Below are 57,029 nucleotides of genomic sequence, written 5' to 3' on the forward strand. Positions count from 1 at the left end.
TCGTCATGGCGCTCGGCTGGCTCGCCCGCCTTGCCGACCGCCATGACGATGCGCCCCCAATTGGCGTCGCCGCCTGCGATGGCGGTCTTGACCAGCGGCGAATTGGCGATCGACAGCGCGACCGTACGGGCGCTCGCGTCGCTGACTGCGCCCTCGACCGTGATCGCGATGAACTTGCTCGCGCCTTCGCCGTCGCGGACGACCAGATGCGCGAGCTGGAGGCACAGGTCGGCGATGGCCGCGCGCACCGCGTCGGCACCCGGATCGTCATCGCCGGCGATCGCGGGATTGCCCGCCGCGCCGGTGGCAAAGGCGAGCACCGTGTCGCTGGTCGACGTATCGCCGTCGACGGTGATGCAGCTGAAGCTGCGGGCATTGGCTTCGTCGAGCGCGCGCTGGAGGAACCCCGCCTCGATCGCCGCGTCGGTGAAGAGGAAGCCCAGCATCGTCGCCATGTCGGGGGCGATCATCCCCGACCCCTTGATGATGCCGACGAAGCTGACGCGCCGGTCGCCGATCATCGCGTGGGTCACCGCGGCCTTGGGAAAGGTGTCGGTGGTGCCGATTGCGTCGGTCGCCGCGCGCCAGTCGCACGGTTCGGCGACGAAGGCGGCGTCGAGGCCCGCTTCGGCGCGGTCGATCGGCAGCGGCACGCCGATCACGCCGGTCGACGCGACGAAGATGTCCGACGGCTGGCAGCCGAGATGTGCGGCGGCGCGTGCCGCGATCGCCTCGACCGCGGCGCGGCCGCGATTGCCGGTGAAGGCATTGGAGTTACCGGCATTGACCACCAGCGCCCGCGCCCGGCCGAGCGGCAACGCCTGGCGGCACCATTCGACCTCGGGCGAGGGGCAGCGGCTTTGCGTGGTCACGCCGGCCACCGTCGTGCCGGGCGCGAGCGTGACGAAGGTCAGGTCGCAGCGGTCCCATGCCTTGTAGCGCGCGCGCGCCACGCGCGGGATCACCCCGGCGACTTGCGGCAGGTCGGGAAAGGTCGCGGGCGCGAGCGGCGAGCGGGGATGAGTCATGGCGCGATCCATGTTGTGTCGGCGCGCGAAGATCAACGATGGAGTTGCGCGCGCGATTTTTGTTCGACGCCGCCGCCGCCGCACCCTATGTAGCGGCAACGCTTATGAACGCGCTGCTCATCCTATCCGCCCTGTTCGCCGCCCTGACCGGCGCGATCGGCAGCGCGCGCGTGCCCGAGGTGCGCCAGGTGGAGGCTGTGGCCGCGGTCGCTGCGCGTGCGGCACAGATCGTGTCCCCGGCGCGCAGCGCGGCGCTTCCCCTTCCCGCGCAAGGCTATGGTCCCGTGCGCGCCGACGTGGGGATTTCGGTCCCCGCGATCCGGCTTCGTCCGGTCGCCGCGATCCGTGGCGAGCGCCGCCGCGAATAGCGCGCGCTCGTTGCGCGCCCGCAACCAACGGGCGCGGCGATCGTTTTGAATGGCCGTGACGGCCCCGGCGCGCCGCGTGCGCGCCGAACCCCAGGATCATTACAGGAATTTTCTATGCTCGGCGGAATTGCCAAGTCGCTCTTCGGGTCGTCCAACGACCGTTATGTCGCCTCGATGCGACCCATCGTCGCCAGGATCAACGCGCTTGAGGCGCAGATGCAGGCGCTGCCCGACGACGCGCTTGCCGCGCAGACCGCGGCGTTTCGCGAACGCCTCGCCAACGGCGAAAAGCTCGACGCGCTGCTGCCTGAAGCCTTCGCGACGGTCCGCGAAGCCGCGGTGCGCGTGCTGGGCATGCGCCATTTCGACGTCCAGATGATCGGCGGCATCGTCCTGCATCGCGGCGAGATCGCGGAGATGCGCACGGGCGAGGGCAAGACGCTGGTGGCGACGCTCGCCACCTATCTGAACGCGCTGCCGGGCGATGGCGTGCACGTCGTCACCGTCAACGACTATCTGGCGCGCCGCGACGCCGAATGGATGGGCCAGGTCTATCGCTTCCTCGGGCTGACGACGGGCGTCATCGTGCCCAACCTGCCCGATCATGAGCGCCGCGCGGCCTATGCCGCCGACATCACCTACAGCACCAACAACGAACTCGGCTTCGACTATCTGCGCGACAACATGAAATATGATCGCGCGTCGATGGTCCAGCGGCCCTTCGCTTATGCCATCGTCGACGAGGTGGATTCGATCCTGATCGACGAGGCGCGCACCCCGCTGATCATCTCCGGCCCGACCGACGACAAGTCCGAGCTCTACATCTCGGTCGACGCGGTGGTGAAGCAGCTTGCCGAGGCGGATTACGAGAAGGACGAAAAGCAGCGCTCGATCATCCTGACCGAGGACGGGACGGAGAAGGTCGAGCGGATGCTCGAGGCCGCCGGGCTGCTCCAGGGGGCCAATCTCTACGATTTCGAGAACACGCAGGTGGTCCACCACCTCAACCAGTCGCTGCGCGCCAACATGATGTTCAAGCGCGACACCGATTACATCGTCAAGGATGGCAAGGTCGTCATCATCGACGAGTTCACCGGGCGCATGATGGACGGCCGCCGCTGGTCCGACGGCCTGCACCAGGCGGTCGAGGCCAAGGAAGGCGTCAATATCGAGCCCGAGAACCAGACGCTCGCCTCGATCACCTTCCAGAATTATTTCCGCATGTATCCCAAGCTGTCCGGGATGACGGGCACGGCGGCGACCGAGGCGCCCGAATTCTACGACATCTACAAGATGAATGTCGTGTCGATCCCGACCAACGTGCCCGTCCAGCGCGTGGACGAGGAGGATACGTTCTACAAGTCGACCGAGGACAAGTTCCGCGGCATCGCGCGCACGATCAAGGAACATGCCGAGCGCGGCCAGCCGGTGCTGGTCGGTACCGTGTCGATCGAGAAATCCGAGCTCTTGTCCGAATTCCTCGAAAAGGAAGGCGTGCCCCACAAGGTGCTGAACGCGCGCTATCACGAGATGGAGGCGCATATCGTGGCGCAGGCCGGGCGGTTGGGCGCGGTGACGATCGCCACCAACATGGCCGGGCGCGGCACCGACATCAAACTGGGCGGCAACCTGGAATTCCGCATCAACGACGAGCTCGCCGACATGCCCGACGGTCCGGAGCGCGAGGCGGCGATCGAGCGCCTGCGCCAGGAGATCGAAGCCGAAAAGGCGCAGGTGCTGGCCGCGGGCGGCCTGTTCGTGCTCGGCACCGAGCGCCATGAAAGCCGCCGCATCGACAACCAGCTGCGCGGCCGTTCGGGGCGTCAGGGCGATCCCGGATTGAGCCGCTTCTATCTCAGCCTCGACGACGACCTGTTGCGGATCTTCGGCTCGAACACGCTGTTCGCGCGGATGATGCGGTCGTCGATCGAAGATGGCGAAGCCATGCCGCCGTCGCGGATGCTGACCAAGGCGATCGAAACCGCGCAGAAGAAGGTCGAGGCGCGCAACTACGACATCCGCAAGCAGGTGGTCGAGTATGACAACGTCATGAACGACCAGCGCAAGGTGATCTATGAACAGCGCGCCGACATCATGGATGCCGATACGGTCGGCGACGTGGTGGTCGACATGCGCGCCGAGACGGTCAACGCCATGGTCGGCGCGGCGTGCCCGCCCAACAGCTATCCCGAGCAATGGGATGTCGACGGCCTGATCGAGGCGGCGCGCGAGACGCTCAACATCGACCCGCCCGTGCGCGCGTGGATCGAGGCCGAGGAAGGCATCGAGCCCGAGACGATCGAGACGCGGATCCGCGAGCTGGCCGATGCCCTGATCGCGGAGAAGTCCGCCGAGCTGGAGCCCGAGACCTGGACCGACATCGAAAAAGGCGTGCTGCTCCAGAATCTCGACCATCACTGGAAGGAGCATCTGGCGCTGCTCGACGCGCTGCGCGCGGTCATCCACCTGCGCGCCTATGCGCAGAAGACGCCGATCAACGAGTATAAGCAGGAAGCGTTCGGCCAGTTCGAACGGATGCTGGCGTCGATCCGCGAGGATGTTACCCGGACGCTGGCGTTCGCGCAGTTCCAGCTGGCACCGCCGCCCGACCTGCCCGAGCTGCCGGCGTTCCTGACGACGCATATCGACCCGCTGACCGGCGAGGACAACAGCGCCGATTGGGATGGCGGGTCGGCCGGCCTGGTGACGACCCGGCTGCCGCCGCTGCAAATGGCGATGCCCCAGCCCGACGGCGACGAGCTGGGCGAGAACCCGGAACTGTGGGAAGGTCGGGTCAACCGCAACTCGCCATGCCCGTGCGGCTCGGGCCGCAAGTACAAGCATTGCCACGGCGCGCTGGTGTGAGGGGGGGCGGGGCGACTTAGCCTGCCCCGTGCATTCTCGTCCATAGCCCGTCACCCCGGCCTTGTGCCGGGGTCCACCGTGCAGCGCGCGCTGGCATTTGATCATGGCATGGCAAGGTTGGTTGCTGGATGGCGTGCGACGTTAACCCGCGAAGTGTCGCGTTAGCCGGCGCGGTGGACCCCGGCACGAGGCCGGGGTGACGACAAGAAATAAGTGATGCGCTTGTCCCTCACGGGTAAGCGGAAGGCGGCAACATCGCGTAGCACGCGTTGCGCCCCCCACTTGCCTTTGCCCGCCCGGCGCGCCAGCGTCCTGTCGTCATGGACATGATCGACGCGCCTTCGCCCAATTTCGATGACCGGCAGCTGCCGATCACGATGATCGTGCTGCACTATACCGGGATGCAGGACGCAGCCAGCGCCGTCGCCCGGCTGCGCGACCCGGAAGCCAAGGTGTCGGCGCATTATGTGGTGGACGAGGATGGCGCGATCCTGCGGCTGGTCGATGAGGACAAGCGCGCGTGGCACGCGGGGCGGTCGCACTGGCGCGGCATCACCGACGTCAATTCGGCGAGCATCGGGATCGAGATCGTCAATCCGGGCCATGAGTTCGGCTATCGCGATTTCCCGGACGCGCAGATCGCTTCGGTCATCCGCCTCGTCCATCTGATCAAGGACCGCTACGACATCACGCGCGGCAACATCGTCGGCCATTCGGACGTCGCCCCGGCGCGCAAGCAGGATCCCGGCGAGCTGTTTCCCTGGGGAAAGCTGGCGCGGCTGCGGCTTGCATTGCCGCGCCCGACCCGCAACCTGATGGATCCGGGCTGGAGCGAGGGCGGTTTCCTCCTCGCGCTCGAGCGCTTCGGCTATGACGTCAGCGACCCCGTCGCGGCGATCCGCGCGTTCCAGCGCCGCTTCCGCCCAGAGATGATCGACGGCGAAGTCGATGCCGAGTGCCGGATGCTCCTGCTCGCGCTCCTGCTTCCCAAACCGCAGGGAGATGATTAGGTAACCCCCACTGCCAGAGGGCCGGGCGGCCGCGGCTCCGGACTTGATCCGGGGTCGAGGAAAGTCCGGGCTCCACGGAAACGACGGTGCCGGGTAACGCCCGGCGGGGGCGACCCCAGGGAAAGTGCCACAGAGAGCAGACCGCCCCGCTTTGGCAGGGTAAGGGTGAAAGGGTGCGGTAAGGGCGCACCGCGGGCCCGGCAACGGGAACGGCATGGCAAACCCCACCGGGAGCAAGACCGAATAGGGACGGCATATGCGCCTCGTTCCGGCGCGTCGTCCGGGTTGGTTGCTTGAGGCGGCGCGCGAGCGTCGTCCCAGAGGAATGGTCGCCCATCCCCCGACCGCGAGGAAGGGGGTGGACAGAACCCGGCTTACAGGCCCTCTGGCAGTGCATCGGCGGGTGGACGTTCGGCCATACTGGCCATTGCGCGCGCGCCTGCCTATCTGGAGTCGCATGAGCCGATCGTCACGTTCGATGGATTGGGGGTTTCCCCGCTGGCGCGCTTACGGTGCCGATCGCGAAGCCGTGACGGTGCGGATGTGCGATCGCGACGGGTGCGATCAGCCGGGCGACCGGCCCGCGCCCAAATCGCCCAACAGCCGCGAACGCTGGTATTTCTGTGAAACGCACGCGGCCGAATACAACCGCAACTGGAATTATTTCGAGGGGCTGAGCGAAGAGGAAGCCAAGCGCCGCGAGGCCAATGAACAGCGTGAGGCCAATGGCTATGCCGAGGCGAGCCATTATGGCTGGGGCGGCCCCGGCGACGGTTCGCGCAGCCGCGACGAGATGCGCGCGCTCGATGTGCTGGGGCTCGAAACCGACGCCGATTTCGAGACGGTCAAGGTCGCCTGGCGGCGGCTGGCCAAAGCCAATCACCCGGATGTCAAACCCGGCGATGCGGAGGCCGCGACGCGGTTTCAGGCGATCCAGACCGCCTATGAAGTGCTGAGATCGGCTGAGGAGCGCCGGACGCTCAAGGGCGGCCGATGAAGCGGCAGGTCCGGTCGCAATGGTCGAATGCGATCCTCGTCTGTGCCAAATGCTCGAAGAAACTCGACGGCGGTTTCGGCCCCAAGCGCCGCACCCCGCTCGCCAAGGCACTGCGCAAGCATCTCGGCCTGAAAAAGGGGCGCAAAGGCACCGCCGGGGTGGTCGAGGTCCGGTGTCTGGGCGTGTGTCCGCGCGGCGCGGTGACCGTCGTCAACGGTGCCGACGCGCGCGTCTGGAACTTGGTACCGGCGGGTGCCGACCTTGATGATGTCGCGCGCGAGCTCGGCCTGATCACGCCCAAATAGCGCTACGCCGAGCGCGGCTGCCGGTGTCGGCACGCTTGTGCGCAAATGTTCGGCCGGTCCGTGGAACGAACGCGCGCCCAAGCCCTTTAACCTCCGGGCAGCCATTGCCGGGGAGGATGCTTGCGTGGCGGAGACACTGACCGTGAACGGGACGGAGCGGGCGTTGCCCGACGATCCACGCACGACGTTGCTCGATTTTCTGCGACACGACCTCGGCCTCACCGGCACCAAGAAGGGCTGCGATCACGGCCAGTGCGGCGCGTGCACGGTGATCGTCAACGGCATCCGCATCAACAGCTGCCTCACGCTGGCGGCAATGCATGCCGGCGAAAGCGTGACGACGATCGAGGGGATCGGCACGCCGACCGAGCCGTCGCCGCTGCAGCAGGCATTCGTGAAGCATGACGGGTTTCAGTGCGGCTATTGCACCCCGGGTCAGATCTGCGCCGCGACCGCAATGCTCGACGAGCTTGGCAACGGGTGGCCGAGCGATGCGACCGGTGCGCTCGATGCCGACCACTTCCATGTCACCGACGAGGAGCTGCGCGAGCGGATGAGCGGCAATCTGTGCCGGTGTGGCGCCTATGCCAACATCATCGCGGCCATCCGTGAGGTTGTCGGGGAGCGCGGGGCATGAGGACGTTCCACTATCGTCGCGCGCATGCGATCGACGACGCCGTCGAAATCGCCCGCGATGCGCAGGCGGCGATCATCGCGGGCGGAACCAATTTACTTGACCTGATGAAATTGCAGGTCGCGACGCCGTCACAGCTGGCCGACATCAACCATGTCGGCTTTCGCGAAATCGAGGATAGCCCCGATGGCGGGCTGCGCATCGGGGCGCTGGCGACCAACACCGAAACCGCGGTCCACCCCCGGGTCCGCCGCGATTATCCGGTGCTCGCCCGCGCGATCCTTGCCGGGGCGACCCAGCAGCTGCGCAACAAGGCGACGACCGGCGGCAATCTGTGCCAGCGGACGCGATGCTATTACTTCACCAATATCGACCAGCCGTGCAACAAGCGGCAGCCCGGCACCGGCTGCGGCGCGATCGGCGGCGTGGCCCGCCTGCACGCGATCCTCGGCACCAGCGACCAGTGCATCGCGACCTATCCGGGCGATATGGCGGTGGCGCTGAGCGCGCTGGACGCGACCGTCCATCTCCGTTCGGCGGGCGGTGGGGAACGCTCCGTCCCCGTTCGCGCCTTTCATTGCCTGCCCGGCGATACGCCATGGCGCGACAACGTGCTCGCGCAGGGCGAGGTGATCACCGCCGTCACCCTTCCGCCGCCGGTCGGCGCGACACAGCTTTACAGGAAGGTGCGCGAACGCTCGTCCTATGCCTTCGCGCTGGTATCGGTCGCCGCGATCGTCGCGCTGGACGGCGGCAGGTTCAGCCGCGCCGATCTGGCCTTTGGCGGGCTGGCGCACAAGCCGTGGCACGATCCGCGCATCGGCGACGCGCTGATCGGCCAGGCGCCGTCGCCCGAGCTGTTCGACGCCGCCGCGGACATCCTGCTCGACGGCGCACGCAGCGACGGCGACAGCGCGTTCAAGGTCACCCTCGCGCGGCGCACGCTGCACGCGGTCCTTAGCCAGGTGACGGAGACGGCCCGATGAGCGTCAGCTTCAGACAGGACGAGCCCGCGACCGACAACCGCCTTGATCAGATGGGTCAGGGCGTGCTCGGCAAACCGCACCCGCGCATCGAGGGACTGGCGAAGGTGACGGGCACCGCGCCCTATGCCGCCGAATATCGGGTCGCGAATTGTGCCGAGGGCGTGCTCGTGACCGCGACGATCACGCGCGGCGTGGTCGTTCGGATCGACACGGACCACGCACTTGCCCTGCCGGGGGTGCTGGCGGTGATCGAAGACGCGCGACTGACCACCCGACCCGCCCAGGGCACCGCCGACGAGGCTCCGGCGCAGTCGCCCCGGCAGGTCTGCTACTGGGGCCAGCCGATCGCGCTGGTCGTCGCCGAGCGCTTTGAACAGGCACGCGACGCGGCGCGACGACTTCAGGTCGAATATCGCGCCGACCCAGATGTACCCGTCGATCCGGCAGCGGTCGATCCCGAAGCGCAGACCGACGACGCGGTCAGCCGGGGCGATCTGGCCCAGGCGATGCGCGGGGCCACCCATAGCGTCGATGTCACCTATACCACCCAGGGCCATGCATCGGCGGCGATGGAGCCGCACGCCGCGATTGCCGAATGGGACGGCGAGCGGCTGACCGTCCACGCATCGCTTCAGATGCTGAACTACAACATCAGCGAGCTTGCCGACGCGCTGGATCTGGATGAGGACCGGATCCGGCTCGTCTCGCGCTATGTCGGGGGCGGCTTCGGCTCTAAGCTCGGCATCAGTCAGGACGTCGTCGCCGCGTCGATCGCGGCGATGCAGCTCGGTCGTCCGGTTCGCGTCGTCCTGTCGCGGCAGCAGGTCTTTCAGGGGATCATGCGCCGGTCGGAAACGACCCAGCGGCTGCGGCTGGCGGCGGATGCGACAGGCGGGCTGATCGGCTTTGGCCATCATGCGCTGGTCTCGAACCTCCCCGGCGAAGCCTTTGCAGAGCCGGTGCTGCAATCGTCGCACTTCCTGTACGCTGCCGAAAACCGCGAGCTTTCGCTTGATCTGGCGCGCATCCACCGGATGACTGCGGGCTCCGTCCGCGCGCCGGGCGAGGCGGTAGGCATGCCCGCGCTCGAGGCGGCGATGGACATTCTGGCGGAAAAGGTCGGGATCGATCCGGTCGAGCTTCGCCTGCGGAATATTCCCGCGCGTGATCCGGAGAAGGACCTGCCCTTTTCCTCGCATACGCTTGCCGAATGCCTGAACAAGGGGGCCGAGGCGTTCGGATGGGACCGATCGCCGCGGCGGCCGCGTCAGACGCGCGACGGCGAATGGTGGATCGGCACGGGGGTGGCGAGCGCCGCGCGCGTGCATAATGTCCAGGCGGCGACCGCGCGCGTCACGCTGAGACGCGACGGCACCGCGCGAGTCGAAACCGACATGACCGATATCGGCACCGGGACCTACACGATCCTGGCGCAACTGGTCGGGGAGATGCTGGGCCTCGATCCGGCCGACATTCTGGTCGACCTGGGCGATACGCGTCACCCGCGCGGGCCGGGTTCGGGCGGAAGCTGGGGGGCGGCGTCGATCGGATCGGCGGTCTATGTCGCCTGTCAGGCGATCCGCGAGGACCTTGCGAGCCGCGCCGGCGTGTCCGAGCGCGAGCTTCGGCTCACGCGTGGCCGGACGGCTTCGGGTCAATCGCTGACCGATCTGCTGAGCGGTGCGGACATCGTCCGCGAGGGGCATTACGAACCCGGCAAGATCGAGGACGCGTTCACTGCCGCGGGATTCGGTGCGTTCTTCGCCCAGGTCCGGGTCAATCGCTTCACCGGCGAAACCCGCATCGACCGGATGACCGGCGCGTTCGGGTTCGGGCGGGTGCTCAATCCCACCACGGCGCGCTCGCAATGTCTGGGCGGCATCACCTGGAGTATCGGCGTGGCGCTGACCGAGGCGCTGGCGTTCGATCCGCGCGACGGCCACCTCGTCAACTGCGATCTCGCGGAATATCACGTGCCCGTTCATCGCGACATTCCCGACATCGACGTCGTCCTTGTCGAGGAACGCGACGCGTCGGCGAGCCTGATCCAAGCAAAGGGGATCGGCGAGCTGGGCATGTGCGGCGGCGCGGCGGCGATCGCGAACGCCGTCTATCATGCGTGCGGCGCGCGCGTGCTGGCGTTCCCGATGACGCCCGACCGGGTCCTCGCCGCGATGCCCGACTGACGGGTGCGATGCCGGTCGCCGCGGGCATTCTTGCCCGCCGGCGCGGGGTCAGCGCCGCGCCAGGATCGCCGCCGCGCGATCGAGGTCCGCGGGCGTATCGACATCGAGCAACGCGTCGGTCGACGGCGGGTCGATCATCGTCGTTGCCGATTCCCAGTCGATCGCCGCCGCGCCACGATCGCCGTTGAGCCGCATGAGCCTGGCGAAGTCGCTGGCATCGAATGCCGCCGGGACCCCGGGCCGGCCCGAGGCGTAGCGGGTAAAGGCCGTGCCCCGCGCGCGCGCCAGCTGGCCGAGCAGGGACGGCGTGACGCAGGGCATGTCGGCCAGCGCGATGACGAGCCGTGGGTGCGGCGCGGCCACGTGGGCGGCGAGCGCGATCGAGGTGGCGAGGCCGCTGCCGGCGTGGGGATTGATCGCTACCTCCCAGTCGGCTGCCACGGGACCGATATCAGCCGCTGTTTCACGCGAGAGGATCAGCCATCTGGCCTTGAAGCCGGCGCTGTCCGCGGCGTCCGCGGCCCAGCGCCAGAGCGGCTTGCCGAGCAGGTCGGCGACGAGCTTGCTGCCGCCGAAACGGCGTGCCGATCCCGCCGCCAGCAGCGCGAACGCGGGCGCGGGGTCAGGGGTTGGTCCGGAGCCGCTCATATTCCCCCGCCACCTCGGCAAGGATCGCCAGCGCCAGCGTCTGGGGCGACCGGCTGCCCGAGGGTCGGCCGATCGGGCTGCGCACGCGGGCGAGCGCGACAGGGTCGGCGCCGCGCTCCCGCAACGCTTCCAGGCGTGCGGCGCGCGCGGTGAAACCGCCCTGCGCCCCGACGTAGAAGGCGTCGCTCGCCAATGCTTCGTCGAGAAGCGCGATTTCCCATTCATGGTCGTGGAACAGCATGACGATCGCCGTCCAGCGGTCGGCGTCCGGCAGGCCGCTTCGGCGGCCCAGCGACAGGCCGGATTTCTCAACCCCCTGGCACACGACGCCCGCTGCCGCGGCGATGCGTTCGAGCGCGCCCAGTTCCGGCCCCTCGCCGAACGCGCGGATGGCGAGACACGGCAGATAGCGCCGCGCGCCGAGATGCGGATTGGGCGGCAGCGAAATCGTTGCGGCACGCCGCGCCGTGAGCGCCGTCATCGCGGCGGCGCAAGCGGCGCGGTCGGGCACCGGGTCGATCAGGATGTCGAGGCCGCCACCACAGGGCAGGCGAAAATCCACGACGCCCGAATCCCGGCCATAGCGCCGGACGACGGGCGTCGTCGCACCCTGGGCATCGGTGCGCAGCTGCGCCTCCAGGCAACCGTCGGCCAGGCTGCCGGCGAAACTGCCGTCCGGCCGAATCGCAAGCTGCGCGCCGATACGACGGGAGAAGCTGCCGTCGATGCCGACGATGGTGCACAGGGCGACGCCCGGCGCACAGGCGGCTGCGAGCGCCAGATGATCCTCGTGCACCGCCCCCGGGTCTTCCCCCGACAGGCATGCGGGCAGGGCGGGATCGGTCAACGACATCGCCGGATGCGATAGCGTGCCTGCACCATTTGCAAAGGGCTAAACCGCGTGAAGCGGCCTTCGCCGATCGCGCCGGATGCTTGGAGGCCCGAGCCGGAATCGAACCGGCGTGCACGGATTTGCAGTCCGCTGCGTCACCACTCCGCCATCGGGCCGAAGCAGGCGCGCGAGATGCGCGGGGCCGCACGCAGTGTCAACCCTTGGTTCCGGACGGCGACTGCGAAAAACAATCGTACGCGCGCTTGGCGACGTGAAATCATATCATTAGAAGCCAATGTAGCAGGATGTGTATTGCATCGATAATACAGCTGTGCGACAGAGGCCAATAATGATCGAGACTGCTCCCCAGACGCTTTCCTTCGCGACCGCGCGCCAGGCGATGGTCGACAGTCAGCTGCGGACGAATTCGGTCAATGATCCGCGAGTCGTCGACGCGATGGCGAATGTCCCGCGCGAACAGTTTCTGCCTGCGCATCTGCGCAATGTCGCCTATCGCGACCGTCCGCTGCCGCTGGGTGCGGGGCGGATGCATAACGACCCGCTGGCGACCGGGCGGTTGCTGGTCGCGGCCGAGATCGCGCCGGGGGATCGCGTGCTGTTGATCGGGGCTGCGGGCGGTTATGCCGCCGCGCTGCTCGCGCGGCTGGCGGCGCATGTCGTGGCGGTGGAGGAATCGGCGGATCTGGCCGCGACGGCGCGCGCCGCGCTGGCCGGCATCGGCAATGTCGAACTGGTCGAGGGGCCGTTGAACCAGGGCTGGGCGGCGGGCGCACCCTATGACGTGATCGTGATCGACGGTGCGGTCGAACGGCTGCCCGACGGCTTCGTCGAACAGTGTCGCCCCGACGGGCGCATCGTCACCGGGATCGTCGATCGCGGCGTCACGCGGCTGGCGCGCGGCCAGCGGAGCCAGGGCGGCTTTGGCATGGTCGATTTCGCCGATGTCGAGTGCGTGGTGCTGCCGGGGTTCGAGCGGCCCAGGGGCTTCACCTTCTGAAATCGGGCATGATGAGACACCGTCTTCTCCTTTTCGCCGGCGTAGCGGTGCTTGCTGTCGGCCCGGCCAGCGCCGAAACGTTGCGTGACGCGCTGGTCCGCGCCTATTCGACCAATCCGACGATCACCGGCCAGCGCGCCAGCCTGCGCGCGACGGACGAGGCGGTGCCGCTTGCCCGCGCGGACGGATTGCCTTCGGCGGCGGTCGATGCGCGCTATTCGGAGGATTTCCAGCAGGCCGCCAATCAGTTCTTTGCCCCCGCCCGATCGGTGACGGGGCAGGCCAGTCTCAGCGTTCCGCTCTATGCCGGAGGCGCGGTCAAGAATTCGGTGCGCGCGGCCAAGACCCGGGTCGAGGCCGGACGCGCCAACCTGCGCGGCACCGAGGCTCAGCTGTTCACCGACGTGGTCGCGGCTTATCTGAACGTCATCCGCGACGAGGCGATCGTCGAGCTGAACGGTCAGAATGTCCGCGCGCTCGAGGTCAATTTGCAGGCGACGCGCGACCGGTTCGAGGTCGGCGACGTCACCCGCACCGATGTGGCGCAGTCCGAGGCCCGCCTGGCTGCGGCGGTCGGCCAGCTGCGCGGATCGGAGGCGACGCTGATCGCGAGCCGTGAATTCTATATCCGCACCGTCGGCGCCGCGCCCGAATCGCTCGAACAGCCGCCGCCGCTGCCCGGGCTGCCCGACACCGCCGATGCCGCCGTCGCAGTCGCGCTGGAAAACAATCCGACGCTGATCGCGGCGCGCCGCAACAGCGACGCGGCCGGTTTTGACGCGCGTGCCGCACGTGCGCAGCGTTTGCCCCAGGTTTCGACGTTCCTGGGCGGCAATTATTTCAACAACCTATCGTCCCAGAATGCCGGCAATGTCAGCGTCAATTCGGGCTCGGGCGCAAGCGCGGGCGTGCAGATGCGGATCCCGATCTATCAGGGTGGCGCACCAGCCGCGAACGTCCGCCGGGCCCGGGCGCTGGAGAGCGTCGCGATCGAGCAGGTCACCGCGACCGAACGCGCGGTGATCGAGCAGGCGCGCGCCTTCTTTGCCAACTGGCAATCGTCGCTGCGCGTGATCGAGGCGGCGGAGACGCAGGTGTCGGCGAACCGGCTGTCGCTTGAAGGGGTGCGGGCCGAGAACAGCGTCGGCACGCGCACGATCCTCGACATCCTGGATGCCGAGCGCGAGCTGCTCAATGCACAAGTGACGCTGGTGACCGCGCGCCGCGACGCCTATGTCGCCGGTTTCGCGCTGCTGGCGGCGATGGGCCGGGCGGAGGCGCGCGACCTGGGCCTCGACGGCGGGCCGCTTTACGATCCCGACGTCAATTATCGCCGGGTGCGCGGCGGGCTGTGGGACTGGAGCGACGGCGCGCGTGCCGCGCCGGTCGCGAGCAGCACCGCGAACACGCCGGCACAGACGCCGGTCGTCACCAAGCCGCTCGATCCCGAGCTTCAGCGTGGCGTTGACACGGGCCCCGCAAATCCCGACAGATAGGCGCGTTGGCGGCGAAATTGGGATCGGGATGATGGGCGACCTGGGCGGCGAAACCTCGATGGAGGACATCCTGTCGTCGATCAAGCGCATCATCGCCGAGGAAAGCGACGGCACCGCCGGTGGCACGCGTGGACGCAAGCTGCCGCGCGGCGCGGGTGAGCCCGCACCCGTCGCCGCCCCGACCAACGCTGCCGATCCGGATGATGCGGTCCTCGAACTGAGCGAGGAAGTCCACGCGCCGCCACCCGCCGCCAGGCCCGCGGCACCGCGCCCCGCGCCCACGAAGGCGGGAGCCAGCGACTCCGTCAATGCGCGCCGGAACGGTGAGGCTGCGGCAGCCACAGCGGCACCGCTGCCTGCGGATGCGGCCGCGCCGGCGGCGGCGACGATCGTGTCGGATCAGGCGGCACGCGCGACCAGCCGTTCGCTGGAGGCATTGTCGCGCGTGATCGTCGCGCCGCAATCGCCGGCGGGCGAGACGCTGGAGGATCTGGTGCGCGACATGCTGCGCCCGATGCTTCGCGACTGGCTCGACGCGAACCTGCCCGAAATGGTCGAGGCGATGGTGGCGCGCGAAATCGCCCGGATCGCCGGCCGCAACGGCTGACGCACTAACGCCGCGCTCTTGCCACGCCGCGCCGTCAGGCTATGGCGTGGCCGCCATGACCGAACTCGCCAAGACCTTTGACCCCGCGCAGATCGAGCGCCGCTGGTATGCCCATTGGGAAAGCAACGGCCTGTTCCGCCCCGAGCGGCCGGGTGCCGAGCCCTGGACGATCGTCAATCCGCCGCCCAACGTCACGGGCAGCCTGCATATCGGCCACGCGCTCGACAATACGCTGCAGGACATCTTGGTCCGCTATGAGCGGCTGCGCGGCAAGGATGCCTTGTGGGTGGTCGGCACCGACCATGCGGGCATCGCCACCCAGATGGTGGTCGAGCGCCAGCTGAACGAGCGGCAGGACAAGCGCACCAATTACACGCGCGAGCAGTTCGTCGAGAAGGTGTGGCAGTGGAAGGCGGAAAGCGGCGGCCAGATCACCGGCCAGCTGCGCCGGCTGGGCTGTTCGATGGACTGGGCCAACGAACGCTTCACGATGGACCCGGGCTTCAGCAAGGCGGTGCTGAAGGTGTTCGTCGATCTGTATCGCGACGGGCTGATTTACCGCGACAAGCGCCTGGTCAATTGGGATCCCGCGCTCAAGACCGCGATCAGCGACCTCGAGGTCGAGGCGCGCGAAGTGCAGGGGCACATGTGGCACTTCAAATACCCACTGGCGGGGGGTGAGACCTATCGCCACGTCGAGCGTGACGCGGACGGGAATGTCACTCTGGAAGAGGAGCGCAACTATATCTCGATTGCGACGACTCGGCCCGAAACGATGCTCGGCGACGGCGCAGTGGCGGTCCACCCGGACGATGAACGCTATCGTCCGATCGTGGGCAAGCTCTGCGAGATTCCGGTAGGGCCTCGCGAGCATCGTCGCGCAATTCCGATCATCACCGATAGCTATCCCGATCCCGCATTCGGTTCCGGCGCCGTCAAGATCACCGGAGCGCATGACGAGAACGATTATGGCGTCGCGCAGCGCAACGGCATCCCAATGTACCGGTTGATGGACGAAGTCGCTGCGATGCGGGTCGACGGTGTTGCGTATGCATTCGCATCCGCGCGCGCGCGCGAAATCGCGAAGGGCGCACCGGCAAGCGCTGCTGAAATCGACGCGCTCAACCTCGTGCCGGAAGCCTATCGTGGACTCGACCGATACGAAGCGCGCAAGCGCGTGGTCGCCGACATCGACGCCGAAGGGTTGATGATCAAGGTCGAGGCGAAGACGATCATGCAGCCGACCGGCGACCGATCGGGCGTGGTGATCGAACCGATGCTGACCGACCAATGGTATGTCGACGCCAAGACGCTGGCGCAGGGCCCGATCGAGGCGGTGCGCGACGGGCGCATCAAGATCGTCCCCAAGACGTGGGAAAAGACCTTCTTCAACTGGATGGAGAATATCCAGCCCTGGTGCGTGAGCCGGCAGCTTTGGTGGGGGCACCGGATTCCGGCGTGGTTTGCCGAAGATGGTCGCGTTTTCGTCGCAGAAACCGAGGCGGAGGCGCAAGCCGAGGCCGGCGAGGACGTCGCGCTTACTCGCGACGAGGACGTCCTCGACACCTGGTTCTCTTCTGCGCTGTGGCCATTCGCGACGCTGGGTTGGCCGGGCGATGCTCCCTCTCCCCTTGAGGGGAGAGGGTCGGGGAGAGGGGATGCCGCTGCGAGCGACGCGGATGCCCCTCTCCCAACCCTCTCCCCGGCGGGGAGAGGGCTAGGGACCCTCAACGGCCGTTACCCGAATGACGTGCTGATTTCCGGTTTCGACATCCTGTTCTTCTGGGATGCGCGGATGATGATGCAGGGGATGCACTTCATGGGGGACGTGCCGTTCCGCACGCTCTACCTGCACGGGCTGGTCCGCGCCGCCGACGGGCAGAAGATGTCGAAGTCGAAGGGCAATACCGTCGACCCGCTCGGCCTGATCGATCAATATGGCGCGGATGCGCTGCGCTTTTTCATGGCGGCGATGGAGAGCCAGGGCCGCGACATCAAGATGGATGTCGCCCGCGTCGAGGGCTATCGCAACTTCGCGACCAAGCTGTGGAACGCCACGCGGTTCGCCCAGGCGAACGGGATCGGCGCGTCGACCAGCATCGCGCCGCCGCCCGCGTCCCTCGCGGTCAATCGCTGGATCATCGGCGAGACGGTGGCGACGGTGCGCGCGCTGGATCAAGCGCTGGCCGACCTGCGCTTCGACGGGGCGGCCAATGCGATCTATCAGTTCGTGTGGAGCCGCTTCTGCGACTGGTATCTGGAGCTGATCAAGCCGGTCCTGTCCCCCGCGCCGGGCGAGCGTGGGGAGGGGACCGAGGCGGATGAGACCCGCGCGGTCGCCGGCTGGGTGCTCGACCAGATCCTGGTGATGCTCCACCCGTTCATGCCGTTCATCACCGAGGAACTGTGGCACGCGCTGGGCGCCCGCGACGGCGAGCTGATCGTGGCGCACTGGCCGCAGGTGGACGGCGTCGAGGTGGATGCCGAGGCTGGGCGCGAGATCGACTGGCTGATCCGGCTGGTGAGCGAAATTCGCGCGGCACGCACCGAACTGAATGTGCCGCCCAGCGCGCGGCTGTCGATGATCGTGCGTGACGCCGATCGCGCCACGCAGGCGCGGCTCGACAATCAGGCAGCCGCTCTGGCCCGGCTGGCGCGCGTGGATTTGGCCGGTGAGACGGGTGCTGCCGGCGGCGCGGCGCAGATTGTCGTCGACGAGGCCACCTATGTTCTCCCGCTCGAAGGGATCATCGATCTCGATGCCGAGCGCGCGCGGCTGTCGAAAGCAATTCTAGCCGCGCAGAAAGAACGGGATGCCTTGTCCGGCCGGCTGGACAATCCCAGTTTCGTCGCGCGGGCCAAGCCCGAGGCGGTGGAAAAAGCCCGCGCCGACCATGCCGAGAAGGCGGCTGAGGCCGAGCGGCTGACGGCGGCGCTGGCCAGGCTGGGGTAGGAAAACATGAAGCTCGATCATCTGGTCATCATGGTTCGCTCGCTCGAAACGAGCCTGCCCTGGTATGACGCGATGCTGGGGCTGATCGGCTTCACCAAGTCGCGCGATCACGTCTGGGGCAATGAAGACGGGGTCTATATCGACCTGAAGCAGGCCGAGCCCGAGACGCGCGATTACGCGCGCTACGGCCCGGGGCTCAACCATCTGGGCTTCACCGCGCCGACGCTCGACGTCCTGCACGCCGTGCGCGCCGGCATGGCGGCCGCGGGGTTCGAGGTGCCCGATATCCAGGCGTTCGGCGACAGCACCGCGACCTTTTTCAAGGATCCGGACGGCATGCGGATCGAGGTCAGCCACTACCCCTGACCGACGGGCGTGCGCGTCCGCGATCGGCGAGGCGGCTTGCCACTGGCCGCGCGCTGACGCACAACCCGGCGCCATGAGCCACTATCCCGCGCTGCGCCTGCGGCGGACCCGCGCCACGCCGTGGAGCCGCCGCCTTCACGCCGAAACCCACCTTGCCGCCGCCGACCTGATCTGGCCGTTGTTCGTGACGTCGGGCGAGGGGGTGGAGGAGCCGATCGCATCGCTGCCCGGTGTATCGCGCTGGTCGGTCGATCGGATCGTCGATCGGGCACGAGAAGCGCGCGACGCGGGCATCGCGTGTCTGGCGCTGTTTCCCAACACCCCGCGCGAACTGCGCACCGATGATGCGGAGGAAGCCTGCAACCCGGACAATCTGATGTGCCGGGCGATCCGCGCGATCAAGGCGGCGGTGCCCGACATCGGCGTGCTGACCGATGTCGCGCTCGACCCCTATACCAGCCACGGCCATGACGGGCTGATCGACGCGGCGGGCTATGTGCTCAACGATGAAACCGCCGACGTGCTGGTGCGCCAGTCACTGAACCAAGCGGCGGCGGGGGCGGACATCATCGCACCCAGCGACATGATGGACGGGCGCATCGGCCTGATCCGCGCGGCGCTGGAGGCGGGCGGGCACGTCAATGTCCAGATCATGTCATATGCCGCCAAATACGCCTCTGCCTTCTATGGCCCGTTCCGCGACGCGGTGGGCAGCCGCGGGCTGCTGCAGGGCGACAAGAAGACCTATCAGATGGATCCCGCCAATGCCGAGGAGGCGTTGCGCGAGGTGTCGATGGACCTGGACGAGGGCGCGGACAGCGTGATGGTCAAGCCGGGCCTGCCCTATCTGGATATCATACGCCGGGTGAAGGAACGCTTCGAAGTCCCTGTATTCGCTTATCAAGTTTCCGGCGAATATGCGATGATCGAGGCCGCGGCGGCCGCCGGGGCGGGGGACCGCGACGCGCTGGTGCTGGAGACGCTGATGGCGTTCAAGCGCGCGGGCTGCTCGGGCGTGCTGACCTATCACGCGTTGCATGCCGCGCGGTTGCTGCGCCCGTGATCCTGACCGAACGGTTGCACCTGCGCCCCTGGACCGAGGCGGACAAGCCGGTGTTCCACACACTGGTCAACACGCCGGCAATGATGGAGCATTTCGGCGGGCCGGTGCCGGCCGAGCGGCATTACGCGATCATCGATGCCCAGATGGCGCAACAGGCCAAGTACGGACATTGCATGTGGGCTGCGACCCTGCGCGAAACGGGCGAGCTGGCGGGCGTGTGCGGCCTGCGCATCGGGGGCCATCCCGGCACGCCGGTGATGGGCGACCTTGAAATCGGCTGGCGCTTCGGTGAGCGGTGGTGGGGCCACGGCCTGGCGCGCGAAGCCGCGGCGGCGAGCATCGCCTGGGGCTGGGCCAACACCCCGCATCCCCGGATTTCGGCCTGGACGGTGATCGGCAATAGCCGGTCATGGGGGCTGATGCTGCGGCTGGGCATGGTGCGCCGTCCCGACCTCGACTTCCGCCATCCCGACTATCCGCCGGACAGCCCCCAGGCGGCGATGATCGTCTATGCGATTGATCGTCCGGTGGCCGCCGGCGCGAACGGCACGTAATGACCGATTTGCCGATGACGGAGGCGGCGCCCGCGCCGAACGGGCAGGGCGCCGCTGCGGCTCAGGGTAGCGCAGCGACGCGCCGGCTGTTCCTGGTCACGATCCTGCTGGGGTCGTTCCTGCTGTTCCTCGTCCAGCCGATGATCGCGCGGATGGCGCTGCCCCGGCTGGGCGGCGCGCCGGCGGTGTGGAACTCGGCGATGCTCGTCTATCAGGCGCTGCTGCTCGGCGGTTATGCCTATTCGCACGCGCTCGGCCGGATCACGGTGGCACGCCAGGTCGTCGTGCATCTCGCGGTGCTGGCGCTCGCCGCGATCTGGCTGCCGATCGGCCTGGCGCGCATCGATCCGGCCGGGGCGGGGGAGCCCGTGCTGTGGGTGCCGCTGTTTCTCCTGGCATCGATCGGCCCGCTGTTCTTCGCGGTGTCGGCGCAGGCGCCGCTGATGCAACGCTGGTTCAGCGTCGCGAGCGGCGGCGCGGACCCCTATGCGCTCTATGCCGCGTCCAACGCGGGCAGTTTCGCGGGCTTGCTCGCCTATCCCCTGCTGGTCGAGCCGGCACTGGCGCTCAGCGCGCAAAGCCGGCTGTGGAGCGCGGGGTATCTGCTCCTGATCGTGCTGGTCCTCGCCTGCGGCTGGCGGGCGCGCGCCGCCCCGATGGCCAGTGCGCCGCCGCCGGCGCGCGACGTGGCCGAAGGGGCCGAGCACCCGCCCACACGCCGCCGCATCCTGATGTGGATCGCGCTCGCGACCGTGCCGTCGGGGTTGATGCTGGCGACCAGCACCTTCCTGACCACCGACATCGTCGCCGTCCCGCTGCTCTGGGTGCTGCCGCTCGGGCTTTACCTCCTGAGCTTTACCGCAGCCTTTGCCGACCGGCGCGGGGTGGCGGACGCGATCACCAAATTCGCGCCGGTCGTCGTGCTGATCTTCGGCGGATTGATGATCGGCGGCAGCACGTCGCAGCCCTTCCTCAATGCGCTCATGGCGCTGAGCGTGCTGTTCGCGGTGGCGGTCGCGCTGCACACCCGGCTGTACGATCTTCGTCCCGGACCGCGCGGGTTGACCGGCTTTTACCTGGCGATGTCGGTGGGTGGGGCGCTGGGCGGGGTGTTCGCCGCGCTGATCGCACCGATCATCTTCGACTGGACCTACGAATATCCGCTGCTGATCATCGCCGCCGGGGCGCTCGTGCCGCAAAGCTGGCTGATCGATCCGGTCGCCCGGCTGTGGCAGGGATCGCGCCGCGCGGTCGCGCTGCGCACCGCATTCGTCGCCCTGCTTGTCACCGGGGTCGTCGCGGGCGGGCTGTGGTGGAGCGAAGGCATGGCGGGCGGTCCGGAGGCCGGCTTGCCCTTCGTCGCGCTGACCGTCATCGGAGTGCTGACCGTCGGGACGCGCATCCCGTTCCTGATCGTGCTGACCGGGTCGTTGCTGCTGTTCGGCGGGTTCCAGTCGCTGTGGCTGAGCTGGCAGGGCGATATCCGCACGCGCAGCTATTTCGGGGTCTACACGGTCGAACAGGACGGCTTTCGACGCCAGCTGTCGCACGGGACGACGCTGCACGGCATCCAGCTGACCGGATCGGCCGATCGCGAACGATGGCCGACCAGCTATTATCTGCCGCGATCGGGCGTCGGTCGCGCGCTGCTCGCCGCGCCCGAACTTTATGGTCGGGAGGCCCGGATCGGGGTGGTTGGGCTCGGTGCCGGCACGCTCGCCTGCTTTGCCCGGCCGGGCCAGCACTGGCGCTTTTTCGAGATCGATCCGGCGGTGGTGCGGCTGGCGCGCGACGACGGCCGCTTCACCTTCCTGTCGCGCTGCCAGCCGTCGGCACAGATCACGCTCGGCGACGCGCGACTGTCGCTCGAGGCCACCCGGACGGCCAGCCTCGACCTGCTCGTCCTCGACGCCTTTTCTTCGGATGCGGTGCCGATGCACCTGATGACGCGCCAGGCCTTCGCGACCTATGCCCGCGTCCTGCCGCGGCGCGGCGCGCTGCTCGTCCACATTTCGAACCGCTATCTCGCGCTGGCGCCGGTGATCACGGCAACCGCGGCGGGTGGCGACTGGTATGCCGCGCGGCTGATCCATCGTCCCGGCGCGGAGGAGGAAGCGGGTGCCGTTTCCGACTGGATCGTGCTGACCCGCGATCCCGAGACGCTGGCGACCCTGATGGCGGAGGGGCCGTGGGAACCGCTGGCGAACCGCAAGCGGGTCCAGGCATGGACCGATGACTATGCCTCGATCCTGCCGGTGCTGCTGGCGCTGCACCCGGACATGAATCGCTAGGGCAAGCGACCGGCCTCAGGCCGTGGCGAGCATCGCTTCGATCTCGGTCACCCGCGCCCGTTCCGCCGCCGCGCGCCGCGTCGCATCCTCGTAGAGCGACTGGAGCGCGGGATAGGGCATCGCGCCCGCAGCCGCGCGGTCGATGATCGACCGTTCGATGTCGGCGACCAGGCCGCTGGTCGCCGCGCGCAGGACGTCGAGCTCGCCCAGCGCGACCTGCGCGGCCAGCCACGGTTCACTGCCGGCGTCCGCGCCCTGCGCCTCCGCGGCCAGCTGCGCCGCCCGATCTGCCTGGGCGGCAAAGACGCGCGACGCTTCGTCCAATCGTGCCGCGAGGGCCGTGACCTGCTGGTCGAGCGCGGGATCGGGCGCCGCAGGCACGGGCTCGCGCATCGGTTCCGCCGTATCGGCCGACTCGATCGCGCGCGGCAGCAGCGACGGATAGCCGTCGCCCGCGCGCTTGGCACAGCCCGCCGTCAGGGCGACAAGGGCGACCAGGATGAGATGTGCGCGCATGGCCACGCGCTTAGGCGGCGGAAATTATCCGTGCAACAGGGTTGCGCTCCCGTCGACAGCCTTCTATGTGCCCACTTCCCGCGCGCCCGTAGCTCAGCTGGATAGAGCATCAGACTACGAATCTGAGGGTCGGACGTTCGAATCGTTCCGGGCGCGCCAATTTCTTCCCGCCATTTCGACGGATTTCGTCGGGCCGACATTCGGGCGTGTCGGCTGACCCGAGGCGTGACCGCGGGGTATCCGCCGGACGCACCGTTTTCAGCACATCAGGACTGCGGCAGGCCCCAGCTCCGGACAAAGCTGTCGACGTGATCGCTCGCGAACGCGTCGAGGTCGAGCGGTCGCACCGCAGCGCCGCCAAGCGGGCGTTGATGGAGCACCGCGATCAGCACCGGCGCGATCAGCTGGATCGCGGCGAGGCGCGTGTCGCCACCGCGCATCTCGCCCCGCGTGACATGCGCGTCCAGCCGCGCCTCGGCCGCCTCGATCATCGGTTCGAGCAGGTTGGCGACGAATGCGGGCCCGACGGTCGGATGGCCCAGGCCCTCGGCGAGCCCGCTGGCGATCATCCGGTCCAGCCCGGCATGGATCAGACCACCGGCCAGATGCCCGACCGCGTCGCGCATCGATGTCGCAAAGTCGCCGGTCGGGCGCGCCATCACCGCGAGCGGCTCGGCCCCCTGGCTCTTCTCGTCCTCCATCAGCGCGCGGATCACGTCGTCGCGCCGTCCGAAATGGTGCGTCAGGCTCGACAGACTGACGCCGGCGGCGGCGGCCATGTCGCGCCACGATGCCGGCCCCGCGCCGCGATCTTGAAGGCGGGCGCGGATGCGGTCGAGCAGCTCCGCCCGCCGCTTTGCCGTCGCGCGGTTCGGCGTGCCGACCATCCTAGGCATGTATCACTTGAACCAAACTAACGCTCATGCATTATGACGCTTGATCCAGTCTAGCGACGCTGCGGCCAATGCCAAGTGTCATCGAAAGCGAGGGCGTGACGACATGATCGGGTTTCATTGCGCGCGATGGTCGCCGGGGGTGGGGGAGGCGCGTGGCCGATGAACGGCGAGACGCTGCTGCGGCTGGCCTATACGGCCAATATCCTCATCCTGCTGCCCGTCGTGATCGCGCTGCACATGCGCGGCACTGCGGCGGTGTTCGGTCCCGGGGTCCCGGATTCGGCGGCGCTGCGGCTGCTCGTCGCCGCGTTATGGGGCGCCATCCTCCTGTGTTCGGTGGTCGGCCTCGCCTGGCCGCGTGCAATGGCGGGCGTCCTGGTGCTCCAGGTCATCTACAAGACCGCGTGGCTGCTGACCTTCGTGTTGCCGGCGTGGCGCGCGGGCGCGCCCGTGCCGTGGGGTCCGGCGCTGACCTTCCTTCCCATCGTCCTTTTCTGGCCCGTCATCCTGTTGAGGAGCCTGCCATGACCGAACCGTTCGATCTCGTCCGCGTCGCGCTGGTGATCGTCGCCGCGCTCGCCCAGGCCGTCATGGCCAGCTGGCCGCAGTTGCGCGGCTGGGAAAAGACGGTGCCCGAACGGTCGGAGCGCCAGCATCTGCCGATCGTGCCATGGGCACCGTTCTTCACCATCTGGGCGGTGATCTTTGCCGCGAGCTTCGGTTTCGCGGTGTGGCACACGCTCAACCCGTCCGACCCGCTGATGCGCGCGCTCGGCTGGCTGGCGGTGGCCGCGTGGACGCTGAACACCGCGTGGGAGTGGCATGTGGCCAGGCGCGACATCGATTGGACCAGCGTCGGGCTGATCGCGGCCGCACTCGTGACGCTGCTCGCGGCGGTGTGGACGATCGCGGTGGCCGGGCCGCTTTCGGGCTGGGCGTTCTGGCTCGGCGCAGCACCACTTCTGCTTCTCGCCGGGTGGATCTCGGCCGCGACCTGGGTGAACCTGGGTTCGACGCTGAAGTGGAGCGGGGTTGCGGTCCGAACCGACTGGCAGCTGGCGCTGCTCGGGGCGGCGGGCGCGCTGGGGACCATCGTGGCATGGTCGTCGGGGGCGCTCATCTATGCAGGTGCCATTGCCTGGGCACTGGCCGGCATCGTCGTCCAGAACCTGGTTCGCGATCGCAACGTCGCCATCGGGGCGAGCGCCGCGACGCTGATCCCGGTCGTGCTCGGCGCCGCGCTCGCCGGCGGCTGAACGCGAGAATCCGAGCGTCTCGATCAGGCGGCGGCTTCGGCCTCGTCCGAAGCGCCACAGGTGCGCAGGATCGTACCCGCCATTTCCGGGTCGCTCGCCCTCGCCAGCATCACCGCGCCGACCAGCATGGCGAATTCGCGCATGGCCTCGCGGCGCGGGTCGGCGCTCGATCCGGTGAATGTCGCGGCGAAGGCGTCGATCATCCGGAGCAGCCCCCCGCCGAACGCACGCTTCACTGCGCCGTCCGCGCGTGCGATGTCGCCGCTTAGCGCGCCGGCGGGGCACCCGGTTTCGGGTGCCGCAAGATGGCCCGCCGACAGATAGAAGGTCTGGAACGCCCGACGGACATCGTCGGGCGCTTCGGCTTGCAGGCCGTCGGTCACGCGTCCGATCATTTCGGCAAAGGCGGCTTCCAGCGCGGCCGCGAGCAGCGCGTCCTTCGACTCGAAATGGCGATAGAAGCCGCCATGCGTGAGCCCCGCCTCCTTCATCACGTCGCCGACGCTCGCGCCCTCGACCCCGCGCGCCCGGAAGGCCCGACTGGCGCTGTCGACGATGCGCGCCCGGCTCCGCGCTTTTTCCTGTTGCGACACGCGCATCGCTGCTTCTCCCGACGTCTTGACAAGATAGAGGATAGTCATCATCTAAAAAGATGACAAGCATCATCTATCCTGATGACGCCTGCCCCCATTGCAGGAGACCATGATGACGCATCCCAGAATTCTCGTGACCGGCGCGACGGGCAAGACCGGCCAGGCGGTCGTGGCGGAACTGCGCCGGCACGGTGCGACGGTCAGGGCGCTCGTCCGCAGGCGCGACAAACGCAGCGAGCGGCTGGAGCGCGAGGGCGTCGAGACGGTGGTGGGCGACCTGAGTGATCCGGGCAGCGTGCGCACCGCGGTTCAGGGCGTGCGGCGTGCCTATTTCCTGCCGGCGTTCGACCCGGCGATGCTGGAAGGCGCGACGCACTTCGCGGCCGCAGCGAAAGACGCCGGTGTCGAATCGATCGTCGGCCTCAGCCAGTGGCTGGCGGGTCCGGCGCATCCTGCCTGGCTGACCCGGCAATTGTGGGCGATGGACGAATTGTTCGGCGCGATCCCCGGCATCGCCTATACAATCGTCAATCCGCCCTTCTTTGCCGACAATTATCTGCGCCTGATCGGGTTCGCCGCGCATCTGGGCATTCTGCCCTCGCTGACCGGGAACAGCCGCAACGCGCCGCCCTCGAACGAGGACATCGCCGCTGTCGCCGCAGCCGCGTTGCTGGATCCGGAGACGCATGGCGGACGCCGCTACAGCCCGACGGGGCCGGAGCTGCTGTCGACGCGCGACATGGCCGCGATCCTGACGCGGGTGCTCGCGCGCAAGGTGCGGGCGGTCGAAATGCCGATGTGGCTGTTCCTGAAGGCTGCGCGCATGCAGGGCGTGCCCGCCGACGAACTGAGCGGCTTCCGATACTGGGTGCGCGATCACGCCCAGGGCGCCTTTTCATTCCGCGCGCCGACCGACGACGTGCGGCGCGTCACGGGCCGCGCGCCCGAAAGCTTCGACACCATCGCCCGGCGCTATGCCGCGCTTCCCGAAGCCCGTCGCAGCTTTGGCGCAAGCGCACGCGCCTGGGCCGATTTCATGCGGACCCCGATGATGCCGGGCTATGACCTCGACGCCTTCGACCAGCGGCTGGGGCTCAGCCGTCCTGCCGATTCGCGCTTTGCGATGGAGGATGCCGGCTGGCGTGCGCTCAGGTCCGCGCAGGTCGACGAAGGGAGCGAGGGCGAGGTCCTTCGCGTCGGTAAAGCGGCATGACCGGGGGCGCGGCGAGCGGATATATGTCCGCGCCCTGACGGCACAGCATCGACAGCGCAGCATCCGCAAGCGTGCCGGTCGCGGGCTGCGTGCCGGCGACCCCCGGCTGGCCTGCGCCGGTCCTTTGCCGATGGCGCTTTTCCTGTGCGGGCGGATAGGCCATGTTCGCGCTCCCTCGAGCGGCGGGAGCGCGCGTTGACATATGCCGAATTGAGCACCGCGCGGCGCTGGCTGCTCTTCGCGCTCGTCATCACCGCGGGCATCCTCAATCTGGTCGACCGCCAGATCATCGCGGTGCTGAAGCCCGTGATCTCGAAGGATCTCGGCTGGACCGACAATGATTACGGCACGCTCGCCGCCTGGTTTCAGGGCGGCGCGGCGGTCGCGTTCCTTTTCACCGGCTGGATCGCGGACAAGCTGGGGGTCAAATGGGCCAATCCGCTCGGCGTCGCCGCCTGGTCGATCGCCGCGATGCTGCACGGCTGGGCACAGAGCACCGTACAGTTCGTGATGGTCCGCGTGGCGCTGGGCGCGACCGAAGCGATGGGCACGCCCGTCGGCATCAAGTCGATCGCCGCCATCCTGCCCCCGGCGCTCAGATCGAGCGGCTATGGCGCGATGAACGCGGCCAATTCGATCGGCGCGATCCTGGCACCACTGGCCATTCCGCTGGTCGCACTCAGCTTCGGATGGCGGGCGACCTTTGTCGCGGCGGGCATGGTCGGCATCCTGTGGGCCGGCATCTGGCTGGTTGCGACCCGCGGCTTGAGTCTCGGCGCGCCGGCGCGCACCGCACCGGCGGCGGCAGCGTCCGCCGCCGCGACGCCCGATCGCTACGGCCCGATCCTGACCGAGCGTCGCACCTGGGCGATCGCGGTGGCCAAGGTGCTGTCGGATGCGACATGGTGGCTGATGCTGTTCTGGCTGCCCGATTTCTTCAATCGCGAGTTCGGCCTGTCGGGCGTTGCGCTGGGCGTGCCGCTGGCCATCGCCTATTCGGGCGCAGCGGCGGGATCGCTGCTCGGCGGCGGTATCTCGACCCGCCTGCTCCAGCGTGGCTATGGCGTGAACGCGGTGCGCAAGGGGATCATGCTGTGCGCCGCGCTGCTCGTGCTGCCGGTGCCGGTCGCGCTCACCGCCCACAGCTATCCGCTGGCGATCGCGATCATCGCACTGACGCTTGCCGCGCACCAGGCGTTCTCGACCAACCTGTTCGCGCTGATCGCGGACGTCGTGCCGCAGGAGAAGGTCGGCCGCGTGACCGCGTTCGGCGCGTTCAGCGGCAATATCGGCGGGCTGGTGATTGCCAAGGTCGCCGGGCTCGTGCTCTCGGCGGGGCTCGGCTATCTGCCGCTGTTCGGCTTTGCCGCCATATCCTATCTGCTGGCAATCGGGTGGATCCAGCTGCTGGTGCCGGTGATTCGCACGGTGGACGGCCCGCCCGGCGCGCGCGAGATTGTGCCGGCGCACTAGTAGGCGCAGTTGGGGAGCGGGATAGCGTTTCTATATTCCTATCGGACGAATAGGATTTAAAAGGCCGGATGGCTTGAAAAGGGAGGGTGTCATGATGAACCGCAAGGGATTTTCGCGGACCGCCGCGTTGATGGCGAGCTGCACGATGTTCGCGTTGCCGGCATGGGCGCAGCAGGCCGATACGCCCGATCCGGCCGAGGAGAATGTCGCGGCCGACATCGTCGTCACGGCGCAGAAGCGCGAGGAACGGCTTCAGGACGTGCCGATCGCGGTCTCGGTCGTTTCGGGCGATCTGCTCGACCGCCAGGGCGCGGTCTCGCTCGAGAATGCGCAGTATCTCGTCCCCACGCTCAATTTCCGCAAATCGGGTACGACGATCAACCAGTCGCTGTTCCTGCGCGGCGTCGGCACCTCGACCTTCTCGATCGCGGGCGAGCCGTCGGTCTCGACCGTCGTCGACGGCGTCGTCTACAGCCGCGCGGGCGAAGCGTTCAGCGACCTGATCGACATCGAGCGGCTCGAGGTGCTGCGCGGGCCGCAGGGCACCCTGTTCGGCAAGAACGGGTCGGCCGGCGTGGTCAACATCGTCACGCGGCGACCAGGCAATGAGCTCGGCGGCTATGTCGAGGGCGCGTTCTACTTCGACCAGGGCAACGAATATCGCGTGCGCGGCGCGCTGGACGTGCCACTCGGCGCGAACATCTCCAGCCGCTTCACGGGCTTCTACGGCAATTACGAAGGCAATCTGTTCAATCGCGCGGTGAACACGCGCGTCAACGGATATGAGCATTACGGCGTGCGCGGCATGATTGTCGCCGAACCGACCCCGGACCTGACCTTCACGCTGATCGCCGACTGGCGCCAGGCCAAGGATGATTGCTGCGCCGAGCTGATCGGGACCGCGCCGACCGGCGCTGCGGGCGCACTGCTCAATCCCGCCAACGTGCTGCCGACACCGCGCGGCGATGAGACGCGCGAGGTCAATCAGAACCTGGTCACGGCGACCAACGAGGAAAGCTATGGCGCGTCGCTTCAGGTCGACGCGACGCTCGGCGGGCTCACCGTCACCTCGATCACCGCTTGGCGGCGGTACGACAATGAGGAGATTCGCGACGGCGACTGGCTCGACCAGGCCTATGTCGGCGTCCCGCAGCTGCACGACATCGGTCCGCAGACCGGCGAGACGTTCACCCAGGAAGTCCGGCTGGCGTCGCCGGGCGGCGAGACGATCGATTACACGCTCGGCTTCTTCTATTCGAATGCGGACACCGAGCGGACCTTTACCCGCAACGTCATCTCCTGCACGCGCACGCCCGCGCCCACCACGCTGACGCCATGCACCGCGCCGGGCACGGTCATCACCCGGCCGAACGGATCGGCAACGTTCGGATCGACCTTCAGCAACCTGGCGCTGTTCGGCCAGGCGACGCTGAACCTGACCGAGCGGCTGCGGCTGATCGGCGGGTTTCGCTACACCTATGACCAGCTCGAGGTGTTCCACCGCCGTGTGTCGCCGCTGACCGGTCCCGGCATCGCCGCCAGTTTCGGCCCGTTCAACGGCAAGACGACGAACAACGACGTGTCGGGCCGCGCCGGGGTTCAGTTCGACATCGTGCCCGAATCGGTCGCCTACGCGACCTATTCGCGCGGCTACAAGGGCCCGGCGTTCAACGTGTTCTTCAACCTCGGCGCGACCGGCACCAACGTCATCGAGCCCGAGACCGCCGACAGCTACGAAATCGGCCTGAAGAACAGCCTGTTCGGCGGTCGCCTGGTCATCAACCTCGCCGCCTATTACGCGAAATACGAGAATTTCCAGGCGAACAACCCCGATCTGGTCGAAGGGGTGGTGGTCACCCGCTTCACCAATGCCGGCACGATTTCGACACGCGGCGGCGAGCTCGACTTCCTCTGGAGCCCGGCGCGCGACGTCAGCGTCTCCGGCGGCGTCGCCTATACCGATGCGCGCGTCGACCGCTTCCGCGTTCCGACCAGCGGGAATGTCGTCAACGTCGTCCCCGACGGCACCAGCCTCGCCTATGCGCCCGACTGGAAGGCATCGGTGGCGGGCGACTGGCGCATCCGCACCGGCGGCGCGATCGATATCGGCGTCAATGGCCAGGCAGCGTGGCAGACCGAGCAGCTGTCGCAATTCGACGCCAGCGCCGCCGTGCGCGCGGTGACGACGATCGAGGAATATGCGCTGGTCGATCTCGCCGCGTCGATCATCGATGCCAAGGACCGCTTTCGCGTCACGTTCCAGGTCAAGAACCTGTTCGACCAGAGCTTCGCGAGCGCAATCACATCGGGCGGGCCGGGCGGCAGCTTCCGCTACATCATCCCGCGCGAGGCGGATCGCTATTTCGGGTTGATCGGCCGGGTCAACTTCTGACCCGTCGGGACCGGGGCCGGCGCGCGTTCGCGGATCAGCCGACGAACGCGCGCTCGACCACGAACTGGCCGGGGTTGCTGCGCGTCCCTTCGCGCAGTCCCATGCCCTCCAGCAGTCCGATCATCTCCGCATTGAAGGCGATCGACCCGCAGATCATCCAGCGCGCCTCGGCATGTTCGGCCTCGCTCAAGCCCATGTCCGCGCCAAACCGGCCGTCGCGGATGCGGTCGGTGATGCGGCCCTGGGTGTGGAACGCGCCGCGCGTGACGGTCGGGTAATAGGTGAAGCGGTCGCGCAGCATCTCGCCGAAGATCTCGTCATTCTTGATCTCCTCGCCCAGGAATTCGCTGTAGGCGAGTTCCTCCTTCTGCCGCACGGTGTGCGCGACGACGATGTGGCCGAAACGTTCATGCGTCTCGGGATCGCGCAGGATCGACATGAACGGTGCAAGGCCGGTGCCCGTGCCGATCATCATCAGGTGCTTGCCGGGTTCCAGCGCGTCGGCGACGAGCGTGCCGGTGGTCTTGCGCCCCATCAGGATATGGTCACCGACCTGAAGGTGCTGGAGGCGCGAGGTCAGTGCGCCGTCGGCGACCTTGACCGAAAAGAATTCGAGGTGATCCTCCCACGCCGGGCTGACGATCGAATAGGCGCGCAGCAGCGGCCGCCCGTCGGTGCCCGCCAGACCGATCATCACGAACTCGCCCGACGTGAAGCGAAAGCTTTGCGGCCGCTCGACCCGGAAGCTGAACAGTCCGGGCGTCCAATGGTGCACCCAGGTGACCTTCTGGAGGAACAGCCCCTTGGCTTCGGCCAGGGCTTCCATGGTGGCGAGTTCGGTCATTGTCGGGTTCCAGGTCGTGGGCAGGTATCGGTTGAATGCACAAGGCGCGGGCGGATGGGGTCGCTTAACGATCAATCGCGGCTTCCGGAATGGGAAAGTGATGTTGACCCCCGCCAGGCGCAAGGGCGGACCGGTCGATCGCGCCCGCAAAGGCGGAAGACCGGCACCGACACGGTGAGGCGCGGCACACGTTACGCCGCAAAACGCGCGCGTTTCGGGTTGACCCGGGGGGCGGACAGGATCACTGTCCGGCCCAGCAATCGATCATGAGCAGATGGGGCTCGCGCGCCATGGTCGAAATCGGGTGTCACCCACGCTGAACAGGGGGAATGATGAACGCGTGTCGAATGGCGGCGCTGTTCAGCTTGTGGCTTGCGTCCCCGGCGCTGGCCCAGACGACGGTTCCCGTTCCGCAATCGTCGGTGCCGACGCGCGACCAGCTCCAGGTGCCGGTGCCCGAACGTGCGCCGTCGCGTGCGCGGGTGGATGCGCGCGAGAGCATCGACAGCCCGGCCTGTCCGTTGCTCGATTCGCCGCTGCGCGTCGATATCAACCGCGTGCGCTTCATGCCCGTCGGTCGACCCGCGATACCGGCCGAAATCCAGCAGCTGCTCGATCAGGTCGATCTGCCCGCCACCGGCAACCAGCCGATCAGCAATGTCTGCATCATCCGCGATCGTGCCAATGCCCAGCTGCGGCGCGGCGGCTATATCGCGTCGGTCCAGATCCCGCCGCAGGAGGTGGCGACCGGCGAGCTGCAGCTGGCGGTCGTGCTCGCCCGGATCAGCGAAGTTCGGGTGCGCGGCGAACCGGGTCCGCACCGGGCGTTGCTGGAGCGCCAGATCGCCCGAATCCGCGCGCTCGATCCGCTGCGTGAAGCCGATATCGAGCGGCTGCTGCTGCTGACCGGCGACGCGCCGGGGCTCGACATCCAGCTTTCGCTGCGGCCGGCGGGCACCGGGCCGGGCGAGGTGATCGGCGATCTGCTGATCCAGAGCAGCGCCTTTGCTGTCTATGGCAACGTCCAGAATTACGGCGCGCGCCAGCTGGGGCGGGAAACCGGGTACCTGCGCGGCGAGCTTTATGGCGTGCTCACCGGCAGCGACGTGCTCTACGCGGTCGCGTCAAGCTCGCTCGATTTCGATTCGCAGCAGCTGGTCCAGCTCGGCTACACGACTGGAATCGATGGGGCAGGGACGACCGTCGGGCTGCGGGGAACCTATGCCTGGTCGCGCCCCGACCTCGATACGCTCGACCTGCGATCCGAATCGCTGATCGTCGGCGTCGACGTGACCCGGCCGCTGCTGCGTTCAGTGCGCGCGAACGCGGCGATCGGGCTGGGGGCGGAATGGCTCGACCAGCGCACGCGCGTGTTCGGCGGACCGACCGTGTCGCCACTCAATACCGACAAGCTGCGCATCATCTACGCACGCCTGGACAGCAGCTATCGCGTGCCCGACCCCCTCGGCGGCACGCTGTTCAACCTCGCGACCAGCGTCGAGGTGCGCAAGGGCGTCGCGATTCTCGGCGCGTCGCGTCCCGGGGAGATCCGGGCCGACGGCGCGAGCCTGTCGCGGTTCGAGGGCGACCCGCAGGCGACCGTGGTGCGCGGCGCGGCGAATGCGGAGATCGCGGCCGGCCCGATCTTCTCGGTGCTGGGCAGCGCGCGCGGGCAGTGGGCGAACCACCCGCTTCTCAATCTGGAAGAGTTCACGATCGGCAACCTGGCGATCGGGCGCGGTTACGATCCCGGATCAAATGCGGGCGACCGCGCCGCCGCGGTGCGCGGCGAAATCCAGGCGCGCCTGCCGCTCGACCTCCCGGTCGCGATCCGCCTGCTCGCCTTTGCCGACGCCGTGTGGCTGTGGAACCTCGACAGCGGCACGACGGAGGCGGAACGGACGCTCACCTCGTTCGGGGGCGGCGTGAACGTCCAGCTGCCCGGGCTGCTGTCGCTCGACATATTGTACGCCGTGCCGCGCGACCGGGCGCTTTCGTTCGATCCCGAACCGCCGCCGGCGCGCTTGCTCGTCTCTCTCACCGCAAGGTTCAGTCCCTATGTCCGTTGAGTTCGCGATGCGTACCGATCGCGCGGCATGGCTGCGCACGACGGCCCTGGCCGGGTGGCTGCTGTCGGCGAGCGTACCGGCATTCGCGCAGGCGCTGCCCACGCCCGGCGACGCGATCCGGAACACCGCGAGCGGCGGCGACATCGCCATCATTGCGAACCCGACGCCGACGACGCTGCAGGTCGACCTGCGCGCGCGCAACACGGTTATCGAATGGGCGGGCTTCAGCGTGCCCGAGGGAAGCACCGCCACCTTCCGCGACGGGCGCGCCGACGGCATCGCCGGCACCAATCCGATCGCGGTACTCAACCGGGTGGTGGCGACACCCGCCCCCACGCCGACACCGTCTCCCAACTTCAGCGAATCCTTTTCCACCTTTGCCGCGCCAGCCGCAGCCGCGGCCGCGCCGGGCAGCGCGCCCGCGATCAGCCAGATCCTGGGCGCGCTCAATTCGGATCCGAACGTCTCGGTCTTCCTGATCAATCCGACCGGCATCCTCTTCGGTCCGAACGCGAACGTTTCGGTTGGTGCGCTCGTGGCGAGCACCCTGGCGCTCAGCGATACGGAATTCTTCGGCACCGATGGATTCGACTTCACTGGTGGAAGCGGCTCGATTCAGGTCGATGCCGGGGCACGCATCACGGCCGCGTCGACGCTGACCACGGGGGCGGTCGCGCTGATCGCGGCGGCGATCGATACGCGCGGGACGCTGTCGGCCAGCGGCGATGTTGCGATCGTCAGCGCGAGCGACGTCAATCTGGTGTTCCAGCCCGGCAGCCCGCTGTCGCTGACGATCCAGCGCGGCACGGCGCTGAACGCGCCAATGGTCGCGCGCGGCACGATCGCGGGCCGCAACGTGCTTTTCGCCGCCGCGACGCAGGCGACGGTGACCGAATCGATCCTCGACATCCAGTCGCTGGTGACCGCGACGACCGCGACCGCCAGCGATCGCGGCGTGATCCTGGCGGCGGGGCCGACCAGCGTGCCCGGCGGCCGCGTTGCCTTTGCCGCGGGTCCGGCGACGGGCGGCGTGGTCGACGTGACCCTGGGTGGCAGCCTGAACGCGTCGGGGGCGGCGGGCGACGTCACCCTGCTGACCAATGGCGCAATCGGCGCACCCGGCAACGCGGTGGCGATCGACGCGGGTGGGAATGTGACCGTGCGGCCGTCGCGGGGTACGACGCAGTTGGGCTCGATCGCCGCGGGCGGTGACGTGTCGATCGTCGTGCCCGGCGCGCTGGAGATCGCGACAGTGGCCGGCAACGACGTTGCGATCGTCGCGGGCAGCATTGCGGGGGCGGGCGGTGGTCCGGGGACCGACATCACCGGTCGCGGCGCCGTCGATCTGGACCTCGCGGGTTCCGCGACGCTCGGGGCGGTCGACGGGACGACGAGCGTGACCATCACGGCACCGGGTGGCGACGTGCGGACGACGCGCCTGCAGTCCGCGGGAACCATCGAGGCGGTGGCGCGCACGCTCGATCTCGGTACGATCGGTGGCAGCGACGCATTGCTCACCGCGCAGGTCGGTGACCTGGTCATCGCCGGCGGGACGGTGACCGATGCCGTGTTGAGCGCCGCGAACGACCTTCGCATTACCGGCACGCTGACCTCGAACGGGACGACCACGCTGATCGCGGGCGACGCGATCGTCGGCGGGTCGGTCGTCGGCGCCGGATCGCTGAGCGCATTCGCGACCACGATCGACGCAACCGAATTGTCGGGTGCGGCGGGACTGTCGACCAATTCGGCCAGCCTGAGGCTCGACCGGGCATCGGCGACGGCGGGCAGCGGGTCGCTGGTCACGACCGACGGCGCACTGGCGATCGGATCCGGCCAGTTCGCGCGCCTGTCGCTCGACTCGGCGGCGGACCTGATCATCGGCAATACGATCATCGTCGACGCCGATGCGCGGCTAGTGGCCGCGGGCGCGATCGACGGCGGCGGCGTCCGCAGCGGGACGACGCTGGACATCGCGGCCGGCGGGCGGATCGATGCAGACGAACTTGCGGGGGCAAGTGCGGTGACGATCACCGGCGACGCCGTCGTCGCAGACGTGCTCGAGTCGACCAACGGCACTGTGCGCGCGACCGCGCTCGGTGGCGGCTTGGCGATCGGGTCGGCCGTGGCGGGGGGCAACCTGGCCCTCGAAGCGGCGGCCGGCATGATGCTGCGCGGCAATGCGACGGCGGGGGGCGACCTGACGCTGCGCGGGAGCGAGGTGACGCTGGGCAATGACGGCTTGGCGCTTCAGCAGGCCGGCGGGCAGGTCCGCGTCGACACGACCGCGGGTGCGATCCGCGGCGTCGGCAGCCTGACCCTGCGTTCGAATGCGGACGGGGTCGGTGGCGAGCCGGTTCGCCTGAACGCTGCGACGCGCATCGATTTCGCCGCCACCACCGCGATCGAGAGCGGCGGGCGCGCCGGCGACCTTCTCCTGCAGCGCGGCGACGCGGGTGCGGCGCTGGCGCTGGGTGCCGTGTCGGTGCGCCGGATCGGGGACGGCACGCTGATCAATGGCGGCGATATCGTCTTCGGTGGCCCGGTGGTCCTGACGGACGGCCTGACGCTGACCTCGACCGCCGGCGCGATCAGGCTGGGCAATGTGACGATCACCGGCCCGACCGGACTGGCGATCAATGCTGCCGACGCGATCGGGATCGGCGATGTCGCCGCGCGCGACCTGTTCCTGCGCGGGGCTTCGGTTAATGGCGGCACCCTGGATATCGCGAGCGATGCCGATATCGCGGCGTCCAACGGTGCCCTGCTGCTCGCGGGCGGGCGGGTCGGCAACCAGTTGCGCCTTGCCAAGGCGGGAACGACCGGAAGCCTGACGATTGCCGGCGCGCTGCAGGCGGCGGCGGCGCCGGGCTCGACGGCCGATGCGATCGTCACTTCGACCACCGACGCCCGGATCGACACGCTGCGAAGCGTCGGCGGGAATGTCGAGGTTACGGCAGGCGGCGCCGTCACCGGTGCTGCGGCCGGGCGCGGCGCAACGCTTCGGGCCAACGCGGCGACCGGCAGCCTTCGCGTGACGGCGGGCGGTGCGCTGACCTTGGCCGGGTTCGACGCGGGTCGCGATGTCGCGCTGACCACCACTCAGGCGCTTTCGGTTACCGGCGACGTGACCCTGGGCGGCAGCCTGACGCTGAACGGCGCGACCGTTGCGCTGGGCGGCGGCACGAAGTCGGCGGCCGGGGCGATCGACATCACCGCGTCGTCGGGCGGGATCAGCGCGGATGCGGGCGCTCGGCTGATCGCGGACAGCGACGGCGCGGGCGGGGGCGACATGACGCTGCGATCGGCGGCGGCGATCGCGCTGGGCGGCACGACCCTGCTGGGTGGACCGGCCCGCCAGTCGAACATCCGGCTCGCGCTTGGCCCGGGTGCGCCGCTGACGCTGGGCACGGTCGCGGCGCGCAGCCTGACCTCGCTCAACGCCAGTGGCGGCGCGGCCGGGCTGGACACGACCGGGACGGTGACCATCGACACGCTCAGCCTCGTCGATGGCTTTACCGTCGGCCGCACGCAGCAGCCGGCCGCGCTGACCATCGGCACGCTGACCAGCAGCGCTGGCGGCGTTTCGCTGTCGTCGCCGCAACTGCGCGTGGGCAGCGTGACGGCGGCGGGCGACGTGACGATCGAAACCGCGGGCGAACTGCGCTTCGACGCGATCCGCGCACCCGGGCGGCTGGTTTCGATCGGTTCGAGCGACATCGCGATCGGCCAGGCGATCACCGCCAGCGAGGTGCGGCTGATCAATCGCGGCACGGCGAACCGCGTCCGCATCGGCGGCGTGCCGGAGGGCAATGCCGCGGAGTTCAACGCGGCCGCCGCGCCGCTTTATGCGCTGACCAACGAGGAGATCGCACGGATCGATGCCGCGACGCTCCGCGTGGACGCGGGCGGGCGTGACCTGATCGTCGGCGACGCGACTTTTGGCGCGACGGCGGGCAGTGCAGCGGTGTCGTTGTGGAACCGCGGGCGGATCGACGTGCTCGGGCGGCTTGAGGTGACCGGCGGCGCATCGGCGCGGACGTTGCAGGTGGGTGGCGACGGCACCGATACCGGCATCGCGTCGGTGATCCGCGTCGCGCCGCGCCCCAGCGGCGGCGGACGGATCGTGGCGGAGGGCGGGCGCGTGCTGCTGGCCGGCGGCCGCATCGGCGTCGGCTATGACCGCGATTTCCAGATGCTGCTGGGCCTGGCACCGGGGAGCACCGCAACGCCGACGACGCAGCAGGTCAATGACCAGCTCGTCGCGCGATCCAACTCGTCGCTCTACATCGCGACGCTGGCCGGCGAAGCGCCCTATGTTGACACCGTGCTGGTCCGCGCCGGGACGCTGGCGGTCCGTTATGCCGACTTCGCGCTGTTCCAGAATACGGGGCTGCCGGGGCTGACATCGGGCATCGACCTGACCGGATTGAGCGGCGTCACCACGCTCCAGATCGGCGCGACCGCGGGCGTGACGCCCAACAGCTTCGCCTTTTTCGGCGCGATCAACGGCGTTTCCGGACGGGCGACCTCGCTGCTGGGGGCGGACAGCATCAGCCTCGATTCGCTGGTCGATCGCGGCGGCGCGCGCGCCAATGGCTGTCTGATCGGGTCGGCCGGGGGCGGGTGCCTGTCTGCCTCGCTGGCGCAGCCGCAGCTGCTGCGCGTCGAGAACAATACCGAGATTTTCGGGAGCAGCGCGGCGCTGACCCTGCTGTTCGACCCGCTGGTCGGATCGAACAACGAATCGCTGTTCGCCGACATCGTCGGGCTTGACATCGCGCCCGTCGGGGCAACCGCGGAGCCCGCGCCACCACCCGAATGTCCGCCCGGAAGCCAGGCCTGTCCCGCGGAGCCGCAGCCATGATCCGCCGTCTCGCGATCCTTGCCATCGCGCCGTCCGCCCTGATGATGCCCATGCCCGCATCCGCGCAGGCCGGGCTGCCCGACAGCTTTCCGGCGGGGCGCGATTCGAACGGTGAGCCGTGCACGGCGACGCGCAGCTGGAATGATCCCGCCGCGCGGACGCTGTTCGACACGACTTACGGGATCACGTGTCGCGGCGTTGCCGCGAGCCGTCGCCAGGCCAGCATCCGCGTCCATCTCGACCCGCCCGAGGCGGCGGAGCTGGCGCAGTGCGGCGCGGCAGCGCGCCGCCCGGCGTCGGGCCTGCGTCATGTCGGCGAGGTCGAGGCGCGCCGGTGTCTCGACCCCGCGACCGGCGGCGAGATGATCCGCGTATCCTTCGCGAGCCGGGGGCGCTTTTTCGTTGGTGAGGCCCTGCCCACCACGCTCGGCCCGATGGAGGCGACGCTCCGGGCGGTAATCGACCGCGCAATCCCGCAAACGCCGGCCGACGCGCCCGCCCCCGCGACGATCGCGATCGACGATCTGCCGCCGCTGCCCGCGGTCGAGCAACAACGGGCGCTGGCCGCCGCATCGCTCGATACCGGCGGCGTGCTGCAGGCCGGCATTCGCCTCAACCATCGCGGGCTGTTCATCGAGGCCTCGCGCCTGCTCAACGACGCGCTCAGCCGGCTGCCGGCGACCACGCCGCCGCTGACCCGCGCGGAAATGCTGCTCGAGGCCGGACTGGCGGATTCCAACATCAGTCAGTTCGATGCCGCGACAGACCATTTTTCGCGTGCCAGCCAGTTACTGTCGGGTGCAGAGGATTTCGATCGCCTCGCGTTCCTGAACTCGAAATACGCGACCTATCGTGGGCTCGACGACATCAACCGCCGCGCATGGTCGCAGGCGATCGAGACGCTGGCGAGCCGCGACGACAGCGACGCGCCGCTCAAGGACCCGGCGGTGCTGAGCAACCTGAACCGACCCGTCGCGGGTGCCGCGGCGTCGGTGACGTCGACCGATGCGGCGCAATTGTCGCGGCTGCTCGTCGAGGCCCAGCGCAACTGGGCGCAAAGCGTCGCCTATCTGGCGACCGGCGACACGATGCGTGCCCGCGCCGCGCTCGACGACAGCGTCCCCTATGTCACCGAACTCCAGCGCAACGTGAGCCCTGAAGGGGTGGCGGCGCTCAAGTCGCGGCTCGAACGGCAATATGGCCGGGTCGCCGCGCGCGAGAACGACCTGGCGGGCGCGATCGGCCATTTCGACTGCGCGCTCGCGATCCTGCGCGGTGGCGAGCGGCCGGCCGGCCGGACCTGTCTGCTCGACGCGGGTGACCCGGTGGCGGACGAGACGTTCGACCTCGCGGCCGGCGGATCGCTGGTCGCGGACACGTTGCTGGAGCGCGCGGCGCTGATGACCCGTCTTCCCGGCGTGAGCGATGCGGCGCTGCTCGCCGAATTCGATACCGCGGTCGATGCGCTGGCGCGCACGGGCGGGGGCGGCGTGGCGCGGCCGGGTATGGAAACCTATCTCGACCTGCTCGTGCGGCTGAACATGAAGGAACCGTCGCCGGCATTGGCGCAACGGTTTTTCGCTGCCGTCCAATCGGTCGGCGAGCCCGCGATCGCGCGCCAGGTCGCGCAGCTCCAGGCGATCGTGACCGCCGACGGACCGATCGGGGCCCGGGCGCGCGACCGTTCCGCCGCGGAACGCGACATCATTCGTCTGCGCTACGAGATTTCGGCGGTCGACCCCGCCGACACCGCACGCCGCGCCGCGCTGGAGGCCGAACGCCAGCGCGCGGAGGCCGCGTTGCTGGCCGCCAATATCGCGCTGGCGGCGGATTCGCGCTTCCAGGCGGTCGACGATCAGCCGGTCACGCTCGCCGAGCTGCGCGCGGAGCTTCGTCCGGGCGAATATTATCTGAAGGTGACCCGGCTGCGCAGCCGCGCCTACGCGCTGATCATCGGACAGGACGACGCGTTCCTGCACGCCCTGCCGGCCCCCGCGGCAACCGTCGATGCGATCGCCCAGCGCGTGCGGACGTCGATCCGCGACGGGTCGCGCACGCTTCCGTTCTTCGATGTCGGGGCCTCCTATGCACTGTTCAAGCTGATCGCAGGGCCGGCCGAAGCCGCGCTGGTGAACGCCAGCGCGATCGTCGTCGATCCGTCGGGTCCGCTCGCCAACCTGCCGGTCGGGGTGCTGGTGACGCGGCTGGACAGCGTGCAGCGTTATGCCGAACGCCGCGCGACCGACGCCAACGACTATAGCGACGTCGCGTTTCTGGGTGCGCAGGCGGAGCTGTCGAGCGCGCTGTCGCCGCGATCATTCCTGATCACGCGGCGCCTTGCACCGTCGGCCGCGCGAAACCCCTTTATCGGCTTTGGCGAGAATGCGCCCGCGTCGCTGCTGGCGGCCGTCGCGCAGACTCGCGTGCCCTTCGGCAGCGGCTGCGACATCGCCTATGGCGAGCTGGCCGAACTGATGAACGGAAACCGCCCGGTCAGCGCGGACGAGATCGGCATCGCCGCCGCCGCGCTCGGGGTGGCGGGCGCCCCGGAAATCACGCGCGCCGCCTTCACCGATCGCGCGCTCGTCGAACAGGGCGAGCGAGGCGATTTTCAGTCCTATCAGGTGCTGCATTTCGCAACGCACGGGCTTCCCGAAACCAAGGTTGGGGACTGCACCCGCGTCCCGCCGTCGCTGGTCACGACGCTGGCCCCCCCGCAGCCCGACGGCGGCTTTCCCTCCGACGGGCTGCTGAGCCTGCCCGAAGTCGCGTTGCTGCGGCTTGACGCGAACCTGGTCGTGCTGTCCGCGTGCGAAACCGCGAGCGGGGTTTCGGGGATCGGCGGGCGGCTGGCCGGGCAGGACGAATCGGGTGCGACGCTGGACGGGCTGGTGCGCGCCTTCATCACGGCCAATGCGCGCGCGGTGCTCGCAACCTATTGGCAGGTCCCGGCGTCGACGGACACCGATCGGTTCATCGCGACCTTCTATGGCACCGGCCGGACGGCGACGATCGGTGCGGCGTTGCAGGCGGCGCAGCGCCGGCTGATCGCGGATGCGGCAACGTCGCATCCCTATTTCTGGGGCGCCTATTTCCTGGTCGGCGACGGCAGCAAGACGATGCTGACCCCGGCGGCCGCTCCGGTCACGACGGCCGCGCGGCGCTGATGCCGGCGGATAGCGCGTCGCCGGGGATCGAGGCGGCGGTCACGCTGGTCGTCGCAATCGTGGCTGCAGCCGGTGTCGTGATCGGCGCGCAGGCGGCCTATGCCGGGCTTGCCGCGGGGCTGGAAGGGATCAGCCCGGCGGTTCAGGAGGGCGTGTTCACGCTGTTGCTGTTCGGCGTATTGGCGGCCATCGCCTGGGGTGCGATGGCGCTCAGGCCCGATCCTGGACGCCAATTGATCGGCACCCAGCCGGGGCGGATGGCGGCAAGCGGCGTAATCTTGGGCGTGGGTGGGGTCATGCTGGCCATCGGCCTGTCATGGCTGGCGGGCGCGGTCATGGCTGGCGGCAGCGATGCGGGTGGGGCTGCGGTGCTGGCGGGCACGGGCGTGATCCTGATCCAGGCGAGTGCGGAGGAGTTTTATTTCCGCGGCTGGCTGCAGCCTGTGCTCCAGCGCGGCTGGGGCGACGCGGCGGGGCTTGTCGCGACGAGTGTCGCCTTTGCGCTGCTCCATCTCGCCGGCGGCGGGGCGAGTGCGACGGGGATCGTCAACCTGCTGATCGGCGGATTGTGGTTCGGCGTCCTCGCGGATCGATCGGGCGGTATCGTCCTGCCCGCGCTCGCCCATTTCGGCTGGAACTGGGGCGAGGCGATCATCGCCGGGCTGAGCCCCAATCCCGGCGTCGGCAGCTTCGGCGCGCTGGTCGACCTCGACCTGATCGGGGTGGCGCGCTGGGGCGGGTCGGACGAGGGCCTGAACGCCAGTATCGGCATGACGTTCGTGCTCGTGGCGCTGCTCGTGGCGACGCTGGGCTGGCGGCGGCCCAGCCGGCGCGCCACCGATGCGGTGACGGCACCCTGACGATGACGCCGCTCAGTTGGACTGGGCGGCCCGGCTGACGTCGATGCGGTCGCGTTCGCGCGCGAATGCGATCAGCGCCTGACCCTCCAGCGTCCGCCCTGCCTCGGTCTCGATGCTCAGCGGATCGACCGGTTCGCCGTCGATATGCACTTCGTAATGCAGATGCGGTCCGGTCGAACGGCCGGTCGTGCCGACTTCGCCGATCTGCTGGCCCTGCGACACATGCACCCCCGCGCTGATGCCCGGCGCAAAGCGGTTCATGTGCAGGTACAGCGTTTCCCAGCCGTTCGTGTGGCGGATGCGCACGAAATTGCCGTTCGGCCCCTTCGGCGCGGCGAATTCGATCACGCCGTCGCCCGAAGCGAAGATCGGCGTGCCCGTCGGCGCGGCGAAATCGGTGCCGCGGTGAAGCTTGCGGAAACCCAGGATGGGGTGCGTGCGAAACCCGAAATTGGACGATACCCGCGCGCCGTCGACGGGCGTGCGCATCAGCGCGCGCACGATGCTGCGCCCGCTGCCGTCGAACCATTCGGCGGCGCCACCGTCGGGCGCGAAGCGATAGACCGCGCTCGACTTGGTCTCGGTCGTGATCGATGCGTAGAGGAGCGTCGGCGGCCCGACCGCTTCACCGGCTGCGTTCACCTGCTGCGCGAATGCGGCCTCGAAGGCGTCGCCGGCACGCACCTCGCGCTGAAAGTCGAAATCAAAGGCGAGCGCGCGGGCGAATTCGGGAATGACGCTGTCGATCACTCCGGCGGCGACCGCAGAGGAATAGAAGCTGTCGGCATCCATCGTGCCGCGTCGCACGACGATCCGGCTGCTGAACTGCGCCGCGACGCGGGAGGCGATGAATCGTCCCGCATCGCCCGGCGTCACCACGACGCCCGAGCTGTCGTCGTTCGACGCTTCCAGTCGGTCGAGGCGGAAGCCGTCGGGGGTTTCGGTCAGCGTGATCACGGCGCGGATCTCGCCATCGGGCTTCAGGCCGGGGCGGGCGGCGAGGGCGGCCGCCGCGGCGCTGGCGGGCGCGATGCCGGAGGCACGCAGCGCAGCCATGAGGTCGCCCGCGCCCGACAGCACCAGCGTGCGCCGCGTCTGTGCCGGCCCCCGCGCTTGCGATGGCGATGCCAAGCTGGCGTCACCATCGCCGGGCCGCGATTGCCAGGCCGTGATCGCGCCGGCGGTCAGGATCAGCGCGGCGGTGGCGATGCCGGCGGGCAGGCCGGCGATGCGCTGGTGCCAATCGCCCGCGCGCCGGTCGGCCGGTGCCTTCCTGTCCGGGCTACCGGCGACGCCGGTATAGGCGCTCCAGTCGCTGATCCATGTCCGCGGATCATAGGAATCGCTGATCGCATCGGCCATCTCGTCCCCCCGGTCGCCGCCCGCCGTCGCATCTATGTCGCTGCGCCCGGGGTTGCGCAATGTGCCTTGCGATTGCGGCGAGCGGCAAAGGCGGGCTAAAGCAGGGCGGGGCGCGGCAGGGGACGTGCGGATGATACCGCTCAAGACCGAATGGCAGGCACTGACCGACACGGGGCTGGTCCGCGAGGTCAATGAGGACCGCTACTGCGCGTCGGATACGATCGGCCTGTGGGCGGTCGCGGACGGGATGGGTGGGATGGCCCGCGGCGACTGGGCGGCGGCGACGTTGATCGACGCGCTCGACGCGCTGCCCCGGCATGAGGATGCGGACGCGATGGTATCGGCGACCGCAGAGGCGGTTCAGCAGGCGAACCGGGCGATCGTGATCGAATCGGCCGCGCGCGGCGCCCAGATGGGCACGACGGTCGTTGCGCTGATCATCCGCGAACGACGCTTCACCGTGCTCTGGGTCGGCGACAGTCGCGCCTATCTCCGCCGCGATGGTCAGCTGCATCAGCTGACCCGCGACCATAGCCAGGTGCAGGAACTGATCGATCGCGGGGTGCTCGACGCGGCGGCGGCGGCCACGCATCCGCTGCGCAACGTGATCACCCGCGCGGTCGGCATCGGCGAACCGCTGACCATCGATGCGATCACCGACACGCTGCTGCCCGACGACCAGTTCCTGTTGTGCAGCGACGGCCTGCACGGCGTCGTCGCGGATGCGGAAATCGACGCCATCCTCGCCCGCCACGAGGCCCGCGATGCGACGCGGGCGCTGGTCGATCGCTGTCACGCGCTGGGTGCACCCGACAATGTCACGCTCGTGCTGGTCACCGCGAGCGAATCGACGCTGATCCGCTTCGGCTCCGAATTGTCGCGGGCCGTGCCATGACCACGCCGAACGACGATCGGGAATCGCCCGAAAGCGACCGGACGATCATCCGGCCTTCGACGGGCGCAACATCCGAGCCGCCCGCCCCGGCCCCCGACCGGACCGTGATCGCGCCGCAGGCGGCCGCGTCACCCGCGCCACCGACCATGGCGGCGCGCGCCGACGGCGTCGGCATCCAGATCGGCGACGTGCTCAACCATATCTTCGAGGTGCGCCGCTTCATCGCACGCGGCGGCATGGGCGAGGTGTTCGAGGGCGTGAACGTAAACAGCGACGAGCGGGTTGCGATCAAGGTGATCCTGCCCGCGCTCGCCAACGACCCCAATGTCCAGGCGATGTTCCGCAAGGAAGCGCGCACGCTGACCCGGCTGTCGCACCCCGCCCTGGTCCAGTACCGCGTGCTTGCCCAGGAACCGCAGCTCAACGTCTTCTACATCGTCACCGAATTCATCGACGGCAGCAACCTGTCCGATGTGCTGGGCAAATTGTCGCCGACGCCCGAGGGGCTGATCGACCTGACCCGCCGGCTCGCCTCGGGGCTGGAGGCGGCGCATGCGCTGGGGGCGATTCACCGCGACATCTCGCCCGATAATGTGCTGCTCGAGGATGGCCGGCTCGACCGTGCGCGGATCATCGACTTCGGCATCGCCAAGGATCTCGACCCGGGATCGAAGACGATCATCGGCGACGGCTTTGCCGGCAAGCTCGGCTATGTCGCGCCCGAACAGCTCGGCGACTTCGACCGCCAGGTCGGCCCGTGGAGCGATGTCTACAGCCTGGGTCTCGTGATCCTCGCGGTGGCGCTCGGCCGCAACGTCGACATGGGGAGCAATTTCGTCGAGGCGATCGATCGCCGGCGCAAGGGCGTCGACACGAGCGGGGCGCCCGATACGATCCGCCCGGTGCTCGACCAGATGCTGGTCGCCGACCCGGCGGGTCGCCTGCGCTCGATGGACGCCGTCATTGCCGCGCTCGGCCAGCCCGTTGCGACGCCGCCCGCCGGTCGCAAGCCCAAGCCGGCGGCGACGCCCAAGCCCGCGCGACCAGGCCCGCCGGGGCCTGCGGGCTCCGGCACCGCGTCGCGGCGTCCGCTGATCATCGGCGCGGCGGCAGCGGGGGTGGGCGTCGTCGCGCTGGCAGCCTGGCTGGCGCTGAGCGGCGGCGGGCCCGTTGATACGCCGGTGAAGGCACCGGATGCCTCCGGCACCCCGGTTGCGGCGGCACCTGAAGAGGCCGCCCGGCGCGCGGTGGCGGCGGCGCTGCCGTCGATCGGCTGCACCTGGCTCGACGTGACCCGGGTGACGGCGGGCACGGGCGGCGTGTCGCTGGCTCTGGCCGGCGTCGCCGGGCTGCCGGCCGAGGCCGAGTCCCGCGTGTTTCGCGCGGTAGAGGCGAGCGGCGGGCGCGTGGCGGCCACCGATTTTTCGGAGGTCGCGCCGATCAGCGGCTCCGAATGCACCGCCATCGATGCGTTCCGCGCGATCCGTTCGACCGACGGCGCGCGGCTGTCGGTCCCGCAGCGCAAGTTCGAGATGAGCATGCTGCCCCCGGACAGCGCCTATGCAGGTAAAGTTGGCGGGCGCGCGGTCGTCAGTCTCGATCTCGCCAACCCGGGCCTCGACTTCGCGCTCTACGGCATCGAGCCAAGCGGCGCGATTTCGACGATCATCCCCAATCGCGCGACCTTTACGGGCCTGGAAAAGACCGGGACGCCGATCGCCGACCTGGGTGGCGACCGTTACCGCTTGCAGATCGATGCCGATCATAGCGGCTGGTCGGGCATTCTGTTGCTGACCGGCAAGGGCGGGTTTTCCGAAGGGTTGATGGATGGCAATCACGGCCCGCAATGGCAGGCGCAGTTCGCGAAGGCGGCCGCCGCAAATGGCTGGCAGGCCGAGATGGTGTGGTTCAAGATGGCCGACGAAGTGCGCGAATAACGCGCGATCTTCGGGCAGCCGGAGACGCCCGGCTCGGGTCCGTTGACCGAGCCCGATTACGTGCCGTGCGCCCAGACAGGAGGCGCTGTGGGCCCGTTCTTCGGCACGGAAATCGAGCCGTTGGTTTGCCGCGCATGGCCCGGAACAATTCTCACCCGGACACAAATATGTGGGCCTCCGCGGCCGGAAGAACCGTCGACATACCGATGCTTAAAAGGTGGTGGACGCACTAGGGCTCGAACCTAGGACCCGCTGATTAAGAGCGGAGCTTTGTGCCCTTTTCGTTCCTTTCCAATACTACGCCAAACTACGCTCAAGGGCTTGAAACGGTTGGAATAAATCCGCCGTGGATTACCCTTCGCTACGCCATCGTAATCCCGACATCTGATTACGTGGCGATTACGTGGACGAGCGCCAGATCATGCCGAATCAGTCAATCACTCTGCGAACAATCCAGTCGGTCACACCGGACCCGCACCGCGACATTTACGTGTGGGACCCCCGGCTAAAGGGCTTCGGACTTCGCATCACGCCAAGAGGAGCGCAGTCCTTTGTGTTCCAGTATCGGGTCGACGGCGGTCCTGCACGCCGTAAGACAATTGGGCCTGTTGGTAGCCCCTGGACGCCTGCCACGGCGCGCAAAGAAGCCGAGCGGCTGCTGGTCCAAGTCTATCAGGGGATCGATCCGGTCGAAGCCAAGCGTGAAGCCAAGCGGAAAAAGGAGACGCTGAACTTTCGGACTTACAGCGAAAGGTTCGTAGAGCTCTATCTCAAGCCGAACTGGCGGGGCACGTGGGGCTCGGCGCAATGCACGATCAACAACGTTTTTATTCCACGCTGGGGCAACCGAGCCGTCCATGAGATCACCCGCGCCGATATCGTGAAGGTGCTGGACGAGTATTCCGATCGCCCAGCGCGGCGCAAGGAGATCCACTCGCTGCTGCGCAAGTTCTTCAACTGGGCGACCGACCGGCAGGATATCGACGTCTCGCCGCTGGCCGGGATGAAAGCGCCAAAGGCCGTCCCGTCGCGCCGCCGGGTGCTGAGCGACGAGGAAATTGTCGCTTTGTGGAGGGCGACCGAGAATTCCGGGTGGCCGTGGGGGCCTTTTGTGCGGATGCTGATCCTGACGATGCAACGGCGTCAGGAAGTTGCCGAGATGGACTGGTCCGAAATCGACCTTAGTTCGCGCCGATGGACCCTGCCGGCCGATCGAGCGAAGAATGATCAGGAACATGTCATACCGCTGACGAGCCTCGCACTTTCCGAACTGCAGCTGCTGGGTCCGAAGCGGAAGGGCCTTGTGTTCACCACCACAGGCAGAACCCCCGTCTCGGGCTTCTTCAAGGGACGGGCGGCGCTCCACAAGGACATGATCGCATATCTGAAAGCGAAGCAGATCGAGGACGGTGGAGACCCCGACCAGGTTGAGGTTCCGAACTGGCGGCTACACGATATCCGCAGGACAGGCGCAACCCACCTTCAGTCGCTGAGGGTCCCGGTTGAAGTGACCGAAAGCGTGCTCAACCATATCAGTGGAACAAGAGCAGGGGTCGCGGGGATCTACAATCGTTACAAGTATGACGATGAGAAGCGCACCGCCCTGGATGCGTGGGACGCAAAGCTCCAGTCCCTTTTATCGACATAGGACATTGGGAGGCGCGGTCGGAACCGCGAGCATGGCATGCTGCGCCCGCTAGCGATGCGCAAGGCCGCATGAGCATGGCGAGACTGATTGTAACTATGTCATTGATCAAAGCGAACACGAGGGTATGGTCCCCTCAGTGACACAACGCCTCTTTCTCTATCTCGCGGCATTTTTGGTTGCGTTGCTCCCGATCGAGGCAACTTACGCTGCGAACGGTTGCGCACCTATGGCAGCGATGACCTCAGACGATAGCGACTGCGGTGATTGCATGGATAACGAGGGCGGGCAGTGTCAGAGCTATTGCCTCGCCTTGTGCCAGACGCTTCCAGCATCGCGCATTTTGCCGCTAGAAGTTCGCGATATTTCGTCACTCACGTTTCTTGCGCTTCTCGAAAAGTCTCCGCCTCTGCCTAACGGGGGGCCGGAACCGCCGCCTCCCCGAATGCTCCGCTGATCCACGCAATTCACTTTCAACGGAGATAACATCATGAAGAAGTACATTATCGCAGCAGCAGTGCTGCTTGGTTCCAGCTCGGCCGCTTTCGCCGCTGCGCCGGATCAGATGGCATCGTTGGCCATGTCCTGCTGCGACCTCGTGCTCGCTTGCTGCGATGCGGCCATGGACTGCTGCCCGTAAGGGACTGGCCAAACCATAAGGGCGGGCGTCCGGTCACCGACTGGGCGCCCGCTTTATTTTGTGCCGCTCACGCGCGGATGCCTTACATCCATCGAACCTAGCAGGGACTGTTCATTATAGCCTTTACGTCATTGACCTTTAGCGATGTTTATCGAAACTCTTTTCGAGTTCCCATCCTATTAGCTGCAATCAGTCTGATCGTCCCGGACCCATCAGAATCAATCCCGCTCCGGCGAGGCAAATGGAGGCTCCGATGACATCCCAGCGGTCGGGCCGTGAACCTTCCACCGTCCAGAGCCATATCAGCGAAGCGGCGATGTAAACACCGCCATAGGCTGCGTAGGCGCGCCCCGCGACGGGCGTGTCAACGAACGTAAGAAGCCACGCGAATAAGGCTAAGGAAACCATGCCCGGAAACACCCACCACACGGGCTTGTCGAGGCGCAGCCATGCCCAGAAGGCGAAGCAGCCCGCGATCTCGGCTAGCGCGGCAAAGGCATAAATGATTGCCGTTGGCAGGTTGGGCATGGTCATAGCTTCAATCCAAATTTCGGGCCGGCCCAGACCATTGACGCATAGAGCGCCATGGTCAGAACGCACCCCGCAAGCAGCGCGGGCCAGAACCAGACACCACGCTTGAGCAGGGCAGGGATGACGAGAAACATCGGTAGACTCGGAAGCACATACCAGAACGTCGCGGCGGAATGCTCGGCCAGGCGCGCCACTTCTTGCGTGTCGCGCCAAATCCAGATCATGCCGAGCACTGAAATCAGCGGCAGCGAAGCGATCAGCGCCCCGGTACCGGGATTGCGCCGCGCGGTTTCTGAAACGATCACGATGATGATGGCAGATGCGACGGCTTTGATGAGCAGATAATACATCAAGCTGTGTCCTTTCCGCGTGGGGCCAGGGTTTCTATGATCTTGCAATCGGCCACCGTCCCGTGACGGCAGGAACCGATGATCCGATCAAGCTCGCCGCGCAGCGCGGTCAGATCGGCAATCTTGCGATCGATTTCGGTGAGGTGGACACGCGCTATGCCGTCAACTGCATCGCAGGATTGGGCCTTGTCATCCGACAGCGTGAGCAGTTCGCGTACCGCTTCGAGCGTGAAACCGAGATCGCGGGCGCGGCGGATGAACGACAGGCGCGCGAGATGATCATGGCCGTAGGCACGATAATTGGCGCTTGTCCGTGCGGGTGGCGGCAACAGCCCGATCTTTTCATAATAGCGCACCGTCTCGACCTTGGTCGCCGTGGCGCTCGCGAGTTCGCCAATCTTCATTGCCACTCCTCCGGGCTTGACCCTGTAGTTGCTACAGGGTGTAGATAGAGTGCCGACTCGGGATTTGTCGAGAAGGCAAGATGATGGCTGATGATTGCTGCAAGGCCGCGTGCGGAACGACGGCAACGCTGAATGACCCGCGCTGGCGCAGGGCTTTGTGGATCGCGCTCGGCGTCAACGCCGGCATGTTCGCTGTCGAGATGGCGGCAGGTGCCGCTGCTGACAGCCGCGCATTGCAGGCGGACGCGCTCGATTTTCTGGGTGATGCTGCCAATTACACGATCAGCCTGCTGGTTGCCGGGATGGCGCTGGCATGGCGCGCGCGGGCTGCCCTTGCCAAGGGGCTTACTCTCATCGGCCTGAGCGGTTGGGTCTTGATCACAGCGGTCTTAGCGGCATTGGGCGGAGCTGCACCCAAACCTGAACTGATGGGGATCATCGGCGCGCTCGCGCTCGCAGCCAATGCTGGCGTTGCCATCATGCTCTACCGCTTTCGTACGGGTGACGCGAACATGCGTTCGGTCTGGATCTGCTCCCGCAACGACGCGATCGGCAATATTGCCGTGATGGCGGCCGCGCTCGGCGTGTTCGGCACGGGGACAGCCTGGCCCGACCTTATTGTTGCTGCGCTCCTGGCGCTGCTCGGGATCAGCGGCGGCATTCAGATCGTCCAGCAGGCACGGCTTGAATTGCGGAGCGTTGCAGCATGAAGGTTTCGCGTTCGACACATATTGCGCTCAAGCCGGAAACTGTCTGGGCAGAAGTCCAGAAGGCGGGCCTGTTGCAGCATATTGCTTGGCCGCTGGTGCGCTTCATCCCGATCGACGACGCGGCGTTCGAAAGCTTTCGACCGGGCGGGCGCTACGAGGTCAAGCTCCGCCTCTTTGGCATAATTCCGTTCGGGACACAGTGGATTGTGACGTCCACGCACGATGCTGACGGCACCGACTGGCCAAAACGACTGCGTGACAACGGGCACAGTGCCCTCATTTCCAGGTGGGATCATTGGATCACCGTCATGCCGGAACCAAACGGCGGGACGCATTACAGCGACGAGGTCGAAGTTTCGGCCGGAGCCCTGACCCCGTTCATCTGGGCCTTCGCGCAAATCTTCTATTGGCACCGGCAGCGGCGCTGGCGGGGGCTTGCCAACAGCTTTACTGCGCGGCGGGTGATCGCGGCCGAAATGGCGGCATACCGGTCAGCGGTAAAAGCAGGCGACGATGATCGTGCGTGGCACCATCTGGAGCGGGTTCATATCGTTTCGCAGCCCTATCTTGGCCCACATCTCGCCAGTCATGGCGCCATGCTGGGATTTGCGATCCGACGGCGCGATTGGAGCGAAGTTATGGGCCAGATAGTCCGGATTATTCTGGCACCAATTGGCGCGGTGACGGGACGGCTGCCGGTCGGCAATACCGGACGATCGAATGTGAGCGCTTTTGCGCCAATGCCAGTGCCGGATGATCTTCAACTGGAAATTGATCAGCCTGATCAAGGAAGCAGATGATGCCAGATCGTGCTCAGTTACGGCGTGATAATATAACCTTATATATTACCGAGATATTTCGGCCTTGCTCCACCCATTTGCCAATGTTATTGGCGCCATCGCGTTCATGAAGCTTGCACTCCGCCCTGTTGCCCTGCGCCCTCTTGCCATACTTCTGGCGCTGATGATGCTTGTCTTGGCAACGGTCGCTGATGCAGCAACCTGCGGGACTGAAGCCGGATTTACGGACGGGTCTGAAATTGCGATCACCTCGCTTCAGGCGGAAGCACACGACGAGACTGATCAGGGCGATCCCGATGCTCCTGTCGAGCAGCACGGCGTATGCGCTCACGGTCATTGCCACCACGGTTCCAACGTAGAGGGCGCCGCAGTTGGTATCGAGAGCCCGGAACTTTTGGCGGTGCATTTGTCGGCACGCTTTGACCGCTTGCCGTCGGTTGATCGCGAGATAGTGAGCCCCCCTCCTCGAGTCTGACGCTCCACGCGCGCCGGAATGATTTCCGGTGCCGTTTTTGAACGTCAGCAGAGGAAGTCATCCAAAATGTCAGTCATATTATGGCGGGGCGCCCTGATTGCAGGGTTGGCCTTCGCCACGTTATCGGAGCCTGCCGCTGCGCAGGAGCCACAGGTGGTGTCGCTCGACGAAGCGCTCGACCGCAGCGGTGTTACAGATAGCTCCGCGTTTGCCGACAGTAATCCGCGCCTTATCGGGCCGCGCGCTGAAACTGAGGCAGCACAGGCGCTAATCGGTCAGGCGCGCTTGCGGCCCAATCCGCAGGTCTCTCTCGAAGCTGAGGATTTTGCCGGTAGCGGCGCCTTCTCCGGCTTACGTGCGACACAAATCACCTTGTCGGTTGGCCAGCAGCTTGAACTTGGCGGGAAGCGGGGTGCGCGGATCGCAGCAGCCGAGGCCCAGGCCGACCTTGCAACCCTGAGGGCCAACCTCTCGCAGGCGGAGCTCGGGTTTGTGGTGCGCGAACGCTATATCGCAGCCGTTGCAGCCGTATCGCGCCTTGATCTTGCCCGCGATATCGTCGCGCGCAACGAGGAACTGGCGCGCATTGCGAACCTGCTGGTGGAGGTCGGCCGCGAGCCGCCGCTGCGAGCCTTGCGGGCGCAAGCCGCGCTCGCTGAAGCGCAGGCTGAGCTCCAAGCTGCGCAAGCGGCCAGCCTTGCTGCACGAACAGGCCTTGCCGCTTTGTGGAGCGAGCAGGCAGCGCCGCCTGTGGTGCCGAGTGAGTTTCCCACCATTGCACCGCCAGACCAGATAATGGCAACCAGTGCGCCATTGCAGTTGGAATTTGCGCGGGCAAACACAGCTGCCGCATCCGCAGAAATAGCGCGGGAACGCAGCCTGCGCATCCCGGATCCCACCATCTCGGCCGGCGTGCGGCGGTTCGAGGAGAGCAACGCCAATGCCTTTGTAGTCGGCGTCTCGATCCCGCTCCCATTCAGCAATCGCAATCAGGGCAATATCGCTTCTGCCGAAGCCAATCTGCGCGCAGCAACTGCCCGCGAAGCTGTAGCGCTCGCGGATTACGAACTGGCCGTTGCCCGCGCACGCGCCGCCTATCTGGCTGCCGAGGCGCGCGTTGAAACCCTTTCCGCAACATCCCTGCCACAGGCCGAAGAAGCGTTGAGGCTCGTGCGCATCGGCTACAGCAATGGCCGCTTTCCGCTGATCGAAGTCCTGGCCGCCGCCGATGCCCGCGATGCAATCCGTGAGGCGCTGATCGCTGCGCAGCAGGACCGGGGACAGGCCGCCGCCGAACTTATCAGGCTAGCTGCACAATGAGGAATATTGTCATGAACCGCAGAACGCTGGCGATTGTCGCCGCGATTGTAATCGCCGCCGCAGCGTTGCTGTATTTTATCTGGCCCGCGAACGAGGCTGCTGTCCAGCAAGACGATGAGGCGGCCGAATCCGCCTTGCCGGAAGGTCTTGTCCTGATCGGTGATGAACAACTGCGCGCTGCCAAGATCAGAATAGAGACTGTGCAGTCCGGCGCCGCCGTTGAACTGGTCTTTCCCGCGACGGTTGCGGCCAGTCCCGCTGCCACTGCACGGATTGATGCACGCGCTACCGGTATGGTTCGCAGTATCAGCAAGACATTGGGTGACTATGTCAGCCAGGGCGAGACGGTCGCCCGGATCGAAAGCGCTGATGCTGCTGCGCTCGCTTCGCAATTGAGTGCAGCGCGCGCGCGGGTGACGGCGCTTTCTTCTGCCTATGACCGTGAGCGACGCTTATTCGAGGGGAACGTCACGGCGAGACAGGATCTTGAAGCTGCCAGGGCCGATCTTGATGTCGCCCGTTCCGAACTGTCCCGTGCACAGGCCGCTGTCTCGGCAGCGGGGGTAAGCGGGGATGGCCGCTCACTGGCTGTTACCAGCCCCATATCTGGCCGTGTGACAACTGCGCCCATCGTGCTTGGTTCATATGTGGATGCCGGTGAGGAACTGTTTCAGGTCATCAATCCCGATGGTTTGCAGATCGAGGTCGCTTTGCCATCTGCCGATGCTGTCCGGATCAAGCCCGGCGATGAAGCTGCTCTCATTGTCGGCGATGGACGGGAAATCGGAGCGCGCGTGCGCTCGGTGACACCGTCGCTCGACCCTGAAAGCCGCAGCGCAACTGCCATTCTCAATCTTCCGGGAAGCGTCTCCGGCCTCCAACCCGGATCTTTCCTGCAGGCCCGCATCCGTCCCTCCGGCGAAGTGGATCAGCGCAGCATCGCTGTTCCTGAAGATGCCGTCCAGGTCGTTGACGGCAAAAACGTCGTGTTTGTTCGAACCCGCCGCGGGTTCCAGGCGCGTGAGGTGGAGACAGGCAACCGCTCGGACGGAATGGTGACGATCCTTTCCGGTCTGAGCGCCGGACAAGCTGTCGCGACTGAAAATGCCTTTCTGCTGAAAGCTGAACTCGAAAAGGGGGAAGCCGAACATGGGCATTGATCAAACCACGGCTTCTTCACACGAGGAGAGCCCGAACCACGGCAATGATGGTGGCCACGGCGTCATCGGCATGGTTCTCGACATTGCGGTACGGTTTCGCTGGGGGATCATCGTTCTGACCATCCTTGCGGCGATCTATGGCGCATTCAATCTGGTCCGGCTGCCGATCGATGCGGTTCCCGACATCACCAACACGCAGGTCCAGATCAACACCAGCGCGCCCGCGCTTTCGCCTTCGCAGGTCGAAACGCAGGTGACGTTCCCGATCGAGACCGGCCTTGCGGGGATCGAGGGGCTGGAAATGACCCGCTCGATTTCGCGCAACGGCTTCAGCCAGGTTACAGCGATCTTCGAGGAAGGGACCGACATCTACTTTGCTCGCAGCCAGGTGAACGAGCGGCTTGCACCGATTGGTGCATCGCTGCCCGAAGGCGCGGAACCCACCATGGGGCCGATTTCGACCGGCCTTGGCGAAGTGCTTATGTATACCATCGAATATGAGCATCCCGCAGGCAAGGGTGCGGCAACAGGTGGGCGGACGGGCTGGCAGGCCGACGGCAGCTTCATTACCGAGCGCGGTGACCGGCTCGACAGCGAGGTTGCCAAGGCCGCCTATCTGCGCACCGTGCAGGACTGGGTCGTGGCTCCGCTCATGCGGTCCATTGATGGCGTTGCGGGAGTCGATTCGATCGGTGGCTTCGAAAAGCAGTATCTGGTGCAGCCTGATCCGGCGCGGCTCACCGGTTATGGTCTTTCTTTCGATTCGCTGATTCAGGCATTGGAAGCGGCCAATCTGGCGGCCGGAGCCAACTTCGTTGACCGAGCGGGCGAGGCATTGCTGGTGCGGGTGGATGCCCGGCTTGACGGTGTCGAGGCGATCAAGGAGGCCGTGGTAGCGACCCGTGAGGGCGTTCCCGTCCGCATTGGCGATGTGGCCGATGTCGCCATCGGCGGCGACCTGCGCACCGGGGCGGCATCGCTCAACGGCGAAGAGACCGTGGTGGGCACTGTTCTGATGCGCGCAGGCGAGAACAGCCGGACCGTGGCCGCGAACGCCGCTACAAGGCTTGAAGAGGTGCGCGCATCGCTTCCCGAAGGTGTGGTGGCCGAGATCGTCTATAACCGCTCGTCACTGGTCGATGCCACGATCGCAACCGTGGAGAAAAACCTGCTCGAAGGGGCCTTGCTGGTTATCGCGGTGCTGTTTCTGCTGCTTGGCAACATCCGGGCAGCGATCATCACGGCTCTGGTCATCCCGTTCTCGATGCTGCTCGCAGCGGTAGGGATGAACCGGCTCGGTGTGTCCGGCAATCTGATGAGCCTCGGCGCATTGGACTTTGGGCTGATTGTCGATGGTGCGGTCATCATCGTCGAGAACAGCGTCGCGCGTTTGGCTGCACGGCAGCATCATGAAGGGCGCTTGCTCACCCTCGGGGAACGCCTGACCGAAACCCGCCTCGCGGCACAGGAAATGATCAAACCGACCGTTTACGGCCAGGCGATCATCTTCCTTGTTTTTGCCCCGCTGCTCACCTTCACCGGCGTCGAGGGCAAGACGTTCTCGCCGATGGCCATCACTATGATGCTGGCGCTGGCATCGGCCTTCGTGCTGTCGCTGACCTTTGTGCCGGCGATGATCGCGGTGCTGCTCAACAAGAAGCTGACCGAGAAGGAAGTAAAGCCGATTGTCTGGGCAAAGGAGCGGTATGGGCCGGCCTTGCGCAAGGCGATTGCCAGGCCCTGGCCGGTAATCGGGGCCGGAGCCGGAGCCTTTGTACTTGCAGCAGTGCTGTTCACCTTCCTCGGCAGCGAGTTCACCCCGCAGCTCGACGAACGCGATCTGGCGGTTCAATCGTTGCGTATCCCTTCTACCTCGCTTGAACGCTCGCTAACTATGCAACGCGAGGTAGAGGGTCGCCTCGCCGAGTTCCCTCAAGTTGCGCTGGTGTTCTCACGAACAGGCACAGCCGAGGTGGCGAGCGACCCGATGCCGCCTAACGCTTCCGATGCCTATGTCATTCTGAAGCCACGCGATGAGTGGCCCGATCCCAGTCTGTCCAAGGATGCGCTCGTTACTGAAATGGAAAGTGCGCTCGGCGGTCTAGTCGGCAATCTCTACGAGTTCAGCCAACCGATCGAACTGCGTTTCAACGAGCTGATCGCCGGCGTTCGCGGTGATGTGGCGGTCAAGCTTTATGGCGATGACCTCACCGCGCTCACCGATGCGGCGGGCGAAGTTGCGGGAGTCCTTCGCGACGTGGAGGGCGCCGCCGACGTGAAGGTGCAGCAGGTCACGGGCTTCCCGACGCTCGACATTGCGTTCGATCGACCGACAATAGCCCGCTACGGGCTAACAGTAGAGGAGGTGGCCAAATCGGTGGCCATCGCTTTGGGCGGTCGGCCCGCAGGCATGGCTGTCTCTTATACACATCTCCGAGCCCACGAGA

Annotated in this window: 46 protein-coding genes, 2 tRNA genes and 1 other RNA gene; 37 read left to right on the forward strand and 12 right to left on the reverse strand. The window is 67.4% G+C overall.

Annotated elements, in window-relative coordinates; genetic code table 11:
• Nucleotides 1-1,028: bifunctional glutamate N-acetyltransferase/amino-acid acetyltransferase ArgJ (argJ, locus tag AX676_RS04885; RefSeq protein WP_066544150.1), on the reverse strand; the 1,028-nt coding region annotated here is incomplete at its 3' end.
• 38 nt (nucleotides 1,029-1,066) lie between these two features.
• On the opposite strand from argJ, the gene AX676_RS04890 reads away from it, so the two are divergent.
• The 9 genes from AX676_RS04890 to AX676_RS04930 all read left to right on the forward strand — a co-directional run bounded on the left by AX676_RS04890 (nucleotide 1,067) and on the right by AX676_RS04930 (nucleotide 10,379).
• Nucleotides 1,067-1,396: a hypothetical protein gene (locus AX676_RS04890; protein WP_066481797.1), complete on the forward strand. Its 330-nt coding sequence runs from the start codon at nucleotides 1,067-1,069 to the stop codon at nucleotides 1,394-1,396.
• A 114-nt stretch (nucleotides 1,397-1,510) separates the two neighbouring features.
• On the forward strand, nucleotides 1,511-4,261 hold the full coding sequence (gene secA / locus AX676_RS04895; protein WP_066481795.1) for a preprotein translocase subunit SecA: 2,751 nt from the start codon (nucleotides 1,511-1,513) through the stop codon (nucleotides 4,259-4,261).
• A gap of 320 nt (nucleotides 4,262-4,581) precedes the next feature.
• Nucleotides 4,582-5,271: an N-acetylmuramoyl-L-alanine amidase gene (locus AX676_RS04900; RefSeq protein ID WP_066481782.1), complete on the forward strand. Its 690-nt coding sequence runs from the start codon at nucleotides 4,582-4,584 to the stop codon at nucleotides 5,269-5,271.
• A 13-nt stretch (nucleotides 5,272-5,284) separates the two neighbouring features.
• An RNA gene (gene rnpB / locus AX676_RS04905) (RNase P RNA component class A) lies at nucleotides 5,285-5,664 on the forward strand.
• Between the two features lie 64 nt (nucleotides 5,665-5,728).
• Nucleotides 5,729-6,268: a J domain-containing protein gene (locus AX676_RS04910; protein ID WP_066481780.1), complete on the forward strand. Its 540-nt coding sequence runs from the start codon at nucleotides 5,729-5,731 to the stop codon at nucleotides 6,266-6,268.
• Nucleotides 6,265-6,573 (forward strand): (2Fe-2S) ferredoxin domain-containing protein, encoded by a 309-nt coding sequence (locus AX676_RS04915; protein ID WP_066481778.1) that lies wholly within the window; start codon nucleotides 6,265-6,267, stop codon nucleotides 6,571-6,573. The genes AX676_RS04910 and AX676_RS04915 overlap by 4 nt, the downstream gene beginning before the upstream one ends.
• A 124-nt stretch (nucleotides 6,574-6,697) precedes the next feature.
• Nucleotides 6,698-7,210 (forward strand): 2Fe-2S iron-sulfur cluster-binding protein, encoded by a 513-nt coding sequence (locus tag AX676_RS04920; RefSeq protein ID WP_082731275.1) that lies wholly within the window; start codon nucleotides 6,698-6,700, stop codon nucleotides 7,208-7,210.
• Nucleotides 7,207-8,193, forward strand: a complete 987-nt coding sequence (locus tag AX676_RS04925; RefSeq protein ID WP_066481776.1) for an FAD binding domain-containing protein — start codon at nucleotides 7,207-7,209, stop codon at nucleotides 8,191-8,193. The genes AX676_RS04920 and AX676_RS04925 overlap by 4 nt, the downstream gene beginning before the upstream one ends.
• Nucleotides 8,190-10,379, forward strand: coding sequence for a xanthine dehydrogenase family protein molybdopterin-binding subunit (locus AX676_RS04930; protein ID WP_066481774.1), 2,190 nt, complete (start codon nucleotides 8,190-8,192; stop codon nucleotides 10,377-10,379). Before AX676_RS04925 ends, AX676_RS04930 begins: the two co-directional genes overlap by 4 nt.
• 48 nt (nucleotides 10,380-10,427) lie before the next feature.
• Here the strand turns inward: AX676_RS04930 and AX676_RS04935 are convergent, their stop codons facing one another.
• The 3 genes from AX676_RS04935 to AX676_RS04945 form a co-directional block, all read right to left on the reverse strand.
• Nucleotides 10,428-11,027, reverse strand: a complete 600-nt coding sequence (locus AX676_RS04935) for a nucleotidyltransferase family protein (protein ID WP_066481772.1) — start codon at nucleotides 11,025-11,027, stop codon at nucleotides 10,428-10,430.
• Nucleotides 11,002-11,874: an XdhC family protein gene (locus tag AX676_RS04940; RefSeq protein WP_197417122.1), complete on the reverse strand. Its 873-nt coding sequence runs from the start codon at nucleotides 11,872-11,874 to the stop codon at nucleotides 11,002-11,004. The genes AX676_RS04935 and AX676_RS04940 overlap by 26 nt, the downstream gene beginning before the upstream one ends.
• Before the next feature lie 87 nt (nucleotides 11,875-11,961).
• A tRNA-Cys gene (locus tag AX676_RS04945) sits at nucleotides 11,962-12,035 on the reverse strand.
• A 173-nt stretch (nucleotides 12,036-12,208) separates the two neighbouring features.
• Between AX676_RS04945 and AX676_RS04950 the strand changes: the two genes are divergently transcribed.
• The 8 genes from AX676_RS04950 (at nucleotide 12,209) to AX676_RS04985 (ending at nucleotide 22,207) form a co-directional block, all read left to right on the forward strand.
• A complete protein-coding gene (locus AX676_RS04950) occupies nucleotides 12,209-12,877 on the forward strand; it encodes a protein-L-isoaspartate O-methyltransferase family protein (protein WP_066481767.1) in 669 nt (222 codons plus the stop codon).
• Between the two features lie 8 nt (nucleotides 12,878-12,885).
• Nucleotides 12,886-14,373, forward strand: coding sequence for a TolC family outer membrane protein (locus AX676_RS04955; RefSeq protein ID WP_443026089.1), 1,488 nt, complete (start codon nucleotides 12,886-12,888; stop codon nucleotides 14,371-14,373).
• 28 nt (nucleotides 14,374-14,401) lie between these two features.
• Nucleotides 14,402-14,980, forward strand: a complete 579-nt coding sequence (locus AX676_RS04960; RefSeq protein ID WP_331709257.1) for a DUF2497 domain-containing protein — start codon at nucleotides 14,402-14,404, stop codon at nucleotides 14,978-14,980.
• A gap of 55 nt (nucleotides 14,981-15,035) precedes the next feature.
• The gene (locus AX676_RS04965) at nucleotides 15,036-17,933 is read left to right on the forward strand and encodes a valine--tRNA ligase (RefSeq protein ID WP_066481760.1); all 2,898 of its coding nucleotides are present in this window, start codon (nucleotides 15,036-15,038) and stop codon (nucleotides 17,931-17,933) included.
• 6 nt (nucleotides 17,934-17,939) lie between these two features.
• A complete protein-coding gene (locus AX676_RS04970; protein ID WP_066481758.1) occupies nucleotides 17,940-18,299 on the forward strand; it encodes a VOC family protein in 360 nt (119 codons plus the stop codon).
• Nucleotides 18,300-18,372: 73 nt separating this feature from the next.
• Nucleotides 18,373-19,362 carry a porphobilinogen synthase gene (hemB, locus tag AX676_RS04975; RefSeq protein ID WP_066481756.1) on the forward strand — a complete coding sequence of 330 codons (990 nt, stop codon included), beginning with the start codon at nucleotides 18,373-18,375 and terminating at the stop codon, nucleotides 19,360-19,362.
• Entirely contained in the window at nucleotides 19,359-19,916 is a 558-nt protein-coding gene (locus AX676_RS04980) for a GNAT family N-acetyltransferase (RefSeq protein WP_066481755.1), read from the forward strand. The genes hemB and AX676_RS04980 overlap by 4 nt, the downstream gene beginning before the upstream one ends.
• Complete coding sequence (locus AX676_RS04985) at nucleotides 19,916-22,207, forward strand: fused MFS/spermidine synthase (RefSeq protein ID WP_231726089.1); 2,292 nt, start codon at nucleotides 19,916-19,918, stop codon at nucleotides 22,205-22,207. Before AX676_RS04980 ends, AX676_RS04985 begins: the two co-directional genes overlap by 1 nt.
• A 15-nt stretch (nucleotides 22,208-22,222) precedes the next feature.
• On the opposite strand, the gene AX676_RS04990 is transcribed toward AX676_RS04985, so the two are convergent.
• Nucleotides 22,223-22,723 (reverse strand): hypothetical protein, encoded by a 501-nt coding sequence (locus AX676_RS04990; RefSeq protein WP_066481754.1) that lies wholly within the window; start codon nucleotides 22,721-22,723, stop codon nucleotides 22,223-22,225.
• Nucleotides 22,724-22,805: 82 nt separating this feature from the next.
• On the opposite strand from AX676_RS04990, the gene AX676_RS04995 reads away from it, so the two are divergent.
• A tRNA-Arg gene (locus AX676_RS04995) sits at nucleotides 22,806-22,882 on the forward strand.
• A 107-nt stretch (nucleotides 22,883-22,989) separates the two neighbouring features.
• Here the strand turns inward: AX676_RS04995 and AX676_RS05000 are convergent.
• Nucleotides 22,990-23,610: a TetR/AcrR family transcriptional regulator gene (locus AX676_RS05000; protein WP_066481753.1), complete on the reverse strand. Its 621-nt coding sequence runs from the start codon at nucleotides 23,608-23,610 to the stop codon at nucleotides 22,990-22,992.
• 168 nt (nucleotides 23,611-23,778) lie between these two features.
• On the opposite strand from AX676_RS05000, the gene AX676_RS05005 reads away from it, so the two are divergent.
• Together AX676_RS05005 and AX676_RS05010 are read left to right on the forward strand one after the other, a co-directional pair.
• Nucleotides 23,779-24,147 carry a hypothetical protein gene (locus AX676_RS05005; protein WP_066481752.1) on the forward strand — a complete coding sequence of 123 codons (369 nt, stop codon included), beginning with the start codon at nucleotides 23,779-23,781 and terminating at the stop codon, nucleotides 24,145-24,147.
• Nucleotides 24,144-24,875: a hypothetical protein gene (locus tag AX676_RS05010; RefSeq protein WP_066481744.1), complete on the forward strand. Its 732-nt coding sequence runs from the start codon at nucleotides 24,144-24,146 to the stop codon at nucleotides 24,873-24,875. The genes AX676_RS05005 and AX676_RS05010 overlap by 4 nt, the downstream gene beginning before the upstream one ends.
• Before the next feature lie 23 nt (nucleotides 24,876-24,898).
• On the opposite strand, the gene AX676_RS05015 is transcribed toward AX676_RS05010, so the two are convergent.
• Nucleotides 24,899-25,474: a TetR/AcrR family transcriptional regulator gene (locus AX676_RS05015; RefSeq protein ID WP_197417123.1), complete on the reverse strand. Its 576-nt coding sequence runs from the start codon at nucleotides 25,472-25,474 to the stop codon at nucleotides 24,899-24,901.
• 106 nt (nucleotides 25,475-25,580) lie between these two features.
• Between AX676_RS05015 and AX676_RS05020 the strand changes: the two genes are divergently transcribed.
• The 3 genes from AX676_RS05020 to AX676_RS05030 all read left to right on the forward strand — a co-directional run bounded on the left by AX676_RS05020 (nucleotide 25,581) and on the right by AX676_RS05030 (nucleotide 30,546).
• Nucleotides 25,581-26,681 (forward strand): NmrA family NAD(P)-binding protein, encoded by a 1,101-nt coding sequence (locus AX676_RS05020; RefSeq protein WP_082731276.1) that lies wholly within the window; start codon nucleotides 25,581-25,583, stop codon nucleotides 26,679-26,681.
• A gap of 195 nt (nucleotides 26,682-26,876) precedes the next feature.
• The gene (locus AX676_RS05025; RefSeq protein ID WP_066481740.1) at nucleotides 26,877-28,154 is read left to right on the forward strand and encodes an MFS transporter; all 1,278 of its coding nucleotides are present in this window, start codon (nucleotides 26,877-26,879) and stop codon (nucleotides 28,152-28,154) included.
• Nucleotides 28,155-28,245: 91 nt separating this feature from the next.
• Nucleotides 28,246-30,546 (forward strand): TonB-dependent receptor, encoded by a 2,301-nt coding sequence (locus AX676_RS05030; protein ID WP_082731273.1) that lies wholly within the window; start codon nucleotides 28,246-28,248, stop codon nucleotides 30,544-30,546.
• A gap of 34 nt (nucleotides 30,547-30,580) precedes the next feature.
• Here AX676_RS05030 and AX676_RS05035 read toward each other — a convergent pair whose 3' ends face one another.
• On the reverse strand, nucleotides 30,581-31,390 hold the full coding sequence (locus AX676_RS05035; RefSeq protein WP_066481738.1) for a ferredoxin--NADP reductase: 810 nt from the start codon (nucleotides 31,388-31,390) through the stop codon (nucleotides 30,581-30,583).
• A gap of 347 nt (nucleotides 31,391-31,737) precedes the next feature.
• Between AX676_RS05035 and AX676_RS05040 the strand changes: the two genes are divergently transcribed.
• Genes AX676_RS05040 through AX676_RS05055 form a run of 4 tightly spaced genes read left to right on the forward strand, consistent with a single transcriptional unit; the run spans nucleotide 31,738 to nucleotide 42,353 of the window.
• Nucleotides 31,738-33,459: a ShlB/FhaC/HecB family hemolysin secretion/activation protein gene (locus AX676_RS05040; RefSeq protein WP_066481736.1), complete on the forward strand. Its 1,722-nt coding sequence runs from the start codon at nucleotides 31,738-31,740 to the stop codon at nucleotides 33,457-33,459.
• Nucleotides 33,460-33,466: 7 nt separating this feature from the next.
• The gene (locus AX676_RS05045; protein WP_066544141.1) at nucleotides 33,467-38,326 is read left to right on the forward strand and encodes a beta strand repeat-containing protein; all 4,860 of its coding nucleotides are present in this window, start codon (nucleotides 33,467-33,469) and stop codon (nucleotides 38,324-38,326) included.
• Nucleotides 38,323-41,493, forward strand: coding sequence for a CHAT domain-containing protein (locus AX676_RS05050; protein WP_066481734.1), 3,171 nt, complete (start codon nucleotides 38,323-38,325; stop codon nucleotides 41,491-41,493). Before AX676_RS05045 ends, AX676_RS05050 begins: the two co-directional genes overlap by 4 nt.
• A complete protein-coding gene (locus tag AX676_RS05055) occupies nucleotides 41,493-42,353 on the forward strand; it encodes a CPBP family intramembrane glutamic endopeptidase (protein WP_066481733.1) in 861 nt (286 codons plus the stop codon). Before AX676_RS05050 ends, AX676_RS05055 begins: the two co-directional genes overlap by 1 nt.
• A gap of 12 nt (nucleotides 42,354-42,365) precedes the next feature.
• On the opposite strand, the gene AX676_RS05060 is transcribed toward AX676_RS05055, so the two are convergent.
• Nucleotides 42,366-43,715, reverse strand: a complete 1,350-nt coding sequence (locus AX676_RS05060; RefSeq protein WP_156437803.1) for a M23 family metallopeptidase — start codon at nucleotides 43,713-43,715, stop codon at nucleotides 42,366-42,368.
• A gap of 130 nt (nucleotides 43,716-43,845) precedes the next feature.
• Here AX676_RS05060 and AX676_RS05065 point away from each other — a divergent pair, with 130 nt between their 5' ends.
• The 4 genes from AX676_RS05065 (at nucleotide 43,846) to AX676_RS17665 (ending at nucleotide 48,832) form a co-directional block, all read left to right on the forward strand.
• Nucleotides 43,846-44,610 carry a PP2C family protein-serine/threonine phosphatase gene (locus AX676_RS05065; protein WP_066481715.1) on the forward strand — a complete coding sequence of 255 codons (765 nt, stop codon included), beginning with the start codon at nucleotides 43,846-43,848 and terminating at the stop codon, nucleotides 44,608-44,610.
• Entirely contained in the window at nucleotides 44,607-46,547 is a 1,941-nt protein-coding gene (locus AX676_RS05070) for a serine/threonine-protein kinase (RefSeq protein WP_066481713.1), read from the forward strand. The genes AX676_RS05065 and AX676_RS05070 overlap by 4 nt, the downstream gene beginning before the upstream one ends.
• 403 nt (nucleotides 46,548-46,950) lie before the next feature.
• Entirely contained in the window at nucleotides 46,951-48,195 is a 1,245-nt protein-coding gene (locus tag AX676_RS05075) for a tyrosine-type recombinase/integrase (protein WP_066481711.1), read from the forward strand.
• Nucleotides 48,196-48,682: 487 nt separating this feature from the next.
• Nucleotides 48,683-48,832 carry a hypothetical protein gene (locus tag AX676_RS17665; RefSeq protein ID WP_156437802.1) on the forward strand — a complete coding sequence of 50 codons (150 nt, stop codon included), beginning with the start codon at nucleotides 48,683-48,685 and terminating at the stop codon, nucleotides 48,830-48,832.
• Between the two features lie 189 nt (nucleotides 48,833-49,021).
• Here AX676_RS17665 and AX676_RS05080 read toward each other — a convergent pair whose 3' ends face one another.
• From AX676_RS05080 to AX676_RS05090, 3 genes are read right to left on the reverse strand one after another with little or no spacing between them, the layout of a single operon-like run.
• Nucleotides 49,022-49,366 (reverse strand): YnfA family protein, encoded by a 345-nt coding sequence (locus AX676_RS05080; protein ID WP_156437801.1) that lies wholly within the window; start codon nucleotides 49,364-49,366, stop codon nucleotides 49,022-49,024.
• Entirely contained in the window at nucleotides 49,363-49,713 is a 351-nt protein-coding gene (locus AX676_RS05085; RefSeq protein ID WP_066481709.1) for a DUF3147 family protein, read from the reverse strand. The genes AX676_RS05080 and AX676_RS05085 overlap by 4 nt, the downstream gene beginning before the upstream one ends.
• Nucleotides 49,713-50,117, reverse strand: coding sequence for a MerR family transcriptional regulator (locus AX676_RS05090; RefSeq protein ID WP_066481704.1), 405 nt, complete (start codon nucleotides 50,115-50,117; stop codon nucleotides 49,713-49,715). Before AX676_RS05090 ends, AX676_RS05085 begins: the two co-directional genes overlap by 1 nt.
• Before the next feature lie 83 nt (nucleotides 50,118-50,200).
• On the opposite strand from AX676_RS05090, the gene AX676_RS05095 reads away from it, so the two are divergent.
• The 6 genes from AX676_RS05095 to AX676_RS05120 form a co-directional block, all read left to right on the forward strand.
• On the forward strand, nucleotides 50,201-50,827 hold the full coding sequence (locus AX676_RS05095; RefSeq protein ID WP_066481821.1) for a cation transporter: 627 nt from the start codon (nucleotides 50,201-50,203) through the stop codon (nucleotides 50,825-50,827).
• A complete protein-coding gene (locus tag AX676_RS18220) occupies nucleotides 50,824-51,627 on the forward strand; it encodes a DUF3703 domain-containing protein (protein WP_231726152.1) in 804 nt (267 codons plus the stop codon). Before AX676_RS05095 ends, AX676_RS18220 begins: the two co-directional genes overlap by 4 nt.
• Nucleotides 51,628-51,733: 106 nt before the next feature.
• Entirely contained in the window at nucleotides 51,734-52,102 is a 369-nt protein-coding gene (locus AX676_RS17670) for a hypothetical protein (RefSeq protein WP_156437800.1), read from the forward strand.
• A gap of 153 nt (nucleotides 52,103-52,255) precedes the next feature.
• Nucleotides 52,256-53,422 (forward strand): TolC family protein, encoded by a 1,167-nt coding sequence (locus AX676_RS05110; protein ID WP_231726151.1) that lies wholly within the window; start codon nucleotides 52,256-52,258, stop codon nucleotides 53,420-53,422.
• Between the two features lie 11 nt (nucleotides 53,423-53,433).
• Nucleotides 53,434-54,582 carry an efflux RND transporter periplasmic adaptor subunit gene (locus tag AX676_RS17050; RefSeq protein WP_082731392.1) on the forward strand — a complete coding sequence of 383 codons (1,149 nt, stop codon included), beginning with the start codon at nucleotides 53,434-53,436 and terminating at the stop codon, nucleotides 54,580-54,582.
• Nucleotides 54,583-54,652: 70 nt separating this feature from the next.
• Nucleotides 54,653-57,029, forward strand: a 2,377-nt coding sequence (locus AX676_RS05120; protein ID WP_066544147.1) for an efflux RND transporter permease subunit, incomplete at its 3' end; no start/stop codon positions are given.

The sequence above is a fragment of the Sphingomonas sp. CCH21-G11 genome (genome assembly GCF_001555965.1).
Classification (GTDB): Bacteria; Pseudomonadota; Alphaproteobacteria; order Sphingomonadales; family Sphingomonadaceae; genus Sphingomonas.

Bases quoted from the DNA above. Each gene is read 5' to 3' on its own strand.
- AX676_RS04915 (WP_066481778.1), top strand. From the start codon at position 6,265: ATGAAGCGGCAGGTCCGGTCGCAATGGTCGAATGCGATCCTCGTCTGT.
- AX676_RS17665 (WP_156437802.1), top strand. From the start codon at position 48,683: ATGAAGAAGTACATTATCGCAGCAGCAGTGCTGCTTGGTTCCAGCTCG.
- AX676_RS05055 (WP_066481733.1), top strand. From the start codon at position 41,493: ATGCCGGCGGATAGCGCGTCGCCGGGGATCGAGGCGGCGGTCACGCTG.
- AX676_RS05000 (WP_066481753.1), bottom strand. From the start codon at position 23,610: ATGGTCGGCACGCCGAACCGCGCGACGGCAAAGCGGCGGGCGGAGCTG.
- AX676_RS04985 (WP_231726089.1), top strand. From the start codon at position 19,916: ATGACCGATTTGCCGATGACGGAGGCGGCGCCCGCGCCGAACGGGCAG.
- AX676_RS04950 (WP_066481767.1), top strand. From the start codon at position 12,209: ATGATCGAGACTGCTCCCCAGACGCTTTCCTTCGCGACCGCGCGCCAG.
- AX676_RS05030 (WP_082731273.1), top strand. From the start codon at position 28,246: ATGATGAACCGCAAGGGATTTTCGCGGACCGCCGCGTTGATGGCGAGC.
- AX676_RS05070 (WP_066481713.1), top strand. From the start codon at position 44,607: ATGACCACGCCGAACGACGATCGGGAATCGCCCGAAAGCGACCGGACG.
- AX676_RS05010 (WP_066481744.1), top strand. From the start codon at position 24,144: ATGACCGAACCGTTCGATCTCGTCCGCGTCGCGCTGGTGATCGTCGCC.
- AX676_RS05050 (WP_066481734.1), top strand. From the start codon at position 38,323: ATGATCCGCCGTCTCGCGATCCTTGCCATCGCGCCGTCCGCCCTGATG.
- AX676_RS05020 (WP_082731276.1), top strand. From the start codon at position 25,581: ATGACGCATCCCAGAATTCTCGTGACCGGCGCGACGGGCAAGACCGGC.
- AX676_RS05090 (WP_066481704.1), bottom strand. From the start codon at position 50,117: ATGAAGATTGGCGAACTCGCGAGCGCCACGGCGACCAAGGTCGAGACG.
- AX676_RS18220 (WP_231726152.1), top strand. From the start codon at position 50,824: ATGAAGGTTTCGCGTTCGACACATATTGCGCTCAAGCCGGAAACTGTC.
- AX676_RS05035 (WP_066481738.1), bottom strand. From the start codon at position 31,390: ATGACCGAACTCGCCACCATGGAAGCCCTGGCCGAAGCCAAGGGGCTG.
- AX676_RS05045 (WP_066544141.1), top strand. From the start codon at position 33,467: ATGCGTACCGATCGCGCGGCATGGCTGCGCACGACGGCCCTGGCCGGG.
- AX676_RS05080 (WP_156437801.1), bottom strand. From the start codon at position 49,366: ATGACCATGCCCAACCTGCCAACGGCAATCATTTATGCCTTTGCCGCG.
- AX676_RS05005 (WP_066481752.1), top strand. From the start codon at position 23,779: ATGAACGGCGAGACGCTGCTGCGGCTGGCCTATACGGCCAATATCCTC.
- AX676_RS05040 (WP_066481736.1), top strand. From the start codon at position 31,738: ATGGCGGCGCTGTTCAGCTTGTGGCTTGCGTCCCCGGCGCTGGCCCAG.
- AX676_RS04935 (WP_066481772.1), bottom strand. From the start codon at position 11,027: ATGAGCGGCTCCGGACCAACCCCTGACCCCGCGCCCGCGTTCGCGCTG.
- secA (WP_066481795.1), top strand. From the start codon at position 1,511: ATGCTCGGCGGAATTGCCAAGTCGCTCTTCGGGTCGTCCAACGACCGT.
- AX676_RS04890 (WP_066481797.1), top strand. From the start codon at position 1,067: ATGGAGTTGCGCGCGCGATTTTTGTTCGACGCCGCCGCCGCCGCACCC.
- AX676_RS04955 (WP_443026089.1), top strand. From the start codon at position 12,886: ATGATGAGACACCGTCTTCTCCTTTTCGCCGGCGTAGCGGTGCTTGCT.
- AX676_RS04900 (WP_066481782.1), top strand. From the start codon at position 4,582: ATGGACATGATCGACGCGCCTTCGCCCAATTTCGATGACCGGCAGCTG.
- AX676_RS04930 (WP_066481774.1), top strand. From the start codon at position 8,190: ATGAGCGTCAGCTTCAGACAGGACGAGCCCGCGACCGACAACCGCCTT.
- AX676_RS04990 (WP_066481754.1), bottom strand. From the start codon at position 22,723: ATGCGCGCACATCTCATCCTGGTCGCCCTTGTCGCCCTGACGGCGGGC.
- AX676_RS04970 (WP_066481758.1), top strand. From the start codon at position 17,940: ATGAAGCTCGATCATCTGGTCATCATGGTTCGCTCGCTCGAAACGAGC.
- AX676_RS05015 (WP_197417123.1), bottom strand. From the start codon at position 25,474: ATGCGCGTGTCGCAACAGGAAAAAGCGCGGAGCCGGGCGCGCATCGTC.
- AX676_RS04910 (WP_066481780.1), top strand. From the start codon at position 5,729: ATGAGCCGATCGTCACGTTCGATGGATTGGGGGTTTCCCCGCTGGCGC.
- AX676_RS04965 (WP_066481760.1), top strand. From the start codon at position 15,036: ATGACCGAACTCGCCAAGACCTTTGACCCCGCGCAGATCGAGCGCCGC.
- AX676_RS17670 (WP_156437800.1), top strand. From the start codon at position 51,734: ATGAAGCTTGCACTCCGCCCTGTTGCCCTGCGCCCTCTTGCCATACTT.
- AX676_RS04960 (WP_331709257.1), top strand. From the start codon at position 14,402: ATGATGGGCGACCTGGGCGGCGAAACCTCGATGGAGGACATCCTGTCG.
- AX676_RS17050 (WP_082731392.1), top strand. From the start codon at position 53,434: ATGAACCGCAGAACGCTGGCGATTGTCGCCGCGATTGTAATCGCCGCC.
- hemB (WP_066481756.1), top strand. From the start codon at position 18,373: ATGAGCCACTATCCCGCGCTGCGCCTGCGGCGGACCCGCGCCACGCCG.
- AX676_RS05065 (WP_066481715.1), top strand. From the start codon at position 43,846: ATGATACCGCTCAAGACCGAATGGCAGGCACTGACCGACACGGGGCTG.
- AX676_RS05060 (WP_156437803.1), bottom strand. From the start codon at position 43,715: ATGGCCGATGCGATCAGCGATTCCTATGATCCGCGGACATGGATCAGC.
- AX676_RS04925 (WP_066481776.1), top strand. From the start codon at position 7,207: ATGAGGACGTTCCACTATCGTCGCGCGCATGCGATCGACGACGCCGTC.
- AX676_RS05085 (WP_066481709.1), bottom strand. From the start codon at position 49,713: ATGTATTATCTGCTCATCAAAGCCGTCGCATCTGCCATCATCATCGTG.
- AX676_RS05095 (WP_066481821.1), top strand. From the start codon at position 50,201: ATGGCTGATGATTGCTGCAAGGCCGCGTGCGGAACGACGGCAACGCTG.